This is a genomic window from Blastocatellia bacterium (assembly GCA_035275065.1).
GTDB lineage: Bacteria > Acidobacteriota > Blastocatellia > UBA7656 > UBA7656 > DATENM01.
In genome coordinates, this window is the sequence record DATENM010000150.1 from 115,343 (window position 1) to 168,848 (window position 53,506).

The window sequence follows — 53,506 nt, forward strand, 5'->3', positions numbered from 1 at the left end:
TGCCGCTGTTGAAGAGGCCATACGGGCGACCTTGCCCGAAGCGGGATTAGCCTATCGGGTCGTCCGGCGTGTCGCCGGGCTCGGCAGCCTCGGCAGGCCGCGGTACGTCGCCCTCGCAGATTGGCGCGGCGGCTGTGTGGCTCGCGAAGTGAAAGCTCTGATCCCGTCGGCGGCGGCCTGGGGCCAGGTAGGAAGCTATCGAAGCGAGGTCCTCTATCAAACGATTCTCGACGCGGCGGTGCGCTGCCCGGACCCGACAGCACAGGTAAGAGAAAGCTGGTTAGTGCGCCGGCTTGCTCCTGATTGCATTAAGATTGAACTGAGTGACCTGGCCAAGTCGCGAGACATGTGGCGACTGCTCGAAGTGATGGGGAAAGAGACCGCCAACATTCACATGGGTACGGAGGGGGCCGGCTCGCTGATTAACCAGGATTTGCGCGCCCGTCCCGAGAACTGGCTACATAAAGCCGCAAAGAAGTTGGCTGAGATCACGAACCAAGATTGGGAAGAGTGGAGAAAGGTCAGCTAAGGTTAATGGAAGGTTAGACGTGCCTAATGTCATCGGCTTGGTGGCAACCTGAATATCAATGATCGCCTCTTTGCTCCAGCCTGAGGTTAAAGAGTAGAATTGCCTCATGCCAGAACTGAGCCGTTTCTATGGAATAATCATTCGCATGTACTGGGAAGCTAAGGCGCCGCATCACCGTTCCCATTTTCACGCTTACTACCAAGATGAGGTCGCGGTTTTCAGCATTGATCCAGTCGAATTAATGGCTGGTTCACTACCGAGGCGACAACAGCGGCTCGTTTAGGCTTGGGCTGAACTACACCAACAAGAGTTATTAAACGACTGGGAGCTGTTGCAAACTGGACAAACGCCACAGCCGATAGACCCGTTGAGCTAAGGAGCGACCATGAATCATCCAATCTATCGCGTCGAGTCATTTGAGGTGGTCGGGGCTTATACCCTAAAAGTAAGATTCGATGACAACACGGAACAAACTATAGACTTTCAGCCGGTGCTGGCGGGTCAGTTATATGGACCATTGCAGGAACTTACTCTGTTCACTCAGGTTAAGCTCGATCCCGAAGTGAAGACGCTGGTATGGCCGAATGGGGCAGACTTTGATCCCGCAACATTGCATGATTGGCCTGAGCAAATCGAAGCCCTGAAAGAATCCGCTCAACATTGGGAATTAACCGGTGCATAAAGTATCCGAAGCCCGTCTAACAAGGCGTTGCAGCGGAGGCCGTGAAGCGCAGTTCTTGTAGTTGCTTTTACTGCCGTTCACGGCCCCGCTGAACGCAGGCGTTAGGCCGCCTCAAACCGCGCACGGACGCTGAAGTCACAACTCCTGAATAATGTTATCGGCGATCCTGAGCGCCAGCGTGGCGATTGTCAGCGAAGGGTTAACGCCGAGCGCCGTCGGAATCACTGAAGCGTCGGCGACATACAGCTTCTCATAAAACGGGCGGGCTCCCGTTTTTGAGGTGTCGAAGACGCGGCCAAATTCGTCCACCGTGCCTTGAGAAGCGTCTTTGCCCATCACGCAGCCGCCCAGCGGGTGACTGACCGCGATTGAGGTGGCGTCAAAGGCCCCCGCTGTGTTCGTCAGAAACGGGTTGATGAACTCGCTCGTCGGGTCAGCCGGGTCCCTGATGACCTGGGCCAGGCGGGCCAGCGATTTGCGAATCTCGCCGTAGATCGGGTCATCGTAAAACTTCTTGCCATCGGCGCGCGACAGGCGTAATGAAGATTCGCCGGACTTGCCGAGGCGGAACTGCCCGACCGCCGCCTCGCGCCCCATGCCGACGACACACATCATGTTGGCAGCGATCTCTTCTTCTGAGCGGAAGATGTCGTCGCGCTCGCGGTAGTTGGTGAAGAACGCCCGGACGGATTGCCGCAGGCGCTTCCACAAGTACCTGAGGATGGCGTGCAGGACGAACAGCCGGCCCTGGTTGCCTTTGCCTAACGAGCGGATCAGCGGCACGCCCTGGCCGAGCAGCGAGGCGAGCGCCGGCGGGATGCCCTGGTCTTCGAGGGTGTGGAAGGCGGCGGGGTTGCCGCCGGTCGCCGGGTCGGTCGTATTAAAGTGGCCGTAAGAGGTGGTGACCGGGCCGCGGATCAGGCTGACGCGCTCTTGCGTCTTTTCGAGAAAGGCGATGTAGTCGCCGTTGGTCGAGAAGCCGAACCCGACTTTATCGCTCAGGTTGGGCAGCGTGCCGCGCTGCTTCGACCGCAGCATGATCTCGGTGGTGCCGACGCACCCGGCGGCGACGATGACGATGTCGGCGGTGACGGTCTTGCGCGTGATGTTGGAAAGATCGCCCTCCTTGCGTTGATCGTATTGGATTTCATAGCCGCCGGCCGGCAGCGCGCGGATCACGTCGACCTCGGATAAAGGCTCAAGGCTCATGTTCGAGAATTCGCGCGGCTTGTCTTTCAGCGGGTTGTCAGGCTCCGCCGGATCGAAGTTGCCGAGGATGGCGCGCATCAGTTGCTTATTGAGCGTGTGGCGCGCGCCGGGCAGGCAGCCGACGTTGCAGCGGCCCTGCCGCTCGCAGTAGTTGCGCGGCGGGCTAGCGGGCGGGTTGGGCGGATAGTTGGCCGGGAACTCGTTGGCGCCGACGGGCGTGTTTTCCGGCGTAAGGTCGCCGATTGCCAGGTCAACGGCGCCGAAATCTTTCGTGAGCTGGCTGACCGCCGTCTGGAAGACGCGGGCGCGGTCGAGCCAGTAGCGATTGGTTGAACCCGGCGGCAGTGGCTTGCCCGGCAGCATGCCCGGATCAAGATGAATCTGTTTGATCCCGCGGCTGTTGTTGGGGTCGGGCTTCACATCCCAGTGCGGGTCGAGGCGGGCCGTGCGCGCGACGATGTTGTTGAGGCCCGGATTCACAACTAAATCGGGAAGGTTGACGCCCTTGAACGGGATCTTGCCATCGGCGCGCGCCTTCAAGGCCGAACTGATGCCATAGCCGATGGCGTGGCGGGCCAGTTCGTAGTAATCGCTGCGCTGTTGTGGCGTCCAGGTCGTCGGCCAGCGTAGATCGTCGAAAATCAAGTCAGGCGGCCTAATGGTGATATTGGAGTAAACCAGCGAACCGCCGCCGACGCCGTTGGCGCGGACGATGCTGACGCCGTCATTCTGGCCGCCGAACAGGCCGAGCAGGCCGGGCTTTCCCAGGCGCACGACGTCGAAGAGGCCGTCCTCGTTCTTCTTGCGCCGGAAGCAGCGCGTGAAGAGGTCAATGAAGCCACGGAAGTGGTTGAGCGACGACCAGAACTGCACGGGCTGCCCTTTGCGGGCAAGGAAATCGCGGGTCTTGACCTCTTTGTCCTGCACGGTGCTGACGGGCGTCGTCCACCATGTGCCGCGTTCGATCATCAGCACGGTCTCACCCTGATTGCGGTCCAGAAATTTTTTCGCCAAAGGGATGGCCGTCATGCTGCCGCCGAAGCCAGTCCCAATAACTACTGCCGTGTAATGTTGATCGGCCATACTTTGATCCTCCTCGAAGGGCAGGGAAGCGGAATTGGATGAATCGGGCGTACAACCGGACCCACTTGATGGCCGCCATCCTAATCAACAAAGCGCGCGTAGTCAACCTCACATAAATTTGTTTCTCTTAATCATCAGGCCCTGAGAGCGCCAGCTTCAGAAGTCAAGGTAAGGAGAAGCGCAGTGGCAGACGAGTCCGTGACGGCGGTGAGCGCAAGCGACCGCCCTGCCGGCGGTGATCTGCGGGGTGATCGGCCCGGCGCGCCTCCTACTCGCGATCCGCTGGGTTCTCGATGGGTTCTCCGCCTCGCACGTCATGCCTGAACGGAGGTCCCGCAGGGGGCCTGGAAGACCTGTTCGCCGCAGACTGTGGCCGCTTGAAATGGTTTTCGCAACTGTGATAATTTTCTCAGCGCCTGGTAGCTCACGTCGCTTACATATCCTTATTCATATACGATTTGCGGTTAGGGGTTGATTCAGTCGGAATACGCGCTCTGGTAAATCGTTCGTAAGCTCATGGGCGGAAAAGGAGACCCATCGTCGGTCAGAAACAGCGAGCTCCTCTATGAGCAATATCTTAATGGTTCCCATCCACGTGGACGCGCTGTTTCTCAGCCTGGACCAGCCGGTCGTCGAAGCGATGGCGGATTTCTCCCGGCTACCTTATTCAGATGGAACGCGCGAGTGGAATCCTGACATTGCCTATATCAGTGAAGACATCGTCTCCAAGCCCTTTCAAAATGATAACCTGCTCTTGAAAGCGGGCCTCCATCTGCATTGGGCCTTGCCCGACGCGTTGACGAAAGGCGCTCAAACAGCAGATGGGACAAGCTTTCCGGCGGTGCCGAATCGCTGGCTGGTTATGCGCAGTAACCTGGACGAGAGCGGTCAACGGACGGTAGACAAACAATGGATCGTCGAGAGCGACTATCTTTATCCTGAAAGTGCTGGGGATGAAACGGCTGGCGTCAGCATCGGTAACCTGACCAACCTGACAAACGGCGCACCCCCCAGGCCCTTTCGCTACCTGGGCCGAAAGATGTCTTTAACGGCGTGGCCGGCGGGGAGCGCGCAAGCCGACTTTGTCCTGACCGCCGTCGGGTATGGAGAACCTGCCTTCGCGGCTTTTTATCCGAATTGCCACAGCGTCTTCGGTCTATACGACGATGCGTACTCGGACGCCCTCCCTCCGGGTCTGCAATATGATGTCGTCGGCTGGTACGCCGATGAGGGCCGGGATTATCTCGAAACATTTATCCGTGAGGTGACTGGCGATTATCAAGAGCAGGGTCAAGCGCCGCCTGGCGACGACGACTTACAAACCGCCCTGGAAGAGCAAGCCCAATGGACGTATGAGACCAGTGGTAACCAGACGTTCCCGGCTCGCATGCTCTGCTACACGCGATTGACCTTCAACCCGAACCCTGAATCCATCGACAATCCTGATAAAGCAGACCCCAATACCCGCATCACGGTGGCAAACACCGGCACAGAAGCCCTCTCGGCTTACCTGGCCGATAGGATTGTTCGCAGCCAGATGCCCGATCCCTCAACCGTAGGAATCGACAGGGAGAAAAAGTCGGAGGTCGAAGATCAACTGGAAGCCGTTCAATTTTCAGATTGGCTCGACACGCATCAGTTAGACATCGGCGCAAAATTTGTAGAGGCCCGTCACGAGAAAGGCTTTACCGCCACGGGCGACGACACCCTCTGGACAGTCACACAGGAATCTCAGGACACCGAAGCCGATGCGGCGCGGGGCGACGCGCAGGCGCAGATCACCTTGCCCCAAGACATGGCGCATCAGCTCAACACGCTCAACCAGCGCCAAAAGACGTATGACCGCGCCCGGCAAGAGATCGAGTCTCTGCGCCAGCAGCTGTTTGCCGATTGGTACAAGTATATGCTCTGCGCTTACCCGCCCGAAGACTCGCAGGACGATTATCCGGATATAGATGAAGTGAAGCATTTCATCGAAGTCAAAAGCATTGCTCCCTTGCAGAGCAAGCTGGCTGCCACAGGGGCGCTCTCCTTAGCGACCGAGAACGGACAAATCATTGCCTCCATCGCTGACTCTTCCGGCGATTCTTTAGCGGCTCAGCTCAAGCAGGCCATAGACGCGCTACAGCAAGCCGTCACGGCCCACAACGGCATTCCCGAGGTGCAGGCGGCCCACATGACCTACAAGCTCAAGCCGGTAGCGGGTGCGCGGTACTGGCAGCCGAACGAGCCGGTGGTGCTCTTGACGGGGCAGGCCGTGAAGCCCACTCCCAGATATGGCAGGGATGGCTCTCCGCAAGATGACGGCTTGCTGGAGTGTGCGCTCTTAGTTGGACAAGAGATAGAGGACTTGCTGCCATATCACGGCGAGCGGGTCGCGGCCGCCATGGATAGCCTCGCAGCCGCCGCGAATGAGGAGAAGGTCGGCTTCAAGCTCTGGACGCAACAGCCCTGGAATCCCTTCTTGCTGGAATGGGAGGCGGAGCTATTGCCCACCGAAATCGGCAACAATCTCGACCCTGAGACGGGAAGCTACGCGCATAGCTTCATCAAAGACAATTTCACTCTGGCGGTCAATGACGTTGACCTCTCGGTCACGCCGGGAAAGGGGGCCGTGGCGAAGGCCGCTAACGTCTACACCGGATCAAGCCTTCTGACCGCCCATGCCAGCGAGTTGTTGACCGAAGACCTGGGAAATTATCTGCAACAACAACTGCTCGGCGAATACTACGAGCAGCAGCAGGTCCCGCCCGCCGAGCAGACCGAGAATTACTTCAATGAGAACACGGCGACGATTCTTGATTGGTATAAACAGACCCATTGCAGCCAGGACTCCGACACCTCTACCTGTCACCTGATACAGGCCTATGAGATGCTCACCGACCCGAGCTTCTACAGCCTGTCGCAATCGCTCGGCGGCTTTAACGAAGCCTTACTGATGCACAAGCAGACGCTGCAATTGGCCATCGCGGATCCCCTGGGATTTGACGACTATCAAGCCTTCGCCGCCAGCGTGAGCGATGCCGTTGCGGGCAGCATCAAAAGCGCGCCGGAGCCGCTCAATGACTTCAACCCGATTCGCTCGGGGGCGTTGAAGCTGACGCGCCTGCGACTGGTGGATTCCTTCGGGCAGATCAAAGAGCTGGATTGCACGAGCGTCATCACCACGGAGAAGATGACGCTGCCGCAGAATCCTTATCTGATGATTTTGCCGCCGCGCCTGGCGCAGCCGGCTCGCCTCAACTTGCGCTGGCTCTCTGCGGCTCAAGATGAGCAGGAGATGAACGACCATCCGGCCACGACGCCGATCTGCGGATGGGTTTTGCCCAATAATCTGGACAGCAGTCTAATGATTTATGATGGCGACGGAAAAGCGCTCGGGTCAATCAATCGTAACGCCCAATGGGAGCCCACGCCCGCCAGCCCCTCTCCGGCGCAGCCCTCCGACATCAGCAATTCTCACCTGAACAAAATGGTGATGACCCTCATTCGCCTGGGCGCTGCCTTCCTGGGCCATTTCATCTCGGCGATAGATAACGCTCTGGAGAAGATCGAGCCGGAAAACTATGCCCAGCATCAAGACCTGGCGCTTTTGATTGGCCGCCCGCTCGCGCTCGTGCGTGCCGCGCTCAATCTCGAATTGCAGGGACTGCCCGCCGTTCATCAAGGGTGGGAAGCTTTTCGTCAAGACCTGCAACGTATCAACAGAGAAACCAGCCACTTCGAGCACGTGGAGTTTCCGATCCGCATCGGCGAATACCAGCAATTCAATGATGGCCTGGTAGGCTATTGGAAGGAGGCCGGCGACGCCTATGAGGACGACCTGTTTTATGCCCCGCAAACGGATCTTAGCGAAGATGAGCTGATCACGACCCATGCCGACGAAACCGGCGAATATGATCCGATGATTATCTACCGGACGCTAAAATCCGAGACGCAGGTCCTTGCCATGCTGGTTGACCCGCGCGGCGAGGCGCACGCCACATGCGGCGTCCTCCCCTGTAAATCGAGCCGCATCCCGCCCGACCAATACACGGATGCGCTGGCCGCTATAGAAGTCACCTTCCTCTCGGCGCCCATCCTGACGCCGAGCGGTGAGATCAGTCTGCCGCTCCCGCCGGAGCCCGGATACCGCTGGTCCTGGTTGCAGAAAGCAGACGGCGACTGGTCGGAAACTTCATCAACCGGCGTGGTCGAGAAGCAGACCTTTTTGAGCGCCTTTACTAACGGGGAAGATGTCTGGAATCGCTTGAAGCAGGAGGACAAGCGGTGGATTGAAGAGATCGATGCGACAAAGGCCAGCGTGACGGCTAAAGATCAGCGACAGAGTGCGGACCTGGGCGAGGATATGAAAGATGAGCTCCCGGCCATCGAGATCATTTTATCCCGCGCCTACATCGGACAAGTCGAATTGCAGGCCACCTTTTCCGGCACCCCGGTGGTGCGAGAGGGCTGGCTCAAATTGAGCGAGGCCGAAGACGCTCCCGCCTCGCCATCCTAAGAATATTTCGGACGCGAAAAAAATGGACAGCTTAACCCTTAACTTAACGCTCGAAGAAATCAACACGGTGCTTGAGGCTCTGGGCCAGATGCCCTATGTCAGGGTCTATCAACTGATCTTGAAGATTCAGCAGCAGAGCGCGCCGCAACTATCCCATGCGAAGCCGCCTGAAGGAACCAGCGGGAAGGAGCAAGAGCAATGAGCGCTTCAGCAGAGAGCCTGATTCTTCATCTGATTTTTGAAGAGGTCAAAAATAACATGGTCGAGGATGCCTCCGACTATGACCATGATTGCACTTTACATGGCACGCGCCCGCCACAACTCATTCCGGATGACAACTTCGGCAGCTGCCTGAGCTTCGATGGCGTGGACGAATACGTGTCTCTTCCAGACCTTCAGGGGGATTACGCCGGCGGTCTCACGATTGAGGCCTGGGTCTTCTACTCCAGCTTTGATCTGCCGTCGAAGATCATCGACCTGGGCAATGGGCCGGGCAGCGACAATATTATTTTGATGGCTGAGGCCATGCCGCCAAATGAAGCGTCATCGCCCAGCCTGAGTCTATCGATTTACCGCGGCAGCGCCCAGCAAACTCTGTCGGCCGACAACGTCCTGCGGCTCAATGAGTGGATGCACCTGGCCGCGACCATTGACCCGCAGGCCAACGCGACGCTCTACATGAATGGGGAGGAGGTCAAGAGCGGATCCTTACAGTTGCCGCAGAAGGTAGACCGCCGGAATAACTATCTGGCGAAAGGCAACTGGCCTACAGACCCCTACTTTCAAGGCAAGCTCGCCAGCATCCGAGTCTATAGCTCGGCGCTTTCCGCCGAAGAGATCAATCTGGATATGCAGGAGGATCAAACGGCGGCAGCTTCTTTCAGAACAACCCACCCGCTTGATTTTAATCTTTTTGACGATGACGACCAGCAGGTGCTCTACATTGCAGATGATTCATCTGCGGGAGAGAACCTGCATCTGGAAATCACCAACAGCTCGCGTCAAAGCATGGAGATGGCGCAACCGAACGGCAACCCGCCGGGTGTCGACAATCATCATTTTGAGCTGCGCTTCCGGCCCGGCACGCTTTCAGCTTCCTCTCTGAACAGCATCCGTCTGGCCGAGAGCGATTGGCAGATGGCGAAAGCGCAGCAGGCCGATGGCACCATCTCGCTCTTTCTTCTGAGTGCCGCGGCAATGACGCTTGCGCCGACGGCCAAGATTAAGCTCACACTTCAGCACGTCAACGCCGATGCGGGTGCGGGTGCGCGCGGCACCAGAGTCGAGCTCAGATACCAGCAGCTTCAATATGCCGGCAGCACGACTTCGGTTAATGGCAGCCGCGTGCAACACCTGAGCATCGTCAACCATAGCGGCAAGAAGAATATTCCGCTCCACGTCGGCTTCGTCGGCTCGAACACGATCTTGAACGACGCGGGCGAGACGGCGAGCGATTTGAAACTGCGAATCACCAATCTTCAGGTAGATCAGAGCCTCACTCTGAATACGATAGAGACTAGCGCGCCGACCCGATTTGTCCTCTCCTTCGACGGGCAGGATGAGGATGAAAGTAAGGAGTGGGCCCTGGGGAGTGATACCGAGTTGGCAAAGGTGGAGATACACTGGGGCTTGCTGGGCACGTTGGCCGAGGCCACCGTAAGCGGGGAGCCTGCGGAGCCGCTCACTCTTTCTATTACCCCTGCCCTTGATCGCGACCTCGCTGCCGGCACTTCCCTGGGCGTGGTTTCGCAGGCGGGAGATTCGGTCGTGGCGGTCGTTGCCAACACCGCCTTCAGGGGACAAAGCGCGATCCGGATACAGCCACTCAGCACGCAGCAAATAAGCATCCTTGAACAAGGCGCGGAGGTCTATCTACGCGATGTGGTTTGGAAAGCCGACGAGCCTTCCCTTCAGGGGATAACGCCGCAGTGGACTTTCACCAATCAGAGCCAGGTGGAGATTGGCCCGAGTGAGGGCATCCAATTGCGGATCACGAATATTCGATCTTCTCTGCCTTCGGGCTACGCCAACCTCTACGTCCGCTATGAAAACATCCCGGGCTATTGGGACGGGCAGTACGTCTGCGCCATTGAAAAAGCGCCAATCCTGTACAGGCAGAATTATGTCGGCATCGGCACGACGAAGCCGGGGTTCCCGTTGACGATTCGAGGTGCTTCAACGTCTGAAGAACTGCTCGGATTCGAGGACACCAATGGCCAGTTAAAATGGCACCTCAACCAAAAGCTCGATGCGGCGCCGCCCGGCCTGAATATCGCCGAATCACGGGTTGCTGATGGGAGACTATTTATTCGGGCGGGCGGCAATGTCGGCATCGGCACGACCAGCCCGCAGGCGAAATTGCATGTTTCTCAAGGCGCGATCATGCCGGAACAAGGCAATTCGGAGCAGGCCGGTCTGTTGTTCCCCAAAGACCCTGGCGGCGGCAGCGGCGATGCGGCCTGGATCCGCTACTATCCCGTCAGCGGCGAAGCCACGACGCTAGAGATCGGCGTTGCCAACAATGCGGACGACAATTTAGCGTTGACGGCTTCCGGCAAGATCGGGTTGACGGCTGCCAATGACATCGCGTTAACGGCGGCGGGCAGCATCGCGTTGACGGCTTCTGGCAGCATCGCGTTGATGGCGGCGGGCAGCGTCGGCATCGGAACGACGACCTCTCCACAGGATTTCAAGCTCGCCGCGAGCGCCGCCAGTCAACATTTACAGTTGCGCCGAGAGACCAATCAGAGAGTCGGTGGGAAGGTCCTGTTTTTGGAGTTATTCCAGGCCGACCAATCACCGGCAGCCGTGCCGGAGGTTTATCCGAGCATACGGTTTCATCACCAGTCTCGTTACTGGCAGCGCATCGAGGCCCGCTCCGACGGCATTCACTTCAAAGGGGGTAACCTGGACTCTGATAGCTACACCCTCATTTATGCCGATCAGGGCGTCTTTGACGGATCGGTGAAGCTCGGCTCGGCCACCTCGGAGAACTACGTCGGGCGTGGGGCCAACTTTCACGTCAACAACGCAAGCTTTAAAACTCATTCGAGCGGCAATTATTCTTGGACTAACACGTCGTCCAACACCATCCGAATTGCCGGCGCTGATGGAGGCGTGCTGGCGACGAAAGATGTAGAAGTGCTTGAGTGGCACACGAGTGCCGTCATCATCAACGGGAGCATCTGGGCCAAGGATAAATACTTCCTTATCCAACACCCCGTCAAGCCCGATCATCAGCTCGCGCACGCCTGCCTGGAAGGCCCGGAAGTCGGCGTCTATTATCGCGGCACGGCGCGGCTCGAAAACGGCGAAGCCACCGTCAAGCTGCCCGCATATTTCGAGGCGCTGACGCGCAAAGAAGGCCGAACCGTGATGCTGACCGCCATCGGCGCGGAGCCTTACCGGTTGAGTTATGAAGAGATCAAAGACGGTCAATTCAAGGTCTACGGGAGCAAGGCTCGCGGCCAGTTCTCGTGGGAGGTGAAGGCCGTCAGAGCGGACGTGAATCCATTAGAAGTGGAGATTAAGCGGTGAGCCTCCCGTCCGCACGCAAACATTCCGAGATTAACGATGAGCGCGCGGATTGGCGCGGTAAAGGAGTTTGATTATGGACTTGACTCTGGAAATTCATCACCTGGATGTGCATGGCGGAGACGCGACCGCCATCTTTGTGATAGATAGAGACAACGACAAAAAGCTCTATAGTGTGCTTCTTGATGCCGGGGCCGAGGGGGGGGGCAGCGCGGCTTTAGACTCTTACCTGCAAAAATATCTCGGCGGTAAAAAATTTGATTTGATTATCGCCACCCATTACCACAAAGATCACTATGATGGTTTTGCCCAGGCAGGAATCGAGTTCGACTACTACATGGATAACGCTGGCTACACAGCGAGCGAAACGCTTGTCAAATATGTCAATGGCGTCGGAAAAGGAGTCAAGGGTTCCAACACCTTCGCAGGTTATACCAGCCTGATTCAGCAGAGCATAGCCAAAAGGGTGGACATCCCATTCGCCCGGTCGGGCTCGAATAACAATAATAACAATAACAACAACAACAACAACAACAACACCGACACCGATAACGACACCGACAACAATAACGACAACAACGACGACAACAATAACAATAATGCTAGCCAGCCTGTGAGCTGGGAACTGGGAGCTAACACCAAAATCTTTCTCAAATGTTACTGCGCCAATGGCGTCCTCGCTAACGGAACAAACGTTCTGCAAAATCAGAAGAAAGAGAAGAGCCGGCCCGCCAGTCCTAACGATCTCTCTTTCGCCTTCGTCCTTGAGTGGGAGGAGGAGGAGGAGAAAGAAGGGGAGGAGAAGGTGGAGAACTTCAGGTATTTTACCGCCGGAGATTTAAGCGGCGATCCGGACAAGACGAGCTACTTCGACATTGAAAGCGAGTTGGTGAAATACCTGACCGGCGAGGGCGGGCCACTGAAGGGGAAAAAGATTACCGCAATGAAGGTCAGCCATCACGGTAGCGAGCACAGCAACCAGACTGCCCTGTTCGATGGGCTCGAGCCGGAGACGATCATCGTCCCCTGCAACATTCCGAAAAAGGTTCCGAGCCCGGTCTTTCTAGAACGCTTGAATACCTACCTCCAGAAAGACAACAACAAGAACCGCATCGCCATCTTTACCAATTCACTATACGTCAACGAGACGGATGACAGGTACAAGCAGCTTAAGATGATGGCTCTCAATGATGAAAACGTGAAGCTCTATACGAACGAGTCCAATGAGAAGGTAGCCTCGAATCTTTTCACCAAAGCCGTCACCATTCGTCGCCACACTAAGGGGCAAATCTATCAGGAAACATTGCCCGATGGTTTGGTCCGGATTAACAAAGGAACCTATGAAATCTTGATCAGGCAACGTACTGACGACGATCAGGAATCCGTACAGAAAACGATGAAATTCAAGACCTATCGAATAGAAACTACTTTTGAGCCTCTGTTGAAAGGTACTGACGTGCTTAAGGCTATTAATGAAGGCTTCAGCCAGTTGGCGGAAAAGATAGTTGGCTGGCTCAAGGAGGACGGAAAAGAAGAAGACCGATCAACCGGAGAGGACTACGTTAGAGAGAACTATTCCGCGTTGATGTCAATCATTGACAAGCACAATAACGCGCAACCCGACTGGAATCAATTGCAGCAAGACCTGCTGGCCAGCATGCAATATATGTTCAACAACTCTTTCGTCTACGACGATACCAAAAAATATTATAGTCCTTTGCCGAGCACCCTTTTAACAAGCGATGAGAGGGAGACCTTCTTTTATCTGATGATGAATAATCGGTACCAAGGCACCTTTAATAAGGCGATAATCAAGTATAACTATCCGAAAAGCGGTTCTTATAAATGGGTAGAGAAATATGCCTGGAACTACAGGGGCGAGCCCGAAGAAGACCTCAAGCAAAATTCCGAAAATCGCAAAGCGGAGTTGGAGTTGGCGAACCGGCAGGATGCAAAAGAGGCTGAGTCCAACAAGGACCCGGATAATAATAACAGTTGATTGTTCGCGCGCGCGCTGGGCCGCCCGTTAAAAGGAGGGTATGCGGATGACCACTGCCTACATCCGGAATAACGCGTTAACCATCGCCGAGCAGACCTATCAGTCGGATGGCTTCGGCAAGCTGCTGGCTATTTTCGCCCTCCAGGAGTTGCAGATTACCTCGGCTGAGGTCGTGCCGGACGACGACGGCAGCCAGAGTTTTACCCTCAACGGTGACATCCAGCTCTTTTCCGAAGAGGTGCCGGGCATACAGCTCTATCTGGACTTCACTGCGGAGCAGGATTTCCAATTTCAACTGACCGCCATTCTGCCCGCGCTCAAGCTCGACACGCTGCGGACCGAGCAGATTCTCTCCGTCAGCAGCCTCAGCGACATTGCGGAGCTTCTCGCCATCGAATTCAACGATGTCAAGATGATCTTCGACTCCGAAGGGGCGCAACTCTATTTCGGCCTCCTAGCTTCCCCCGCTCAACTGAGCCTCTTCGCGCCCATCGGTCTCGCGCTCGACCAGATTGGCTTCGAGTACCTGCTCAATTACGACACGCAGACTTCGGCCTTGATTGTCCATGCCGGGCTCTTGATCGGCAGCATGCCCGTCAATGCACAAATCGAGGTTCCACTGGCCGGCGCCCTCGCGGCAGGCAGTTGGGCCTTAAAACTGAACTCGACCATTCTTTTCTCGTCCGGCCTCCAAGACCTGATAACTTTTCTCGACCAGACGACTCTCCTGCAAGCGTTTGGCCTGCCTTCCTTCTCCAGCATCTTCCCGGATGAACTCAAACAAATCCCGACCATCTTCCTGGACGAAGTCCAAATCCTGTTGAACCCGCTCCAGCTCCAGTTCCAATATCTGACATTTCGCCTGCTCTCCGTTGAGTCAATCAATTACGCCGACTACCTGCTCATTGACAAGGTTGGAGTCAGGGTGAACCTCGCCCCGGCGGCGGGCGCTTCTGGAATCTCACTTTTCATCTTCGGCACCGTCAAGATGGGGGAGACGGCGACGCTTGATGTTTCCGTTCTCATCCCTGAGAACTTCAGCCAGAACAACTGGATCTTCATGATGTCGGGCGAGGTTGATTTAGAGAGCATCAACGACGTGGAGCTTTTGCCGATCAATACGCCCATCGAAGAGTTGCAACTCCCCGATGGCTTCTTCACCCTCGAAACACTGAACCTGGACCTCTTCGAGGTTGACTTCAATCCGCTACAAGCAAACCTCTCGACTATCATCCTGTCGGTTGCCATTTCAGGCGCGTGCGAGCTGATCAGCGATCTCTCGTTCGAGAATCCGTCGATGTCCTTGAACATCGACGATCCTTTCAATCAGGGTGCGCCGCCGGCCCGAAAGCTGACCGGCACTTTTGCGGGAACTATTCAAGTCGGCGACATCAGTTTCAGCATTGACGCCGAGAAGCAAACGGAGGGCTGGAGCTTTACCGGCGCGACCGAGCCAGGCTCAATTCCCATCGGGCAGCTCATCAGCTCCCTGGCGGCGCAGTTCAACTTGGAGCTGCCCGATTTCATCAACGATATTTCTCTGGAGAGCCTGTCGCTCACTTTCAACACCACCGCCGCCGAGACGCCCGCCACTTCCGGCGGCACTGGTGTTGCCGCCCCTCAAACTGAAAGCGTGGTTTTCAACTGCGAGGGGGCGTTCCCTCTGGACGACCAGCAGGCGATCATCTCGCTTGCGGTGGATGTCAGACGCGTTTCCGGCGGCCCCTTTTACGGTTCCCTCGGCGGAGAGCTAGCCATCTCTCCGCTCTTGTTCACGACGACCTACAGTCAGAGCGCGGCAGACAACTTTTTCGTCGCCGCCTATAGCCACCAGGAGGCAAGCCGGAGCATTGACCTGAAAGACCTTATCGCCAGCGCTTCTTCCACCGTTGCGGCTTACATCCCGGAGAGCCTGGCCGTTGATTTGAAGTATGTGCTCTTCGCCTTCAGCAAAGATACTACCGGCTCGAAGCTACTCTTCGGGTTGGACCTGGGCACGAGCATCAATCTTTCCGATCTGCCGCTCGTCGGCCAGGCCTTCCCCGCAGATGAAGCCGTCAGCGTGAACGACCTGCAAGTGCTGGTGGCCTCAAAGCTGTTTGAACAGAACCTGATCACAACCCTTAAGAGTTCCTTCCCGGCGCAGATTACGGCGCTGCCGCAGGGCGACCTCAGTGCCGGGCTCTGGGTTTCCGCCTCGATGAGCTTCGGCGATTCGACACTGCCATTGGACCTGCCTGTCTCTGGCGGCGCGGCGACCAATCCGGCCATGACCAGGCCGCCCGCGACGACGCCTGCGGCGACCACTGCCAACGTCGCCGCCACTGACAACGCCAAGTGGTTTACGCTGCAAAAATCTTTTGGCCCAGTCTATTTCCGCAGAGTCGGAGTGCAGTATCAGGGCAACCTACTGACCTTTTTGTTGGACGCTTCTCTGACGGTCGGCGGGCTAACGCTTTCCCTCGATGGTCTCTCCGTCGGCTCTCCGCTCGACAAGTTCGATCCTCAATTTAATCTCAAAGGGATCGGCATTGACTACAAAGGCGGCCCGGTCTCCATTGGCTCTGCCTTTTTGAGAAAGCAGGTCACCTCGAACGGACAGACCTACGATGAGTATGATGGGGCGGCGCTCATCAAAACCGAGCAACTGACCATCTCTGCCATCGGCTCTTATGCCTACTTCAACGAACAGCCGTCTCTGTTCATCTATGCCGTATTGGATTATCCGCTTGGCGGGCCTTCCTTCTTTTTCGTCACCGGCCTGGCCGCAGGGTTCGGCTACAACCGCTCGTTAATCATGCCGTCCATCGATCAGGTCGCGAAGTTTCCCCTGGTAGACGAGGCGATTAACGGAACCGGCAACCCGAATGATCTCGAAGGCGAACTGCGAAAGATCAGCGCGTACATCCCGCCCACGGTCGGGGAGATGTTCCTCGCCATTGGGATCAAGTTCACCTCCTTCAAAATCATTGACTCCTTCGTGCTTTTGACGGCCAGTTTCGGCAATCGTTTCGAACTCAACTTGCTGGGGCTCTCGACCTTGATTTCGCCGCCGCAGGCGAGTCAAACGTCCGCTCTGGCCGTCGTCCAGATGGCCATCAAAGCCACTTTCCTCCCCGACGACGGATTCCTCGGCGTGCTCGGCCAGCTGACTCCCGCCTCTTACATCTTGTCGAGGGATTGTCAGCTCACGGGCGGCTTTGCTTTTTACAGTTGGTTTTCCGGCCCGCATGCGGGCGACTTCGTGCAAACGCTCGGCGGTTATCACCCGCTCTTTACCATCCCGGATCATTACCCGCGCGTGCCTCGCCTGAGTGTGAACTGGCGCGTCGACAGCAATCTGAGCATCAAAGGCGATGCCTATTTCGCGCTGACTTCCTCGGCCCTGATGGCCGGCGGAAGCCTGCAAGCGACCTGGCACAGCGGCGATTTCAAGGCCTATTTCAAGGCGGCGGCCGATTTCCTCGTCGCCTGGAAACCTTACCACTACGATGCCAAGATCCGTGTGACGATGGGAGTCACCTATAAGTTTGACGTTGATGTCGGGCTCGGCAAGGTGCGTAAAACCATCTCGGTCGATGTTGGCTCTGATCTACACATTTGGGGGCCTGAGTTTTCCGGCAAAGCTCATGTCAAGCTTGACGTGGTTTCCTTCGACGTGACTTTCGGCGACGCTTCGAAAAGCAAGCCAAAGGCAATTAACTGGAGCGAATTCAAAAGCTCTTTCTTGCCCGCAGCCAGTCAGGTTTGCAGCCTTTCGGTCAAGGCCGGCCTGGTCAAGAATTCAGAGGACGCCAAGTGGATCATCAATCCCAAGGACTTCTGCATCACTGTCGATTCGGCCATTCCCTCGAAAGAGGCTTATCGAAGCAAGCCGCTGGCAGGCGGCACACAGCAGGACACGCCGATCAGCAGTTCAAGCGCGTATCAAAAGGGCTTCGGCATCGGGCCGATGGCGGTGGAGGCGAGCAATTTATCCTCCAAGTATTACATCACCATCCTCCGCAACGGGACAGAGTGGGCCGGCGAGGATTTCCAATATGCGCCGGTGCTGAAGAAAGTTCCGGCGGGGCTGTGGGGCCAATCCGTCTCGCCCTCTCTCAAAGCGCCAGCTTTCATCGAGCCGGCTCTCACGGGCTTTGACATCAGCCCCGGCAAGCTGCCGACCCCGGGCGAGACCGCCGACATCGAGCGCGAGAACTTGCAATACGATCCGATTCCGATCCGGGATGCCTACCGTTGGGAGACCTACTTGGCCTTCGCCGCCACGTCGGCAGAGGCCGCCCAGCGCACGGAAGAGATTCGCCGCACGATTACCGACCCCGCAGTCGCCGCGACCCGCGAGCAGCTACTAACCACCTTAGGCGTTACCGCGCCAATCGTTTTGGCGGCTGACGACGTGGCCGATTCGTTCTTAATTCCCCCTGAGATTGGCACACTGGCCGGTTAATCAGCATTTGCATTCGAAGGGCAAAAGATGACTGACGATAATCCCACTGATGGCGCTACGACTTCTTCCGGCAAGGTTGAGTTCATCCAATATCACAAGCCTGGGCTCATCGCCGGCGACTATGAAATCTCCGTCACTCAAAAAGTGGCGACAATCGCCGACGGGAAAATTCCCCCGGAGAGTTTTCCGGCCAGCCGGGGCTTCGTTGTCCTCGGAGAACGTTTCGAGTTAAAACCGGAAGACATCTATGCGCTGTTTCCGCCCGAAGGCAGTGTGGGCGATCATTCCAACGCCTTGCCGCATCTCGTCCTCAATCGCAGCACGCTACCCTGGGAGCGCAGGGCGAATCCGGCTTCCGACCTTGCCCCGTGGCTGGCGCTACTGCTTTTCGATCAGCTGGAAGCGCCGACGCCACAAGTGATCACCTTGGGCGAGTTAAAAAACGGCTCCGATTCGACCATCAAGTTCCCGGGCTTCTCCTTCGAGTACGAGCAGAGCGAACAAGACAAGGTGACGGTCATTGATGTCCAGAAGAGTTTGCTGCAAACCTTGTTGCCTGCGGAAGAAGAGTTGGAGCTGTTGGCCCATGTGCGTCAGGGAAAAGATACGCAGGGGGATCAAACCGTTGGCGAGACCGCGGTGATAATCGGGAACAGGCTTCCGCGCAGGGGCGCAATCAGCGTCGCTCATCTGGTGTCCGTCGAGGAGCGTTATACCGGCGGTGGTTTCGATTATCAACAGGCGCTGGATGATGACCGGATTCGCCTGGTGAGCTTGAAGAGTTGGAGCTTCGCCTGTGCGGATGAAGCGCACAATTTTAAATCCCTCCTCACCCATCTCAATCTCCAGCCCGGCACGTTACGACTGCCAGCCGGCCCATCTCCTGAGGCGGAAAAATACCTCTCTATGGGCTACGTGCCCCTGACCCATTATTTACGGCGGGGCGCGCAAACGGTCTCCTGGTATCACGGGCCTTTAAGTCCGGCAGGGAACCCGCTTGAGATTTCCCTCCCGGCACCGGCGGCCGATCAACTGGTGCGCTACGACCCGTCGAGCGGCCTCTTCGACATCTCCTACGCGGCAGCCTGGGAACTGGGACGTTTACTGGCCCTGCAAAGTAAGCAATTCTCCGTCAGCCTCTACAATTGGAAACGGGCGCACGCGCAACATCTGGGATATGATGAGCAACGCCTGCTTCATCCGCATTTGCCGATGTACGAGCAGACGACCGGGGGCGAGGAAGAACAGATACCCGCGGATATCTCCTCATGGTTTTACAACCTCAGCCTGTTACAGGGCGTCCCCTTCAATTACCTTGTGCCCGACGAGCGAATGTTGCCGCCTGAATCGCTTCGCTTTTTCCTGATGGACAACCCTTGGATTGATTGTCTGCTGGACGGCGCCTTCAGTATCGGCAGGGTGACAACGTCAGATTATGAGCAAGACCAGTCTCAAGCAGACAGCCCGGCTGCGAACCCGCATGACCAGCTTAGCGGCTTCTTGCTGCGCTCGGAGGTAGTGGCGGGTTGGCCCGGATTATTAGTGGATGCTTATGCCGACCTCGATAAAGCAACGAAGCTTGACAGTCTTCGCATGGAACGTCTTTCAGATAATGTCCTTATCTGTCTGTTTGCGGGGGAAGCGCAAGTGGTAGAGATTCATCAACAACCGGAAGCCTTACATTTCGGACTGGACGAGACGGAGGCTTCTCCGCCAACCTATTACAAAAAGCTACGAGACAGTGCAGGAAAGGAGGGCAATCTGCGCGTTGACTCCATCCCCTGGCGGCAGGAATCCGCCAGGGTGATCAATATCGCCGCTCTAGCCGATGCCATCGTGGACAGTTTGGATGACCCCACTCGAAGTAAAATGAACCTCCCGCCCATCACTTCCTCGCAGTATGCTTTACAGATGATCGAGGGCGTGGAAAAGATCTCTTTTTCAAAAGCAAACAGCGAATGATAATTGGCTCAATAGCTCTCAGGAATCACTCGCCGCAGCTTGTGGACGCCGCCCTCTCCAGACTCACAGTTGAGTAGCCTAGCCAAAGCCAATCGCAAACCGCTCTAGTCGGTGATGAGCTGGCGCAAACGCCAGCGGTGAAATGAATCGCATTTTAAATCATTATATAATGCTTGACCGAGTAATCGAACAGGCATATGATTGCGGCCACTCGTAGCTCGATTCGAGCCGCGACAGCACGGCGCCGCATCCCGCGAGCAGCGCAGCGAACATTCATCCCAATCAGCCCACTCCTTAGGAGGCCGATATGAAAGCCACTCCGACGAAGCAATCCATGACGCAGACGTTCCGCTATGGCAACCCCCGTCTGGTTATTCTCATAGGGATTCTCATGTTAATCCTGATCATCGGAGAGACGATGCGGCAGGCGGCGGCCAGAACTGCCGCCGGGCCGGGGACGGGCAACGCTCGGATTGCTCTGGCGCGGCTCGGCGAGGCGGTGAGCGTGCGCGCGGCGGGCAGAGGTAACCCTTATGTCAGCCTGGCTGATGGTCATGATTTGCTGTCCGGCTATGTCGGCGACGAGCGGCTGTTGAAGGTCCTGACGAGCGGGCAAGCCCGGCCCCTGTCGCTCGCTTCAGCGGATTTTGACGAAGATGGGGTGGCCGACTTGATTGCCGGTTATGAGTCGAGCGATGGCGAGGGCGCCATTGTTTTACATCGCGGCAATGCGGATGCGATTTATCCGAACACACTGGAGGCAGAACAGCGACGCGGCAATGGAACATTGACCGACGCGCCCTTCTTATCGCCGGCGCTGGCTTACAGTGCGCCGCGCGCCGCCGATTTTATCGGCGCGGGAGATTTCGATGGCGATGGCCATGCGGATGTGGTCGTCGCATCGCACAATGATGACCGTCTCTACTTGCTGAGTGGCGACGGTCAGGGCGGCTTATTGGTGTCGCGCGCCGTCAGCCTGCCCGGCAAAGTGACGGCGATGCTTACGGGCGAAATCAATCGGCGCGATGGGCTGGCCGATCTGGTCGTTGGCATTCAGGGCGAGGCCGGGGCCGCGGCGCTGGTGTATGAGGGAAGCCAGGGCGCGCTCAATGCGAAGCCGGAAGCCTTCGGCTTGTCGCAGGCGGCAACTTCACTGGCTCTCGGCCAGTTGGACGGCGAAGCCTGTGCGGATCTGGCCATCGCCGCGGGGCGCGAGCTGATAATTGTTCATGGGCGAGATCGCAAGCTGTTGCCCGGCGGCGAGCCGTCCGTTGATGCGCCGCCGGCCATCATCGAAAGTCGCAGCTTTGCCGAGCCCATCGAGTCGGTCGTCACGGGGCACTTCACCGGCGAGCAGGTGGGCGAGATCGCTCTATCCTTCCAGGGCGGGCGGATCACCGTGCTGACGCCGCCAGTCAGGCAGGCCCGCGCTTCGAGCTTACCGGCGGCGGAAACGACGCTGTCGCGCAAGCCGTTCAATCCCATCGAGCCGTTGACGCCGGTGCTATCCTTCAGGGACGCTTCTAACAAATTAAGCGAACCGAAAAGCCTTCAATCGCTTGGCACCTGGAGCATGCAATCTCTGGGTAACAGCGCGGCGATCAAGAATGCGCGGCTGGTCGGCGCGCGCGTTTCCAGCACGCCGGTTGATAACCTGCTGGTCGCCGGGGCGGCTGAGAACATGAAGATCGTCGTCGCCGGGCAGCCGGCAAACCAGGAGATGCACGGGCTGCGGGCCGCCGACCTCAACCGCGAGACCGTCGAAGCCAGCATCGATGCCGGGGGCGAGGTCGCCGCCGTGCTGCCGATGCGATTGAACAAAGATGCCTTGAGCGATCTGGTCGTCTTGAAAGCCGGCAGCGTCCGGCCCGCCGTCATCCCGACGGTGCCGCAAGCGATCTTCGTCGTCACCAACACGAACGACAGCGGCGCCAATTCACTCAGAGACATGATCACGCAGGCCAACGCCGCCGCCGGCGCCGACGAGATTCGCTTTAGCCTCGGCGGCTCAGGGGTGCGGACGATCTCGCTGGCTTCGGCCTTGCCGGCCATTACCGGGGCCGTGACCATAGACGGGTACAGTCAATCGGGAACCGTTCAGAACAGCTCGGCGAGTGGTGATAACGCCACTTTACTGGTCGAGCTGAACGGCACCAGCGCCGGCGCGGCGGACGGCTTGAGCGTCACAACCGGCAACTGCGTCGTCCGCGGTCTGGTCATCAACCGTTTCTCGCGCGCCGGCATCAACGTTTCGAGCGCCGGTGCCAACCGCATCGAGGGGAACTTCGTCGGCGTCAATGCGACGGGAACGGCCAAGCTGGCGAATCAGACCAACGGCGTCAGCGTCAGCTCTGCCGGCAACACCATCGGCGGCACGACCGCCGCGGCCAAGAATGTCATTTCGGGCAATGTCGTTAATGGCATTCATGTGTCGTCCGGGGCCGGCAATGTGATTCAGGGAAATCACATTGGCACCAACGCGGCGGCGACCGCCGTGCTCGGCAATGGCAATGACGGAGTGCTGATTCAGAGCGCCGCGAGCGCCACCGTCGGGGGAACCTCGGCCACGCGCAACATCGTCGGCGGCAACGGCAACGTCGGCGTCGAGATGAAAGCGTCGCAGGCGTATTTAATTCAGATCGACAGCATCGGCACGGAATCAAGCGCGACCCTGAATCTCGGCAACCTCAAAGACGGCATCAAGATCGATAGCCAGTCGAATAACGGCACCGTGCGCGACGTGGTTCTGGCGTTCAATGGCGGCGCCGGCATCAAAATCAGCACCGCCATCATCGCCACCCTGCGGCCCAATGTGCTGACGTTTGCCAACGTCGGCGGCGATCAGGTCTCTTTTACGGATAGTTTTTGCACCGTCGCCTGCCCCGTCTTTCAATTGTGCTCTCTGCCTGCCGGCTTCGGCATCAACTCGGCGAGCGTTTCGGGCAACACCATATCGGTCACCGGCTACCTCTTTGATAGCGCCCGCCCCAACAAGACGATCACGTTCGATCTGTATTCCGGGGCGCTGAACGCATCAGGGGGTGATTCGTTCGGCTCGCTGCCGACCTACCTCGGCGCGGCAGCCGTGACGACCGACTTCCGCGGGCTCGCCAGCTTTACCCTATCGCCGATCACCCTGCCCGCCGGCAGCAGCGGTCACTTCGTCAACGCGCGCGCCACGGTTGATAACAACACCTTCAATAAATCGAATTTTCTGCAAATCGGCAGCGGCTGCTCATATGCCGTAACGCCCGCGACGCGTAGCGTTCCCGCCTCGGGCGGCACCGGGAGCTTTGCCGTTCAGACGCAGGGCAATTGCGCCTGGCAGGCGTCATTTGACAACTGTGCGTCGTCGGTCGATGTCGCCTCGGGCACCGGCTCAAAGACGGTGAATTACACGATCTTTACCAACTATTTCCCGACGCCGCGCACCCTAACCTTCCTGGTGCAAGGGCAACTGCATATCGTAACCCAGGCCGCCGCTCAGGGCGGTGGGGGTGGCAGTTGCCCGGCGACGGCGATCAGCCTCGGCCAGTCGGTCCCTGCCGCGATCAGCGATAGCGATTGCGCAGCGCCTCACGTCTTCGGACATAAAGCCGACCTCTATACCTTCAGCGCCACGGCGGGACAGATCGTCACCATCAATATGAAGAAGCTGTCGAACAGCCTCGACCCGTTCTTGATCCTGTCGGCCCCGGATGGCACCGTCATCGCCGTCAACGACGACACCGTCCAGGGGGTCGTGCAAGATTCGCAGATCACCTACCGCGTCCAGACGAGCGGCACCTATACGATTGAAGCGACGACCTACACAGACACGGATAGAGGCCCTTATATGCTGTCGCTGACCGAAAGCGTCTGTACGCCGATGCCGATCAACATTGGCCAGACTATCAATGCGAGCATCGCCGACAGCGATTGCAACGATGCGCAGGGCTTCAAAGGCGATTTCTACAGCTTCACGGCGACCGCCGGGCAGACGATCATTGCGACGATGACGAAGTCGTCGGCGACAATAGACCCTTACCTGTTTCTCGTCGGCCCCGGCGGCAGTGTGCTGGTCGAAGATGATGACAGCGCCGGGCCGCCGAACGCGCAGATCACTTTCACCATTCCCAGCTCGGGCACCTATACGATTGAAGCCACGACCTACGATCTTCTGGACAGAGGCGCGTATTCTTTATCGCTGGCCTTCATGTCGCTGACGACGTGCAATTTCACGCTCAGCCCGACGACGAGCGCCTCGGTCGGCGCGGCAGGCGGCACGGGGAGCTTCAACGTCAATGTGGGCAGCGGCTGCAACTGGACGGCGGTGAGCAGCAATACGTCGTGGCTGACGACGGCGAGCGCAGGCAGCGGCAACGGCCCGGTCAATTATTCGTACGCGCAAAATTCCGGCAGTGCGCAGCGCATCGCGACGATCACCGTCGGCGGTCAGACCTACACCGTCACACAAGCCGGGACGCCGACCCTGGAGATCACCGGCGTGGTTAAAGACGGCAAGCATTTTCTGGTCAGCGGCATAGGGTTTGTCGGTGGAGCGACGCTACTGGTCAACGGCGAGGAGAAGAAGACGCGGGTCGATTCTTCGACCAGCATCTTTAGCAAGAAGGGAGCCAAGGGCGTCAGCTACCCGGCGCACTTCCGCGTGCGCAATCCCGATAATTCGCTGTCGAACGATTTCACCCTCAATCAGCCATAATCCCGACTCCGCGAGTCGGGAAGCCATCAGTTACCTTGCGACATCTGGCGAGCGTTGGCGATCACGGGGCGAAAGCAATACTTGGTGGCTAAAGGCCGGAGATGCTATGTTATCCCTGCTCGGTTGGCGTATAATCTTTGCATACGACAGGCAATCTGGGCGGGGGCGACGACTCGCATGCTGGTTTGTTCTAAGTGCCAGACCCGAAATCAACCTCAAGCGCGGTTTTGCTATATGTGTGCGCAGCCGCTGATTGCCGAATCGCCCGCCGAGGAAGCGGGCGAGCCCGATGCGGCGGCGCTTTCTAACCGCAGCACGGTGCTTTACCTGAACCAGACAGCGCCGCGAAAATGCCCGGTCTGCGAAGCCATCAACGCCCCTGAGTATGTTTACTGCCAGGATTGCGGCAGTAATCTGCGCACGCCACAACAGCCGGCCAACACGCCGACAGTCATCAATACCAGCATGCCACCGGCGGGGCGTGATGAGACCGCCCGCCGCCCCGCCGCTTCGCCGAGCCCGGCAAAGCCCGCCGCCACCGGCGTTTTGAAGCGCGCCTGCCCGCAATGCAACAATCCCGTAGGTGACGACAGCCTCTTCTGCAACCGTTGCGGCGCACAGCTATCGGCGACACAGACGGTGGCGATGTCATCAATTAAAAACGCCCCGCGCCATCGCCTGGTCTTGATCGTTGACGGCCAGGAGACTGACGAAGAGTTCGAGCTGAGCGGGGATGTGGTCATCGGTCGGTTGAACGGCGACATCACTTTTCCGTATGATGATTTTGTCTCGGGCAACCATGCGCGCATCGTCAAGCGAGGGAATACGTATTATCTTACCGATCAGGACAGTCGTAACGGCACCTTCATCCGAATCAAGGAAGAGGTAGAGATCAAGCCCGGTGACGTGCTGCTGATCGGCAGGCAGATTCTTAAGTTCAAGGCGTAGCCGGCTCGCGGTGCCGGCGAGGGCTCGTCTTATGCCCACGACCGAAGAGCACATCTCTGTATCGGTTTTCGCGAGGACAGACACGGGGCTGCAACGTTCCGGCAACGAGGATGCTTTTCTGGTCGCCGACCTGACGACCGGCAAAAGCGGTCTGGGGCCGGACATGAGCACGCATACAATCGGCGAGCGCGGCAGCTTGATGATGGTCTCGGACGGCATGGGCGGGGCGGCCGGCGGCGAGATCGCCAGCAACCTGGCGGTCAAGACCCTCCGCGAAGAGCTGCAAGCCCTGAGAGCTGACCGGGACATTACCGAGCAGCTCGATGAAGCGATTGATCTGGCGAACAAGACCATCTGGGACTATGCCGTGGCCCACCCACGGCTCGCCGGGATGGGCGCAACGATTACCGCCGTCTTGATCAACCGCACGACGGCATTCATCGCCCATGTCGGCGACTCGCGCGCTTACTTGATTCGCGGCGATCAGATCAAGCAGTTGACCAAAGATCAGTCCTACGTGCAGTGGCTGATTGACGCGGGCGCGATCAAGCCCGAACAGGCGTCAAGCATTCCGCAGAATGTCATCATGCAGGCGCTTGGCGCCAACCCGACGGTGCAGCCCGAATTGATCGAGCTTGACCTCTCGCAAGGCGATTACCTGGTGCTGTGCAGCGACGGGCTCTCGAACAAGGTCGAGGCCGCGGAGATCAAACGGATGGTGAGCGAGCCGCCGTCGCTGACTGCCGCCTGCAAGCAGCTCGTTGCCCTGGCCAACGACCGCGGCGGCGAGGATAACATCACTGTCGTCGTCGCCCGCTTCGACGGCAAGGCGCTGCACTCTGCCGCCGATTCGAACTCGATCACCGGGAGCTTCAAGGTTCTCAAACAGCCGGGGATCGATTACGGCACCTCGGCGGCTGCCGACGAGACAGTCAGGCCGGCGCCCTCACAGTCGACCACCCTCGTCTTCCAATCCTCGCAGCCGGGATTAATGCTGGAAGAGGAAGAAAACTTGCCGGCAGCCGATCAGCGACCGGCGGGTCAATCGCCTGGCGGCAGTAAACGAGCCTATTACATCTGGGCGCTGGTGGCGCTGGCAATCATCGGCGGGTTGTGCCTGCTATGGCTGACCCACCTCTTCCGTTAACGCCGTTCGCTAATTTTGTCGGCCCTTTGCCTGCAACGGCTCGATGATCACGTCATCAATCAAAAACTTTTCTTTGCCAATCGTGCGGAAGCCGATGGTGCCGTAAGGATAGACGTCCTCGCGCAGCTCGGAATAATCGAGGGTGATCGCTTTGCCGGTGTCCGCCGGGGTGATCGTATGCTTGACCTTGTTGCCGGTAAATTCGATATCGATCTCGTACTGGCCGTCGGGCTTTAAGGCGAAGGGAATCCTGGCGGTGCTGACCGGGTCGTTGAGGTCGAGGCGGTTGTTACGCACGACGTAGATGTTGAACTGGTTCTTAAATGCCCCTTGCGGGCCCGAGAGATAGAAGAGGTAATAATTCTCGCCGTCTTTGGCGCGCAGCGCCCATGCCGCGCCACCGTCGTTTTCGAGCGTCAGGTGGAAGTGCAGCTTGAAATCGAAATAGCGCAAAGCGACGGCGAAGACCGGGCGCGGGCAATTGCTAAGGTAGAGCGCGCCGCCTTTTACGGTTGCCTCTTTGGGCATCTCCCACTGCTTATTCGGGCTGTCGAAGAACTCGCGGAACGGCGACGATGCCGGCAGCGGCGTCAGCATCTTTTCCAACTGCTCGCGCTTACCGAAGGCGAACTGCCGCGCCTCTTTATGCTCTTGAAAACCGTCTTTGTAAAGCCGCACTTCATGGCGGCCCAGGCGCACCTCTTTCCTGAGCGTGCCGTCGGGCGTCGTCTGGCCGATCTCTTCATTGTCGATGTAGACCGACACGCCCGGCCCTGACTTAACGATCATCTCAGTTGTCGCCGCGACCGACTTGAAGGTGATCAGATACTCGCGGCTGGGCGCCACCTTGAGCTGGCGCTCCAGGGGGACGAAGTCCGGATGCTCGTAGCGCACGCGATAGTCTCCGGGGGGCAGCCCATCCAGCACGATGGTGTTGCTCTCTTTTTCTTGGCGCAGCCGGCCCTTTTCCACTTCCTTATCGTTGATAAAGAGGCGGGCGCCTTCGATTTCAGGGCCAATGCGCAGCAGCGCGTATTTTGAGACCAGCGGCGCCTGGATGATCTCCGAGCGATCCCGCCCGAAGCTAAAACTCTTTTCAACGGGGTCGTATTCGCTCCCCGACGAAACCCGCACGACATAACGGCGGCCAAGCGGCAGCTCGGTTTTGAACTGTCCGGCCTCTGCCGTGCCGGCGACTTTGCCATTGATCGAAATCTGCGCGTCGGGCGGGTCGGTGAGGATCACCAGGACGCCTTTGCGCTGCTCGACCGGGACCGCCTTGCTCACCTTGCGAACAATGGGCGCGGCGGTGCGCGCCGTTTCTTTTACTTCGCCGGTGATGCTCGGCGGCAAGATCTGTGATGCGGCGACGAGGCAGAGGGCGACCAGCAGGATGATGGCGCCGGGAAGCCTTCCGCGCCGGCATACTTGTGTGCGTTGCAATTTCATAATCGCGTTTCGTTCACCTCTGGCGAATGATACGAGAGCCGTTGTTTGCCCAGATTGGCCGGGGCGCGAGGTCACCGGGGAATGTCTTTGGCGCAGCGAAATCCTAAATGGTCGTAATGCGCGCTGGGCTGGACTGTCCAGCGCACGAAGGTCTTGAGATACTCCTTTTCGTCTTTGAACGAGCCGCCGCGAAAGACGCGTAACAGTTCCCCCCGCGGCAGCGCCGCCTTCGAGCCGGGATAGTTCTTCGCCTCGTCCGCAACCCATTCAAAAACGTTGCCGGCCATATCGAAGGCCCCGCACCAGCTCTTGCCCTCGGTGTAGCTGCCGACGTTGACCGGCTTGTTGCGCCCGTCGGCTTTCGAGTTCGAGCGCTTCGGGTCCCACTCATTGCCCCAGGGATAGATACGATTCTCCTGGCCGCGCGCCGCGTACTCCCATTCGGCCTCGGTCGGCAGCCGCTTGTTGCGGAACTGCGCATAAGCTCTGGCGTCGTCCCAGGTGACGTTGGTGACCGGCAGGTCGCCTTCGCCCGGCTCAAATTCGCCCTGAGTCCATTGCGGCGGCGGCGGGTATCCCGACTTGACGAACTCCTGATATTCGCGGTTCGTCACTTCATATTTATCGATATAAAAATCGCCGACCTCGGCCTCGTGCGCCGGCTTCCACTCTTCAGGCGCGCGCGCGTCATTCGTGCCCATCAGGAACTTGCCGCCCTTAACCAGCAGCATTCCCGGCGGTGGCGGCGGCGTGGTCGGAGTGGGTGCCGGCCCCGGCACGTTCTCCACACTCTTTCTGGTCATCAGGTAAATGCCCAGAACCGCCCCTAAAACCAGCACGGCCGCAATCGCCATCGCCAGCAGCCGATAACGTTTTACTAGCTCGGGAAGCGATGTCGCCGCCGCCGTGCTATTGGCCGCCGGGTCTTGTTCGCGCCGCGCCGCCTTAGCCCCATGAGCCGAACCGGCCGAAGCCACGCCGCCGCGGCCCATAGCGACCGTTGGGCCAAAGGCCGGTTCTTTTTCAAAGGCCGGCTGCATCTTTTCGGCGGCGTACCCCCTGGTGCGGGTGTCGGGCGCCGGCCGCATCCCTTTCAGCATGTCGTGGGCCGCGCCCTGGCCGCCCGGCTCGCCCGGCTGGCTCGATATTCTGGCCGACGGCTTCAGGCTGATTTCCGACATCAGCAGCGCTTCTTCGAATTCGACGGCCAGCTCATGCGCCGACGCCGGACGGTCTTCGCGGCTCTTTTCCAGCGCCCGCATGATGACCCGCTCAATCGGCTCGGGGACTTCCGGTCGCCACTGCCGGAGTGGCTTCGGCAGCTCGTTGTTGTGCTTGAGGACGACACCCAGCGGCGTCGGCGCATCGAAAGGCACGCGCCCGGTGACCATCTCGTAGAGAATCACCCCCAGGCTGTAGACGTCAGAGCGCGCGTCAAGCTCTTCGCCGCGGCATTGCTCGGGCGACATATAGTAGGGCGTGCCGACGATCATGCCCTGCTGCGTCAGCGTGTTGACGTTGTTGCCCGAGGTGATCTTGGCGATCCCGAAGTCTAAGACCTTAACCAGCTCGACGCCCGGCGCGCTCTTTAACAGCCAGATATTATCGGGCTTCAAGTCGCGGTGGATGATCCCCTTGAGGTGCGCCGAATGGACCGCGCCGCAGGCCTGACTTAAGATCAGCTGGATGTCGTTGTAACCGAAATGATGGCCCGATTGCCGGCGGTCTTTGATCGCCTGCCGCAGGTCTTTGCCTTCGAGGAACTCCATGACGATGTAGGCCACCTTGGTGTCGCGGGTGATGCCGAAGTCTAGCACCGCGACCGCATTCGGGTGGCGAATCTGCGCGGCGGCGAACGCCTCTCTGCGAAAGCGCTCGACGACGACTTGATCGGCAGCCAGGTGGGTGTGGAGGATTTTGATGGCGACCGAATGCTCGATCTGGAGGTGGGTCGCGCGGTAAACTGTTCCCATCCCGCCTTCGCCGATGTTCTCTTCGATGCGGTATTTTTCGTCGAGAATGCCGCCGATGAAGCTGTCCTTGCTGGCGTTATCGCCCAGCGGTTGACCGTCGAAAGGACAGTAACCAAGGTGATCGTCTAAATCACGCTTGCACTCCGGACAATGCTTCATTTTGTGACCCCGAGCAATGGCTAAGGAGATTGATTGCGGGGAATATCCTACCCCAGCACTCAGGCACTGTCAAACAAGCCGTCTTCGCGGGTTTACCGGCGATAATCGCCCTTCACCGGCCTCATTGAAGCCATAAAACCTCGCCCGAACGTCTGGCCTTCCGCCGCCAAAAGACGGCGCCCACTTTGCCCCATGAAACGCCTTTTGAGCGACCATCATATGACTTAGGGGCGTAAAGTTAGTCGCTCACCCCGTTGTTAAAACGGATTGACTTTAAAAGGTAGCGGGGATAACATAGCCGCCATTCCGTAGGTTTGAAGGGGGCGTGCAAGACGAGTAACGTCATGCGCTTCCCAGGCGGGTTATCGTCAAAGACTTCGGCGGCTGAAGCGCCGCCCCATCCGCTTCTCTTTTATTGATTCAACAAAAGAAGGGCACAAGGACACCAATGCGCTTAACAAGAAAAACGTTGGCACTCGGACTCATCCTGTTGAGCATCTATGCTGCGCTTTATGTGCCGCCGGCTGCCGCCCAGTTGGTCTACGGCACGGTCACCGGCCAGGTGGTCAGCTCGGCAGGCGCCACCCCTCTGCCCAATGCCAAGGTGACGATCACCAACGAGGATGATGGGAAAGTCCGCGCCACCTTAACGGATGGCAGTGGCTTCTACCGCGTCACCTATCTGCCGCCGGGACAGTATAAGATCGTCGCCGCGCTCGACGGCTACCACGACGCCAACGTTTCGGCCATCATCCCGCTCGGCGAAATCAGTTACATGCGGCTGCCGAACATCACGCTCTATCCGGCTAACGTTTCGCAACCGGCGCCGGCCATAGCGCCAACCGTCTCGCCTGAAACGCCGGTCAGCACCTCGGACAGCAAGCGGCGCGGCAACTATAACGACGAGTTTTTGCTGGCGCTGCCGCTCGGCGGCACGACCGACATGCGGACGTTTGACGAGCTCGCCTTCTTAACCGCGGGCGTCGCGCCGCCGCCGTATACGCCCGGCGTCAAAGGGCCGGGCATCGGTTTCGGTGTCGGCACGTCGGGGCAGTTCGCCGTCAACGGCATGCGCTCGCGCTCGAACAACTTTTCCATTGATGGCTCGGACAATAACGACCCCGATGTCGGCGTGCGCCGGCAAGGGTTCGTCGCGCTGCTGCCGCAATCGGTCGAATCGATCAAAGAGTTTCAAATCGCCACGCTGTTATGGGATGCCGAGATCGGGCGCAACGTCGGCTCGCAGGTCAACGCCGTGTCGCGCGATGGCGGCAACCGTTTTCATGGGCAGGTCTACGGTTACGTGACCGACGCGCGCTTGAATGCGCGCAACACCTTCGACCTGACCGGCGATCAAGACCCGCTGACGCGGACGCAGGCAGGCTTTGTCATCGGCGGGCCGATTGTTAAAGACCGGACGCAGTTCTTCGGCAGCTTCGAGGCGCTAGAGGTGCATCAATCCATCGAGGAGCACTTCGCGACGCCGCGGCTGGCGGAGCGACGCTTTTTCGACCTGCCGCAATTCAGAGTTCTCAAGCCGGGGCCGGGCTTTGACCTGAGCACCTTTTTCCAAACCGACCTGGGGGCGACGCCGTTGGGGCGCAACCTGCTGTCGTTTTATCCCGACGCCAACAATAGCGCCGGCCCGTTCGCCGCAAACACTTACACCGAGCTGTTGCCGGCCAGCGGCGACGGCACGATCTTTTCGGGCAAGCTGACGCATCAGGTGAACGCCAGGAATTCATTGGCCGGGCGCTATAACTTTACAAACGACATGCGGCTGCTGCCGAGCGTCAACCAGGCGATCCGCTCGACGGTCGAGTCGCACACCAAAACGCAAGACCTGTCGATCATCTTTGACACGCAACTACAGGCGCGGCTGTTCAATCAGGCACGCTTCTCTTACGGTCGCACCCGCCTGCGCATTGCCCCGGTTGCCGACAGCCCCTTCACCTTCTCAAAGCAAAGCACGGAGCAGATCGGCGTGCCGGGCGGCGAGACGCAGCCGGTCATTTCACGCACGCAAGCGATTGGCGAGCTGCAAATCAGCCGCTTCAGCCCTGTCGGTGTGAATGCCACCACCTTTAAGCAGGAGCGCACGAATAATACTTTTCAATACGCCGACTCGATGTCGTGGTCTGTGGGCGATCACGCCATGAAATTCGGCGCAGACATCCGCCGCCTTCAGCTCAACAGCCTGCTTGAGCGCAACTATCGCCCGCAGGTCGTCTTCAGCGATGGCCTGCTGACGCTCGGCACGCTGAACCCGGCGCCGCCGCCGACCTTCTTCGCGTTCACGCCCGGCGCCGGGCCGGTGTTTCTATCGGGGCTGGAGCTTGCGGCGCTCGGGCTGCCTTCATCGATCTTCCAGACGATCACCGCGGGCCCGCCCGACTCGACGACCGGGTTGCGCCTGACCGAGTACAATTTCTTTTTCAATGACAACTGGCGAGTGCGCCGCAACCTGACGATTGATTATGGCGTGAGGTACGAGTACAACAGCGTGCCGCGAGAGGTGAACCGCAGGATTGAAAGCGCCATCGGGCTAGAGAATCTGCCCGCTCCGGGCGGGTCGCTCGCCGACGCGCCAGAGCGCACCTCGGCTTTCAATGCGGCGGTCGCGGCTTATCGCGAAGTCCTCGGCGGGCGGACGCGAATCTTTGAGCCGGACCGGAATAATTTTGGCCCGCACATCGGCTTTGCGTGGTCGCCGGGGTCAACCGGAAGGATGTCAATACGCGGCGGTTATGGGATTTATTATGACGCCATCCTCGGGGCGGTGGTGACGCAATCGCGCAATGTGTTCCCTAACGAGATTCCGCTCAATATAGACCCCGCCTTCACGCAGTTCGATGTCTTCGTGCTGAATAATCCAAGTACGCTGGTGATCCGCGATGGCGCGAAAGGAGCCATCCCCGACATTCCGCTGATCAAGCCCGGAACGCTGAATCAATTCGGCGGCGGCTCGGCCGATTTCGTTGCCTTGATCGGCGCCTTGTTTGCGCAAAACGCCGGCGGCGGCGGGCTGGCCTTCACGCTGCCGGAAAAGAATCTGCGAACCCCTTATGCGCAGCACTGGCATCTGACGCTGGAGCGCGAGCTGTTTGGCGATGCGACGGTGTCGCTGGCCTACGTCGGCACCAAAGGCACCAAGCTGACGCGGCTGACGACGCCCAACCTCGGCCCGAATGTGCTGCCGCAGTTGCAGATCGCCGCGCTGATCAATCTGCCGGGCGTCGGGCAGGTGCCGACGGTGCTGGCCGAATGCGCTCGTTACCAACCCAATGGCAAGTGCGAGATCGCCCCGCCGCGCCCGCAGCCGGCGCTCGGCGCATATCAGATATTCGCAGACTCGGCCAACTCGACTTACCATGCGCTTCAGGTCGAAGGCCGCAAGCGACTTTCACGCGGCTTCGCCTTTACCGCCAGCTACACATGGTCGCATGCTCTGGATGATGTCTCGGACGTCTTCCCGATTGCCGGCGCGCCCATCCTGCCGCAAGATTCCTTCGACCTGCGGCGCGAACGCGCCAGCGCCAACTTCGACATCCGCCATCGTTTCGCGGCGTCGTTCATCTGGGACCTGCCGATCTTTAAAGACGGGCAGGGCGCGGCGCATCGGCTGCTTGGCGGCTGGCAGTTGTCGAGCCTCTTCCAGGCGCAGGGCGGGCAGCCGTTCACGGTCAACCTGCCGATAGACGCGAACATCGACGGCAACCTCACCGACCGGCCTTCGACGACCGATGGGCTGGTGACGGTCGGCGGTCATCACGCGCAGCGGCTGGCGATGGCCGAGGGAAGCGCGGTCACCGATTTCTTCGTGCTGGGGCGCAACGGCTTCGTGGGGCGCAACACGTTTCGCGGCGACAAGTTTATTGATTTAGACATGGCGCTGCGCAAGCTGTTTCACTTCAGCGAGCGGCAGGCGCTGGAGTTTCGCGCCGAATCGTTCAATCTGTTGAACCGGGCGAACTATGGCTTGCCGGTGCGGGTGCTGGGCAGCCCCGGCTTCGGGTCGGCAGCCGAGACGGTCAACCCGGCGCGCACCATTCAGTTCGCCCTCAAGTATAGCTTTTAGAATAAGCGCGTGGCCAAGTCAGTCTTACCCACATCCAGGTGATGCCTGGTTAGATTTGTGGCTCAATTCTTCTTCTTCTCGCCTTCGGGCAAGCGGCGCGGCTCGTAGTAAGGCTTGCCGTTGAGCTTTTTCACTTCGTTCATAAACGTCGTGCCGTAATCGCGCTCGGCGTCCGAGAGCGCCCATGCCTGCCGTTTATAATTCCAATTATCCGGAGCCAGCCGCTGCGCCTCTTTGAAGTGCGCGATGGCCTCGGCCCCAAAGCCTTTCTTGTAGAGGTACTCGGCGAGCGCAAATTCGGCGTCGGCCTGCGCGCGCTCCGGGTTGGACGTCTTCAGGCGCTGTTTCATCTCTTCCTCACTGAAGACATAGCGGCTGCGGTCGCCATTCTGCGCCCAGTCGCGAATGGCTTCGAGGTAGGGCGCGGCGTCGATGTGGTGAAACGCTTTATAGCGGTCATCAACGTAAGCGACTTCACTGGGGCGAACGATACGGCCTTGCTCGTTGATCCACACCGCCGTCGGCACATTCACCATGCCATAGCGTTGTGTTACCGCGTGCTTCTCGTCAATCAGCACCGTGTAGTCGAGCTTTTCGCGAGTGATCCACGGGCCGGCGTCGCGCGCCCCGCCGGTGTCTTGCGCGATTGAGACGATCTCGAAATTCTTGTCCTTCAATTCCTGGTAGAGCTTTTGCCATCCTGGCAAATCAAAGCGGCACCCTCACCACGAGGCCCAGGTTACCAGCAAGACCTTTTTGCCGCGAAAGTCCGTAAGTGAATGCAGCTTGCCGCCCAGGTCGGGCAGCGTGAAGTCGGGCGCTTCAACGCTCGACATACTGGCCTCGGCAGCCTGTAAACGCGGCCCGAAGTACCAGACCCCGCGCGCCTGGTCAAAGGCCGCCGGCTGCTTGATCAGCCGGGCAAAGGCGCTCAGGTTGAACCACGAGGCCGCGCCCTTCTTCGAAATAAACTCGGCCCTGCGCGACTTCGGCAGCGGGAAACAGAGCGTGTCGCGGCAGACGCCTTGCGGTTTGACCTCGAAGCGCGTGGCCCGCTTCAGGTCGGCCATCGTCACCCACAAATCAGCGGTTGCCTCGGCGGATGTCGCCACCTCAGTCGCCACACCGTCGTAGATCACCACGCGGCGGCCCTGATCGGCGGCTTCGACTGCCGCGCAGATCAGCCCTAACAACAGCGCAGACCATAAAAGTCTCAGCATAGATCGTCTCCTTGCTACCACTGGCGTGCGTTCACCGTTCCTGTGCGGGCTCGTAATGGCTGCGATCATACACAAAGGCGAGAGCCGAGGCAAGCAAGTCGATCATGGCCGGCGCGCTTTCAGAGAAACTCGGCGCGGCCTGCCGGATCGAGAAACTCGGCGCGCCGCCGCGTCGTAGACATCCCTGTGAGTCGATCTATGGTTGACCCTGAGGCTATCCGTTGTTAGACTCGACCGCAATTTACCGTTTCGATTCTGGAGGAGCCAACGTGAAACGCATCAAACTGACTTTGCTCGTTATCGCATTCGTTACCGTAGTGGCCATGGCCCAGACACCGCAGTCGTCGCCGCCGTCGCTCACGGACACTCGGTTTTCGGTCAACACCCTGCTGCGCGAAGACATCTTCGCCGGCTTTCTGACCGACGATATGGCACGCTTCGCCAGGGGCGAGAAGAACCTTGAAACGCTGCTCGTACAGCGCCCCGATGCCAAATCGACGCTGCTCGCCTGGAAGGCCGGCGCCGCCTATTACCGCGCCGTGCGCGCTTACGAAAATAATCAACGCGATGAGTTCGAGAAGACCTACCGCCAGACGCTCGACCTCCTGACACAGGCCCGCCAGGCCAACCCGCAGGACGGCGGCGTCTATGCCATCACAGGCGGCGTCAACGTGATCTTCGCCGACCGATTGCCGAAGGAGTACCGCGCGGCGGCGTGGTCGCAAGCCTACGACTCTTACCAGTTCCTCTGGAAATTCCAGGGCGGCGGCGTGGACAAGCTACCAGTGCATCTGCGCGGCGAGCTGCTCGGCGGGCTGGCAATGTCGGCGCAACGCACGGGGCACACGCAGGAGCTGGATCAGTACCTCGACAAGATCATTGCGGTGCTTGGCGGCACGCCTTACGAGTCGGTTGCCAAACAGTGGAAGAAGAGCCCCGAGGCGGCGGCTAAAGGCAGCATCACATGCCTGACCTGCCATGATGCGGGGCGACTGGCGGCTCGCCAGACCGCGCTCAGCCAGCAGTGAGACGCCGTTCCCGGAGCCCGGGAACGCCATTCAGCGCGCAGACTCCGCCATTGGTGGCGGAGTCTGCGCGCTTTCGTATAATGATCCAACTCGCGCTGCTCACCGTCTGCTGACGCAGGTGGCGGGCTTGTCATGCCTTCGTAAGGGTTGTTACCATCGCCAGCAGTGAGCGAGCAACCCACAGCGCCCGTCATCCCCGCCATTGTCGGCCCGACCGCTTCGGGCAAAAGCGATCTCGGCATCCGCCTGGCGCTCGCCTTCGACGGCGAGATCATCAATCTCGATTCGGTGCAGGTCTATCGCGGCATTCAGATCGCCACCGCCAAGGTGCCGCCCGATGAACGGCGTGGCGTACCGCATCACTTGATTGATGAGGTCGAGCCGACGGCCAACTTCACGGCAGGCGAGTACGGGCGGCTGGCTGCCGAGAAGATCGCCGAGATTGAATCGCGCCGCCGTATGCCGCTGTTGGTCGGCGGCACAGGCTTTTACCTGCGCGCCCTGGTCAGCCCCTTGTTTGAGAGTCCGCAGACCGATCTGCATTTGCGCGAGCGGCTCAGCCAGCGGCGCGACGAGCGTGGCGCGCAGTACCTTCATCGCTTGCTTAACCGCATAGACCCGCGCGCCGGCTCGCGCATCAGCCCGCGCGACTGGTCGCGCTCGATGCGCGCCCTGGAATTCTTCTTCCAGACCGGTCAGCGCATCTCTGACGAACAGCCCGACGCGCCGCCGCCACCCGAGTTTGCCGCGCGCATCCGCGTGCTGGCGCTCGGGCCGCCGCGTGAAGAGCTATACTCGCGCATCAACGCCCGCGCCGAAGCGATGTTCGAGCGTGGTCTGGTCGAAGAAGTGCAAGCGTTGATCGCTGAGGGCGTGCCGCCAACCGCGAAAGCCTTTCAAGCGCACGGCTATCGTCGCGTCGTCGAGCACCTGCTAGGCCGCCGCACCCGCGAAGACGCGCTTAATCAGATGAAGCTCGACACGCGGCATTATGCGAAGCGACAACTGTCGTGGTGGCGCGCCTGGCCCGACGTGAAATGGCTCCAGCACTTTGGCGAGGAAGACGCGGCCTTCAACGAAGCAAGCGATTACCTGCGCGAGCTGGAACAACAGGACTGAGAACGGCCTCCTACTCCCTGCCTACTGCCTACTGCCTACCTCTGCAATGATGGCTTCGATGGCCTGGTCGAGGTTGTAGGCTTCGAGGTCGGCGTGCTGGCGGGTCAACAGCCAGCGCAAGCCTTCGGCGGTATGCTGGCGAACGCGGTCGGGCTGGGCGTTGGCGCGCGCGGCATTATCAATGGCCTGCGCCAGCGCTTCGCTCAGGCCGACGATGAATTCATTGGCGCTGGCATTGCCGACGAAAACGATCTCGCCGGCCAGGTATTCAAACTCGCTGCCGAAGGGATCGAGGAAGGCGTAACGGTCGGCGACTTTCAACTGCCCGGCGCGCAGATGCATCGTGAAGCTGTCGCGGCTGCCGGCGGCGCGGATGGATTCTTCGACGGTGCGAACCATCTCGCCCATCAGCCGCTTGATCTCGGCGAAGGCGACCGCCTGGCTGCCGCGCTTGAGCAAGCCGGTGGCGCTCAGATCGTCCGGCATCAATAAGAGATCGTCGGTCGAACGTCGCGCCTCGTCACTGACGGCTGGCTTCGACGGCTCATCGCTCATTTCAAGCAAGGCGTCATTGCCGATTGCTCCGTATAACTCTTCTTCAGCTCCGGTTGCCGATGGCGACGCGGTGCCGTTGTTCGGCGGCTCGCCGAGCGAGCCGGTCAACTCGCGCAAGGCCGACGCCGCTTTGGGCGCGACTGGCACACCGCGCTCGGCTGGCAGGTCATCGGTCGTCGCCGTCGTTTCATCGAGCGATAATGACTGGAAGACGGCTTTGGCTTCTTTGACGACTTCGGATATGTCGCCCGGCGCGGCGGTCTGAGCTTCTTCCTCCGCCGCCTCAAGCGACTCGTCGTCTGCCGCTTCGGCGGAGCTGCGAAAATAAACGTCAAAGATGCCGCCTTGCGAACGGCCCTCTTCGAGCAACGCCGCGAGCGCCGCATTCTCTGCTGCCGTGGCGCTCTCGTAAGCCTCGCGCAGCGCGCCGTCGCTTGCCGTCAGCACGCGGCAGCGGTCGTCCTTGAACTGCACGAGCGCCGTCTGGCCGCCAGCCATAGTGAACTCGATGAACCACTGGCGGTCGCTTTCGCGCGACAGCTTGGTGACGACCTTTTCAAAATCAACGAACTCGGTGTTGAGCCGGGTGTAGAGCGCCTCGGCGGTCGCCCGCCCGCCAATCGCTTCAGCGTTTTCAGCCGAGTAACGATAGACCGAAACGCGCCCGCGCTCGCCGCGGGCCGCCGCGGCAATCTGCGCCACGGTCGCGCGCGCATACTCGTTTGCCGCTTCGGTGTCGTCGCGGCGGCGGGCAATCAGGCTCGCCGCAACGCGCCCGCGGGCAATGATGATATGCGCGTCCGCGTTGCGCAGCGTGACTTCGACCACTCCCGAAAAACCGCCGTCGCAGAGGTCGGCGATCAGGCGATCAACCAGTACATAGCTCGTCGCTAGATTTTCATGGAGGGCGGTGCCGCGCGGAATAAACATAACAGAAATCGTGGTCAGGAGTCAGGAGTCAGAAGACAGAATGGAAGAGGAAGTCGGCTTCGCCTCCGGTTCTTATTCTGACTCCTGACTTCTGACTCCTGACTTCTATTTCCTCATCGTGGTTTTGTATTTGCCTTTTTTGATGTCGCTGACGATCCGCGCGGCGTGGTTGCTGGCGATGAGCGGTTGCGTCGGGCTGGTGGCGACCTCTTGCAGCTTGGCCAGCAATCGCGCCGGCTCGGTGATACGTTGCAGCCGCAGATCATTATCGATAGCGTCGAGCAAGCGCGGCAGGTCGAGGGGCTGGTATTGTTCGCTGGTCTCGATGTCGAACAGGTGTATCTCTTCGGTGGCGATGCCGCGAAAGATCTCGGCCAGCTCTTTGATATCGTCGTTCTGCGTATAGTTGAAGCGCGCCTTGCGCTCGCGCCCGTTTTGCCGCAAGGCGAGCGTCATCCAGCCGAGGTGTGAAAAATCTTTGTCGGCCTGATAGTCGTCGCTCGCATCGATAAACCGCGTCACCTCGAACAACTGGCGAATGCGCGCCAGAGTCGCCGGCAGCAGCTTGAATTTGTGATCGAGCACGTCGTCAGATTCGCCGCGCTGAAAGCGCACCTCGCCCGTGCCATCCGCCGCCAGATCGATTTCCATCATCGGCACGTAAAAGCGTTTGTTCTCGAATTTGTAATAAACGCTCCAGCCCGGCTGCGCTGACCCCACAGGCGTCGGCGCAAGGCAAAAGGCAAAAGGCAAAAAGCAAAAGGTAAAAATGCAGGCCAACCGGTAGCGGCGTGCCGCATCGCTGACGAGAAGGCAGAGGGTGTCACTGTTCTGCAACTTTTGCCTTTTGCCTTTTGCCTTTTGCCTTTTGCCTTCTTGCATGGCTTTATTCAAACTTGACGGACACCAGTTTGGAAACGCCCGGCTCCTGCATGGTGACGCCGTAGAGGGCGCGCGCCGATTCCATCGTTCGCTTGTTGTGCGTGATGACCAGGAACTGTGTCGTCGCGCTCATCTCGGCGACCTTCGTCGAGAAGCGCCCGACGTTCACTTCATCGAGCGGCGCGTCGACCTCGTCGAGAATGCAGAAGGGCGACGGGCGATATTGGAAGATGGCCAGGACCAGCGAGATGGCCGCCATCGCTTTTTCGCCGCCCGACAGCAGCAGCACGTTCTGCAAGCGTTTGCCCGGCGGTTGCGCGATCAGATCGATGCCCGACTCCAGGACGTCTTCTTCATCGATCAAGATCATCTCGCCGCGCCCGCCGCCGAACAGCTCGACGAACATCTGCTGGAAGTTTTGATTGATGTGAGTAAAAGCATGGCGGAAGCGTTCGCGCGAGCGGCGCTTGATCTCGGTCAGCGCCTCTTCGGTCAGGCGGATCGATTCGAGAATGTCGGCGCGCTGCTCGCTCAGGAACTTGAATCGCGCTTCGGCCTCTTCCAGCTCTTCGAGCGCCATCATGTTGACCGGCCCCATGTCATCGAGCTTGACCCGCAACTCCGCCAGCCGGGCGCGCGCCGCTTCAACGTCAGTTGTCAGTTGCCAGTTGTCAGTTGCCGGTTGCGGATCGTCGCCAGTCTCTGCCGGAGCCACCGTATCTTCGCCGCTGTCAGTGCTGGACGCATCAGAGGAAGCGGTTTCTTCTTCTGACAACTGAGAACTGGCCGCCGATAACTGCCGGCCGGCGGCTTGCGCCAGCTCGACGCTCGTCACCACGTCGGCCAGCGGCATCGCCAGCTCCGCGAAGCAAGCGCGCGTCAGGTGCTCGGCCTCCGATTCGATGCGAGCGCGCTCGACTTCAAGTTGACCGCGGCGGTCGCGCACGCTGTCGGATTGTTGGCGCAAGTCGGCGAGCAAAGTCTCCAGCTCATCAACGCGGTTGCGCGCCGCGGCCATCTGCTCGCTCGCGGCATGAATCTTTTCGGCCAGCGCCTGACGCCGGCGCTCAAAGCCTTCGGCGGCGTTGCGCGTTTCCTCCCACGATGCGCTGATCTGCTCGACGCGGCTGTGGCTTTCATACAGCTCGACGCGGTTGCGGTTGATGCGACTGCGCAGCTCTTCGGCTTCCGACTCGATGCGGCGTAATTCAGCGCCGGCAGCCTGCAAGCGCTCGGCCCGCGCCGCGACCCCTGCGCGCGCCGCCGACAGTTGCTCCGCCATCTGCTCGACTTGCGCCCGCAATTCGGCGAAGGCGCTCTGCCGCTCGGCGAGCGACGACTGCACCGCAGCGCGCGACGCTTCAGCTTCCGCCAGCTCCCCGGACAGTGCGTCGAGCCGCGCCTCGACCTCGCCCCGCTCTTCGGCGGCCATCATGATTTCCGCCTCGACGACGCGGACGTGCTGCGCCGCACGTTCAAGATCGCGCGCCAACCCTTCAAGCTGTGACTGGCGGGCGGCGGCCCCCTTCTCGTGCTGCCGCAACTCCTGATCGAGCTGTGCCGCTTCGCCTTCGAGCGAATCGCGTTCGCCTTCTGCCTCGTTCAGCTCGGCGGCAATGCGCTCGTCTTCCGCCGCGAGCGTTTCGGTGCGAGCGCGGAGCTCTTTGATCTCGCGCTTCAGCCCGAGCAGCGAGGTGTTTTTCTGCCCGGCCTGCGCTCCCGTGACGATGTGGCGACCGTTGACGACCTGTTCGCCTTCGTACGTGACATAGGTTACAGACGGGTTTTCGATTGACAGTTGCAGCGCCGCTTCGATGTCGGGCACGACCGCCGCCGCGCACTTGTCGGGGAAGGCGCGCTCGACGATGGCCTTGATCTCGCGGCGCACGTTGAGCAGATGAATGGCGCGCAGCACGTCGAGTTGAAATAACGGCGCGGCTTCCGCCGGCTCGTCCCGTCGCTGTGCGATTTCCTCTTCATCGAGCTGTCGCTCGTCTGCGGTTTCGTTATCCGCCGCTTCGCTTTCAAACGGCAGGTCGTCCATCGGCGAATAATAGTCGATTTCGGCGGCGGCATAATCGGCCAGCGGCTCGACCAACGAGAAATCCGCCGGCGGCAACTGCCGCTCAATGGGAATGTAGTCGCTCGCGAAGCGCGAGCTGGTGTAAGGCGTGCTGCTATCAACCAGCCAGCGCTCGATGTCGGCGGCGGTGTGGCCGCTTGCTTTGTCTTCTGAGTGGCCATTCCCACCGTTGCCGTTCGCCCCCGCGTCTCCGCGTCCCCGCGTCTCCGCGTCTCCGTCCTCCTCGCCGCCATGCAGGCCGACGACCAGGAAGGCGCCGCGCCCGAGTTCTTCCGATTTAATGAACTCAACGCCTGCCAGCGCGTCGTCAATCGTCGGCACCAGCATGCATTGCAGCTCGCGCCCGAAGAGGCTTTCGATCAGCTTTTCGTACTGCGCTTCGACTTCGACGAAATCGGCGAGCGTGCCGAGCGCGTTGATGCGCGCCGCCTGCTCAGGCGACAGCACCTGCTGCACGGTGTCCGAGTAATAGGCGTGGTGCGCGTCAAGGTCTTCGAGCGAGCGCAGGCGGTGTTCGGCGGCGGCGCGCTCGTCGTGCGTGCCTTGCAACTCGTCGCGCCGCCGGTTGACCTGATTGCGAATCGTCAGCAAGTTGGCGGCGCGCTCGGCAATGTGCGCCGTCAGCTCCGTCAGCCGCGATTGGTCGCGCTCGACTTCAGTGCCGACGCGCTGATGTTCGTTTTCGGCCTCATCGTGTCGAGCGGCGGCGCGCTCCTGCTCGCCGCGCAGGTTGTTCTGCTTGAGGTCGAGCTTGCGCAAAGCGTCGTCGAGGCTGGCGCTCAAGTTCTTGAGCCGCTCGGTGACGCCGATCTCGGTCAGCATGCGCTGGCGCAGTTGCTCGATCTCGCCTTCGGCTTCGCGCACATGCGCCAGTTCCTGTTGATAGGCGGTCTCGTGCGCCAGCAAATCGGCCTGCTCCGCGACCAGCTCGCTCTCAAGCGTTCGCATCGCCCGCGAGCGGGTTTGTGAGCTTTCTTCCAGCCCCCCGAGCCGCGATTCCAGCCCCTGTTGATCGCGATCCAGCTCGGCAATACGCGTATTCAACTCGCCGAGTTGCTGTTCTTCAAAGGCGCGACGGTTACGCGCCCGGTCGGCTTCGAGCTCGATGGCCGCGGCCTGCTCGCGCAACCCTGTCAGGTGGTCTTCGGCGTTGCGGGCTTCGCTGGCGACGGCGCGATGCTCGGTCTCATGTTCGACAAGCTGGCTGTCGAGCGCGCCCTTGTTGGTCTCAATCGCTTCCAGCTCGCGGGCCACCCGCTCGATTGATTCGTTGAGGCGGTAATAATCGGCGGTGAAGACGACCTTGAGCAGCGCCCGCATCTCTTCGCGCAAGCGGCGATAGCGGCGAGCTTTCTGCGCCTGGCGCTTCAGGCTGTTCACCTGGCGCTCGACTTCGCTGATGATGTCGTTGAGCCGCGTCAGGTTCTGCTTGGCCGATTCCAGCTTCAACTCGACGGCGCGCTTGCGCGACTTGAACTTGGTGATGCCGGCGGCCTCTTCGATGAGGGCGCGGCGGTCGAGCGGCTTGGACGAAAGAATTTGGCCGATACGCCCCTGCTCGATAATGGCGTAATGCGCGCCGCCCAGACCCGTGCCGGCAAACAGGTCTTGAATGTCGCGCAGCAAACAGGGGCGCCCGTTCATCAGGTATTCGCTATCGCCCGTGCGGTAGAGGCGGCGACCGACGGTGACGCGCTCGCCGGCAGAGATGGCAATCTTCGTGCGCTTGCGCTTCTGGTATTTGCGCGCCTGTTCGCGCTTGCTTTGTAGCGCGGCGTCCGCGGCGTCGGCTTGCGCTTGATGATCGCCGGCCGCTTCCTGCTCGGCGCTTGCCGCCTCAGTCGGCAGAGCGTTTTCGGCGGGCGCCGGCGCTTCGGCAGCCGGTTCGCCCTGTCGAGTTTCGGCGACCAGAGCGCGCGCCGCCGCCGCCGCTTGCTCGGCTTTCGAAACCACGGCGTCGTACTCGTCTTCTTCTTCTTTACCGGGTTCGGTGTCGCGCGCCGCGATGTCTTCGATGGCGACCATCGTAAGCAGCACTTCGGCCATGCCCTGCGGCTTGCGGTCGCGCGTGCCGTTGAAGATGACGTCTTCCATTTTGCCGCCGCGCAGGTTCTTGGCCGACTGCTCGCCGAGCACCCATGATATGGATTCCGCGACGTTTGATTTTCCGCAGCCATTCGGGCCGACGACACCGGTGATGCCTTCGCCGAAGACCAGCGCGGTCTTGTCGGCGAACGATTTGAAACCGTGAATTTCGAGTTTTTCGAGTCTAAACATCCGCTGCTCCGTGATCGCGTGCGACCACAATTAATTGAGTCCGTCTATAAATCAGCCACACTATAGTGTTGTCGAATTGGCGCTGTCAAATCAGAGCACGAGGCAAAATCTCGCGGGCGATTGGCGCATGACCTGCTGACCATCGGGAGAATCATTTTATCCCGCCGCCGCCGCTATCGGCAACAAACATCTGAGATCGATCCGGCGCGCATTTGAACCGCAGAATGCCGCCGAGTAAAATCGCCGCCAGCATCTCATCGTTTCGGAGGTTGGCTATGAAGATTGCCCTGGCATCACCACGCATCGCCGCGACCGTGGATGATGGCTTAGAGAAGATCAAGCGCTTGCTGGCGGAAGCGGCGGACGGGGGCGCAGAGATCGTCTGTTTCCCGGAAGCCTATCTCCCAGGTCTGCGCGGACAGGATTTTGAAGTGCCGCCCTTTGACCTTTCGCAGCAAGAACGCGCGCTGCGGGCGGTGGCGCAGTGGGCAGCAATCTATCGCGTGGCGACGATCCTCTGCATGGAACGGGTTATCGAGGCGGGCCGGCAGATAGCCGCTTTCGTCATTGACGCTCGCGGCGAGGTGCAAGGATACCAGACCAAGAATCAACTCGACCCGAGTGAAGATCGTTTCTATGTGCCCGGCCATACACGGCAGCTCTTCGCGGTCAATGGCCTGAAGTTTGGCGTGGCGATCTGCCATGAAGGCTGGCGCTATCCTGAGACGGTGCGCTGGGCGGCGACGCGCGGCGCCAAAATCGTCTTTCATCCGCAGCACACCGGCGGCGAGCAAGCCGGCGTCCGTCTGAGCGAATGGGGCGCAGCCGGCTCACCTTACTACGAGAAGGCGATGATGATGCGCAGCATCGAGAACACGATCTATTTTGCCAGCGTCAATTATGCTTTACGCTTTCAGGAATCGGCGACCAGTCTGATCGCCCCGTCGGGCCTGTGCCAGGCGCACTTGCCTTATGGCGAAGAAGGCGTGCTGGTCGCGGCGATCAATGTTGAGGAAGCGACGGGTCTGCTGGCCGCTCGATACGCCCCCGAGCGTTATCAAGAGGTCACATCAGAGTGAGCGATCATTCAAGATTTTCCATCATTCGCAGCCGCCGGCACGGAGAGGTAATAGCCGACACTGGACATGTTCTCTATAGCGATTCCGAATGGCGCGAGCTTCTGGCGCATGCGAGAGATGTGGACGCGAAGCGTAGCCCGATTCAGCGGCTCATGATTTCCCCACGCCGATTGCCAGAGGTCGCATGACTTCACCAGGCGACCGGGATTTCTTGCGAGCCGCGATAGAAGTAGAAAATCTTTAAGCGGAAGCAAAACGCGCTTTCCGCCACAGGCGACATAGTAGTTGTCGTGCTCGACGCGCAGAAGCCCATCATCATGAACATCGTCTTCCCAATGAACATCGTGTTGCCGATCCGCTGGCTTCGACTGATCCGCCTGACTCCGTGATTACCGATATCTGCATGCCGAAAGTCAATGGCCTTGAGCTTATCAGGCAGATGAAAGCGCAACCGACGCTCAAGCGCGTGCCGATCATCGTCATCAGCTCCGCCGAGCCCCGTGATCTGCGACAGGCGATTGATCTGGGGGCGCGGGCCGCGCTCCCCAAGCCCGTTGAATACATAGACCTGCTCGATTGTCTCCGCGACTGCCTCGCGCCCGGCTATGAGACAAGGCGGCGGGTGAGAAGAGGCGCGCTTTCCAGGGCAGCCTGGGAACGTCGGTTTTCGTGATTGGCAAAGCCCTCGAACCGACGCCTCGCTATCGGGGCGATTTTCCATTCGGTGAGGCGGCGGGTGTAGAGGCGAGCGGCAGTGTGAAGGTGAAGCGCGAGCCATGACCCAGCTCGCTGCGGACGCTGATCTCGCCGCCGTGCGCCTGCACCAGATGCTTGACGATGGCTAGCCCAAGCCCGGTGCCTTCGGTGCGCCGCGAGCGCGATTTGTCGGCGCGATACAGCCGCTCGAAGATGCGCGGCAAGTCCTGTGCGGCGATGCCAACGCCAGTGTCTTCGATGTGAATCATCGCCCGCCCGTTCTGCTGCTCGGTGTTGATGGTCACGCGGCCTTCGGGGCGGTTGAACTTGATGGCGTTGTCAATCAGGTTATAGAGAATCTGTTCGAGCCGGGCGCGGTCGGCCATCACCAACAGGTCATCAGGCACCTCGATGTTGACCGCAATGCCTGCCGCGCCGCGCCGCGCTTCGGCCAACGACAGCACATCGCCCAGCACGCCGCGCAAACGCACCGGGCGCGGCTCAAGCGTCACCTTACCCGATTCAATCGCCGACAGGTCAGAGATGTCAGAGATCAGCTCGCTCATGCGCGCCGCATGCTTGTGGAGCCTTTCGAGGAAGCGGACGTTATGGTCGCGGTCGTCAATCGCGCCGTCGAGCAGCGTCTCTGAGTAAGCGAGGATGGCGGTTAGCGGCGTGCGCAGCTCGTGCGAGAGGTTGGCGAAGAACTCGCGGCGCACGCGCTCCAGGCGCTGAAGCTCGGTGATGTCGAAGAAGACGCCGACGGTCAGGGAATCGTTCAACGGCGTGACATTCAATTGATAGCTGCGGCCTCCGACCTGGGCCATCTCGATGAGCGTTTCGACCGCCGCGTGCTGATCGAGCGCCTGACGAAATGCCTGATGAATCAGCGGGTCGCGCGTCGCTTCGATCAAGCGCAGGGGAGACGCGGAGACGCGGAGACGCGGAGACGCGGAGACGGTCGTTCGGTGATCGTCTGCCTCTTCTTTCCCCGCGTCTCCGCGTCTCCGCGTCTCCGCGTCCCTGGAAGGCAGCTTCACGACGCGGGTCGCCGCGTCATTGTAAAGCACGATGCGCAGGTCGCGGTCAACGATCAACACGCCTTCGCGCATGGTCGCCAGTACGCCTGCCAGCAGATGATTGGTCTCTTCGCTCATCCGTGTCTGCCGCTCGATTTCAGCCAGCGCCGCGCCGTAGCGCGACAGCGCATAGCGCGAGACAACATAGGTCAGCGCCGCGACCACGACCACCGTGACGACGTGCGACACGACGACCGACATGCGCGGGAACATCAGCGTCTTGATCGTCTCGTAGGCGACGAATAAGCCGAACGCCGCCAGCGTCGCCAGCCATATTCGTCGGTCAAGGTCTTTCATATTTTGGATTTTGGATTTTAGATTAGCGGACTGAAGCAGCACCCGTCCGTATGGGTTCTTCAATCCAAAATCGCCGGCGCGTAGCGCCAAGCCATGAAAATCTAAAATTCATTCGCCGTGCTTGCGGTTGTCTACCATGCGATAGCCGACGCCGGTGACGGTTTCGATGATCTGCGGGTCGCCGAGCTTCTGGCGCAAGCGGCGAATGTGAACGTCGAGGGTGCGCGAGTCGCCATAGTAAGTCATGCCCCAAACGCGGTCGAGCAGGGCTTCGCGCGTCATGACGCGGCCCGCGTTGCGCGCCAGCTCCGCCAGCAACGCAAACTCTTTGCGCGTCAATCGCACATCGCGGCCCTGACAGGTGACGCTGAAGGTCGCCGGGTCTATGCGCAGGCGGCCATCATCGAAGACCGGGCGCGCCGGCTCCAGCCCATCGGCGCGGCGCAGCACGGCGTTGACGCGGGCCACCAGCTCGCGCATGCTGAACGGCTTGGTGATGTAATCGTCGGCGCCGAGATTGAGGCCGAGAACTTTGTCGGACTCGTCTGTACGCGCTGTCAAAATCAGGATCGGCAGGCGCGCCGTCGCCGCCTCAGCGCGCAAACGGCGGCAGATTTCCAGGCCGCTCATGTGCGGCAGGTTCAGATCGAGCAGCACCAGGCTGGGTGGGCGTTCGAGGATCAGGTCGAGCGCCTCTTCGCCGGTCGCCGCGACCCGCACACGGAAGCTCTCGCGCTCAAGGTTATAGCGGATCGAATCGGCGATGTCTTCGTCGTCTTCGACGATGACGATGCTGCGGGGTCGAGGTTCTTCCATTACGGCTACCATATCGTGTGCTTGATCACCTGGCCGCGCGCCATATAGACGATTTGTTCGCAGATGTTGGTCACGTAATCGGCGATGCGCTCAAGGTGCTTTAAGACAAAAAGCCATTGCGCGCCGCGCGTCACCGCCGCCGGGTTGCGCATCATCGCTTCGATGACTCCGGCGTAAAGCTGATCGTAGAGGCTGTCGACTTCGTCGTCGCGGGCAATCGTCGTTTGCGCGCGCTCGGGATCGCCCGACGTGAAGGCATCCAGCCCGGCGACCAGCATCTCTTGCACGATGCGGCCCATCTTCGAGATGTCGAGCTGTGCTTCAAGCTCCGGCTCATCGTTCAGGGCGAGCGCGTGCTTGGCGAGATTGACCGCGTGATCGGCGATGCGCTCGATGGTCGGCGCGGTGCGCGCTGCCGAAACCACGAAGCGCAGGTCGCCCGCCGCCGGCTGCTTGAGCACGAGAATGTCAACGCAGAGCTGATCGATCTCCACCTCCATGCGGTCAATGGCGTCGTCTTCGCGGATGACGCGCTCGGCCAGCTCCGAGTCGCGCTCGACCAGCGCCCGCAAAGCCAGCAGAATGGCTTTCTCGGCCGCGCCGCCCATCATCAGCAGCCGCTCGCGCAGCAGATTCAGATTGTCTTCGATCAATCGTTTATGCATATCTCAGTTGCCAGTTGCCAGTTGCCAGTTCTCAGTTTCCGGCCTGGTCCGAGTCATCGCGTAGTGCGAAGCTCCCCGCTGGCAACTGGCAACTGAGAATGGCAACTGTTTCATCCGAATCGCCCGGTGATGTAATCTTCGGTCATGCGCTTGTCGGGCCGGGTGAACATCTTTTCCGTGGTGTTGAACTCGATCATCTCGCCGAGCCAGAAGAGCGCCGTCATGTCCGATACGCGGGCCGCCTGCTGCATATTGTGCGTGACGATGACGATGGTGTAGCGCTCCTTTAATTCGCTGATCAACTCTTCGATCTTCTGCGTGGCGATGGGGTCGAGCGCCGAAGTCGGCTCGTCCATCAACAGCACGTCCGGCTCGACCGCCAGCGCCCGCGCGATGCAGACGCGCTGCTGCTGGCCGCCCGACAGCCCGAGCGCCGATTGCTTCAAGCGGTCTTTCACTTCGTCCCACAACGCCGCCGCTTTCAAGCTGGCTTCGACGCGACCCGCAAGCTCGGACTTCGAGCCGGTCATGCGGTTTATTCTAAGCCCGTAGGCGACATTATCAAAGATCGAGCGCGGAAAAGGGTTCGGCTTTTGAAAGACCATGCCGACGCGGCGGCGCAGCAAGACCACGTCGGTTCCGGGCGCGTAGAGGTCTTCGCCGTCCAGCGCCACGCGGCCTTCGACGCGCGCTCCGGGGATCACGTCATTCATGCGGTTGAGCGTGCGGATCAGCGTTGACTTGCCGCACCCCGAAGGGCCGATGAAGGCCGTCACCTGCGCCGCTTGGATGTCGAGCGAGATGTTTTTCAATGCCCGCGTGCGGCCATAAAAGAAGCTCAGGTGGCCGACCTCGATCTTGGTTTCCGCGGCGGCTCCGAGTGACTGGCCGGCGATGGCCGAGGCGGACGATTGATGGTCTGTGCCCGGCTTAAGGCGCGGCTGCACGGTCGGCGCGGGGACGACGATTTGCGGCACCACGCGGGTGGGTTGCGATTCCATTTCGGCCTCTTGCGTGTCAGGTCGTTCGTTCATATTCTTGATCTGGACACGGGTCATTGATAACGATTTCTCGCCAGCACTTTAACGCTGACGTTGATGGCCAGAATCATGCCGACCAGTACCAGCGTCGCTGCCCATGCCATGGCGTGCCACTGTTCGTAAGGCGAGCCGGCGTAGTAATAAATCTGATAGGTCAAAGAGGCGATGGGACTCATGACATCTGTGCTCATGTAGTTATAGCTCAACGCCGTGAAGAGCAGCGGCGCGGTCTCGCCGGCGATGCGCGCGATGGCCAGCATCGCGCCCGTCGCCACGCCGCCCATCGCCGCGCGCAGCACGACGCCGAGGCTCATGCGCCAGACCGGCGCGCCGAGCGCCAGCGCCGCTTCGCGCATGCTCTGCGGCACCAGGCGGATCATCTCTTCTGTCGTTCGCGCCACAATCGGCATCATCAGGACGGCCAGGCTGGCGCCGCCGGCGAGCGCCGAAAAGTGGCCCATCGGTTTGACCAACACCGTCCAGGCGAAGACGCCGACGACAATCGAAGGCATCCCCGTCAGCGTGTCGATCAGGAAGCGCAAGATGATGCCGAAGCGGTTGGTGCTGAACTCGGCCAGGTAGAGCCCGGCCAGGATGCCGACCGGCAGGCCGATTGCCGAGGCGATGCCGATCAGAATCAACGTGCCGACGATGGCGTTGGCGATGCCGCTCCCGGGTTCGCCGAACGGCTTCGGGTCGTTGACCAGAAAGCTGAGGTTTAACTCTCTGACGCCGGTCACGCCGATGTAGCCGAGGATGAGCACCAGCGCGACGATGGCCAGCGCCGCCGCCGCGCTCGTCAGCCACGTCATCACACGGCTCAGGAGCTTGCGCCGCGCCAGGCTATGCATGCGCCACCTTCCCCTGGCCGCGGGTCACGGCGTAGACCAGCAGCCGCGCCGCCGCGTTAATGACGAAGGTAATGACGAAGAGGATCAGGCCCAGCTCGACCAGCGCGTTGCGGTGGATTTCCGAAGTCACCTCGGAGAATTCATTGGCAATCGCCGACGCAATCGTGAACGACGGGTCGAAGAGCGAGGCGGAGATTTCCGGGCGGTTGCCGATCACCATCGTCACCGCCATGGTCTCGCCGACGGCGCGGCCCAGGCCGAGGATGATCGCCCCTGTGATGCCTGAGCGGGCGTTCTGCAAGATGATGCGCGTCGCTTCCCAGCGCGTCGCGCCCAACGCCAGCGCCGCTTCGCGCTGCGCGGCCGGCACGGCGCGCAGCACATCGGTGGTCACGGAGGTAATGATCGGCACAACCATGATCGACAGGATAATGCCGGCGGTCAGCAGCCCCAGGCCGTTGATCTGCCCTTGAAACAGCGGCAGCGAGCCGAACGCTTTTTGCAGCGCCGGGTAGACGTGATCGCGCAGCAGCGGCGCCAGCACAAAGATGCCCCACAGTCCGTAGACGACGGATGGAATCGCCGCCAGCAACTGCACCAGAAAGGCAATGGGCGTGGCCAGCCTTCGCGGCGCGTGCTCGCTGAGAAAGATGGCGATGCCGAGACTCAAGGGCACGGCGATGATCAAGGCGATCAGCGACGACATCGCCGTGCCATAGATGAACGGCAGCGCCCCGAACTCTTCATGCACAGGGTCCCAGATCGAGCGGGTGATGAAGTCGAAGCCGAACTTTTCAAACGATAGCTGCGCATTCATCGCCATGTTGACGACGATGATGACGACCAGCCCGGCGACGACGAGCGCAAACATGAGCGTCGTCAGCTTGAACAACGAATCGGCCCAACGTCCCGAAGCGCGCGCGCGCTTAACCGGGCGCTTGGCAAGCGGCCCGGTGAGCGGGGGCGTTTGTCCTGTCGTCACGGTGTCCATGCGAAACCAGGAGGCTGAGGTCAGTCCTTTGCCTTCCGACCACGGGTCGGCTAGCTGCGCAGCGGCTTGCCCTGAAAGGTGATGGCTTTGATCTTCTCTTCGGCCTTCTTGACGACTTCCGCCGGCAGCGGCGCGTAGGACAACTCTTTAGCCATCTGCTCGCCGTCGTGCGTCGCCCACCAGAGGAAATCAACCAGCGCCTTGCCCTTGGCCTGATCCGGCTGGTCTTTGTAGACCAGCAGGTAGGTGAATGAAGAGATCGGATAGGCCGTCGCGCCCGGCGCGTTGGTGATCGACACGCGCAGGTCATCGGGTATCTGGCCCGCCGCGCCTGCCGCCGCCGCGGTGATCGAATCGAGCGACGGCTTGACCCACGCGCCCGACGCATTCTTGACCAGAGCGACCGGCAGCTTGTTCTGTTCGGCGTAGATCAACTCGACATAGCCGATGGAGTTCGGCGTCTGCTTGACCTGCCCGGTGACGGCTTCGTTGCCCTTGGCGCCGAGGCCGACAGGCCAGTTGGGCTGTGTGCCTGTGCCCGGCCCGCTCTTCCAATCGGGGCTGACTTTTGACAGGTAGTCGGTGAAGACGTAGGTGGTGCCGCTGGCTTCCGAGCGGTGCACGACGTTGATGGCGGCGTCGGGAAGCTGGACGCCTTCATTGGTCGCGGTGATGGCCGGATCATTCCACTTCTTGATCTTGCCGAGATAAATGCCGGCAATCGCCTCGGGCGCGAACTTCAGGTCGCCGGTGATGCCCTGGACGTTATAGGTGAGGATGACCGCGCCGAGCACCGTCGGGATGTGGAGAATTTCCCCCGACGCTTTGGCGAGGTCGTCGTCCTTCATCGGCGCATCGGAGCCGCCGAAATCAACGGTCTTGGCAGTAATCTGCTGGATGCCGCCGCCCGAGCCAATCGATTGATAGTCGAATTTAACGCCGGGGTTGGCCTTGTTGTATTCGCTGAACCACTTCTGATAAATCGGATTGGGAAAGGTCGCGCCAGCGCCTTGAAGGCGCGTTTCGCCGCCTGACCGGGTGCCGCAGCCGGCGAGCGCCAGCGTCAACAGAAAGCAAATCATCAGCGCGGCCAGCGCGCGCACGGAGCGTGAGCGGTATGTCATGAATTGGGGGTCCTCCCGCGTGGGTTTTAGCTGCTTGATCAAGTGAGAAGTATAGGGAAGGCGTGTTACGGCTTTGTAACATGCCTGTGAAGACTGTGTTAAAACTCCGCGGCGGCGCGGCGATCAGCCGGTTCTTTAAGGACGAGGCTCGGGCGAAAATTTTTACTCAGGCTGTAGACATCCTACATAAAAGGGTGTAGGCTTCCTACACCAGGAGGGTTTATGAAGCGTCGTCACCAGAATCGCATCGAGGTGCTGCAAGGCACACTCGACCTGATCATCTTGCAGACCTTGCAGTGGGGGCCGCAGCACGGCTACGACATCAGCCGCGCCATCCGCGTCAACTCCGGCGAGGTCTTGCAGGTCGAC

At 60.0% G+C, this 53,506-nt stretch carries 33 protein-coding genes (1 of these 33 only partly in view); 17 read left to right on the forward strand and 16 right to left on the reverse strand.

All coding sequences use genetic code 11. The annotated features are described in order from the left end of the window. The 3 genes from VJ464_27920 to VJ464_27930 all read left to right on the forward strand — a co-directional run. Positions 1–529 carry the final stretch of a DUF2252 family protein gene (locus VJ464_27920; protein ID HKQ08981.1) on the forward strand. It extends 551 nt beyond the left edge of the window, so 529 of the gene's 1,080 nt are visible here — the last part of the coding sequence; the start codon falls outside the window, past its left edge; its stop codon occupies positions 527–529. Positions 530–635: 106 nt separating this feature from the next. Further along, positions 636–812: a DUF4160 domain-containing protein gene (locus tag VJ464_27925; GenBank protein HKQ08982.1), complete on the forward strand. Its 177-nt coding sequence runs from the start codon at positions 636–638 to the stop codon at positions 810–812. 102 nt (positions 813–914) lie between these two features. Continuing rightward, positions 915–1,211: a DUF2442 domain-containing protein gene (locus VJ464_27930; protein HKQ08983.1), complete on the forward strand. Its 297-nt coding sequence runs from the start codon at positions 915–917 to the stop codon at positions 1,209–1,211. Positions 1,212–1,346: 135 nt separating this feature from the next. Here VJ464_27930 and VJ464_27935 read toward each other — a convergent pair whose 3' ends face one another. Further along, positions 1,347–3,503: a GMC oxidoreductase gene (locus tag VJ464_27935; GenBank protein ID HKQ08984.1), complete on the reverse strand. Its 2,157-nt coding sequence runs from the start codon at positions 3,501–3,503 to the stop codon at positions 1,347–1,349. 565 nt (positions 3,504–4,068) lie between these two features. Between VJ464_27935 and VJ464_27940 the strand changes: the two genes are divergently transcribed. The 4 genes from VJ464_27940 (at position 4,069) to VJ464_27955 (ending at position 13,537) form a co-directional block, all read left to right on the forward strand. Next, complete coding sequence (locus tag VJ464_27940; GenBank protein HKQ08985.1) at positions 4,069–8,004, forward strand: hypothetical protein; 3,936 nt, start codon at positions 4,069–4,071, stop codon at positions 8,002–8,004. Between the two features lie 22 nt (positions 8,005–8,026). Further along, positions 8,027–8,206: a hypothetical protein gene (locus tag VJ464_27945; protein HKQ08986.1), complete on the forward strand. Its 180-nt coding sequence runs from the start codon at positions 8,027–8,029 to the stop codon at positions 8,204–8,206. Next, positions 8,203–11,541, forward strand: coding sequence for a LamG domain-containing protein (locus VJ464_27950; protein ID HKQ08987.1), 3,339 nt, complete (start codon positions 8,203–8,205; stop codon positions 11,539–11,541). Before VJ464_27945 ends, VJ464_27950 begins: the two co-directional genes overlap by 4 nt. A gap of 73 nt (positions 11,542–11,614) precedes the next feature. Beyond that, positions 11,615–13,537, forward strand: coding sequence for a hypothetical protein (locus VJ464_27955; GenBank protein ID HKQ08988.1), 1,923 nt, complete (start codon positions 11,615–11,617; stop codon positions 13,535–13,537). Between the two features lie 76 nt (positions 13,538–13,613). Here the strand turns inward: VJ464_27955 and VJ464_27960 are convergent, their stop codons facing one another. After that, complete coding sequence (locus VJ464_27960) at positions 13,614–13,976, reverse strand: hypothetical protein (GenBank protein ID HKQ08989.1); 363 nt, start codon at positions 13,974–13,976, stop codon at positions 13,614–13,616. Between the two features lie 138 nt (positions 13,977–14,114). Between VJ464_27960 and VJ464_27965 the strand changes: the two genes are divergently transcribed. The 5 genes from VJ464_27965 to VJ464_27985 all read left to right on the forward strand — a co-directional run bounded on the left by VJ464_27965 (position 14,115) and on the right by VJ464_27985 (position 26,746). Continuing rightward, positions 14,115–17,987, forward strand: a complete 3,873-nt coding sequence (locus VJ464_27965; protein HKQ08990.1) for a DUF6603 domain-containing protein — start codon at positions 14,115–14,117, stop codon at positions 17,985–17,987. Between the two features lie 27 nt (positions 17,988–18,014). After that, positions 18,015–19,949, forward strand: a complete 1,935-nt coding sequence (locus VJ464_27970) for a hypothetical protein (protein ID HKQ08991.1) — start codon at positions 18,015–18,017, stop codon at positions 19,947–19,949. A 307-nt stretch (positions 19,950–20,256) separates the two neighbouring features. Continuing rightward, positions 20,257–24,651, forward strand: a complete 4,395-nt coding sequence (locus tag VJ464_27975) for a pre-peptidase C-terminal domain-containing protein (GenBank protein ID HKQ08992.1) — start codon at positions 20,257–20,259, stop codon at positions 24,649–24,651. A gap of 177 nt (positions 24,652–24,828) precedes the next feature. After that, positions 24,829–25,599, forward strand: coding sequence for a zinc ribbon domain-containing protein (locus VJ464_27980; protein ID HKQ08993.1), 771 nt, complete (start codon positions 24,829–24,831; stop codon positions 25,597–25,599). A 31-nt stretch (positions 25,600–25,630) separates the two neighbouring features. Next, complete coding sequence (locus VJ464_27985; GenBank protein HKQ08994.1) at positions 25,631–26,746, forward strand: Stp1/IreP family PP2C-type Ser/Thr phosphatase; 1,116 nt, start codon at positions 25,631–25,633, stop codon at positions 26,744–26,746. A 9-nt stretch (positions 26,747–26,755) separates the two neighbouring features. Here the strand turns inward: VJ464_27985 and VJ464_27990 are convergent, their stop codons facing one another. Continuing rightward, on the reverse strand, positions 26,756–28,195 hold the full coding sequence (locus VJ464_27990) for a PEGA domain-containing protein (protein HKQ08995.1): 1,440 nt from the start codon (positions 28,193–28,195) through the stop codon (positions 26,756–26,758). Positions 28,196–28,266: 71 nt separating this feature from the next. After that, the gene (locus VJ464_27995; protein HKQ08996.1) at positions 28,267–30,327 is read right to left on the reverse strand and encodes a bifunctional serine/threonine-protein kinase/formylglycine-generating enzyme family protein; all 2,061 of its coding nucleotides are present in this window, start codon (positions 30,325–30,327) and stop codon (positions 28,267–28,269) included. 469 nt (positions 30,328–30,796) lie between these two features. Between VJ464_27995 and VJ464_28000 the strand changes: the two genes are divergently transcribed. Then, the gene (locus VJ464_28000; GenBank protein HKQ08997.1) at positions 30,797–34,405 is read left to right on the forward strand and encodes a carboxypeptidase-like regulatory domain-containing protein; all 3,609 of its coding nucleotides are present in this window, start codon (positions 30,797–30,799) and stop codon (positions 34,403–34,405) included. Between the two features lie 62 nt (positions 34,406–34,467). Here VJ464_28000 and VJ464_28005 read toward each other — a convergent pair whose 3' ends face one another. Beyond that, complete coding sequence (locus VJ464_28005; GenBank protein HKQ08998.1) at positions 34,468–35,625, reverse strand: TlpA disulfide reductase family protein; 1,158 nt, start codon at positions 35,623–35,625, stop codon at positions 34,468–34,470. Positions 35,626–35,894: 269 nt separating this feature from the next. Here VJ464_28005 and VJ464_28010 point away from each other — a divergent pair, with 269 nt between their 5' ends. Together VJ464_28010 and miaA are read left to right on the forward strand one after the other, a co-directional pair. Further along, entirely contained in the window at positions 35,895–36,653 is a 759-nt protein-coding gene (locus VJ464_28010; GenBank protein ID HKQ08999.1) for a hypothetical protein, read from the forward strand. Positions 36,654–36,818: 165 nt separating this feature from the next. Further along, positions 36,819–37,772: a tRNA (adenosine(37)-N6)-dimethylallyltransferase MiaA gene (gene miaA / locus VJ464_28015; protein HKQ09000.1), complete on the forward strand. Its 954-nt coding sequence runs from the start codon at positions 36,819–36,821 to the stop codon at positions 37,770–37,772. Positions 37,773–37,793: 21 nt separating this feature from the next. On the opposite strand, the gene VJ464_28020 is transcribed toward miaA, so the two are convergent. The 3 genes from VJ464_28020 to VJ464_28030 all read right to left on the reverse strand — a co-directional run bounded on the left by VJ464_28020 (position 37,794) and on the right by VJ464_28030 (position 44,499). After that, positions 37,794–39,257: a hypothetical protein gene (locus VJ464_28020; GenBank protein HKQ09001.1), complete on the reverse strand. Its 1,464-nt coding sequence runs from the start codon at positions 39,255–39,257 to the stop codon at positions 37,794–37,796. Positions 39,258–39,362: 105 nt separating this feature from the next. After that, complete coding sequence (locus VJ464_28025) at positions 39,363–39,977, reverse strand: hypothetical protein (GenBank protein ID HKQ09002.1); 615 nt, start codon at positions 39,975–39,977, stop codon at positions 39,363–39,365. A 166-nt stretch (positions 39,978–40,143) separates the two neighbouring features. After that, the gene (locus VJ464_28030; GenBank protein HKQ09003.1) at positions 40,144–44,499 is read right to left on the reverse strand and encodes an AAA family ATPase; all 4,356 of its coding nucleotides are present in this window, start codon (positions 44,497–44,499) and stop codon (positions 40,144–40,146) included. A gap of 275 nt (positions 44,500–44,774) precedes the next feature. Between VJ464_28030 and VJ464_28035 the strand changes: the two genes are divergently transcribed. Beyond that, entirely contained in the window at positions 44,775–45,578 is an 804-nt protein-coding gene (locus VJ464_28035; GenBank protein ID HKQ09004.1) for a carbon-nitrogen hydrolase family protein, read from the forward strand. 190 nt (positions 45,579–45,768) lie between these two features. Here VJ464_28035 and VJ464_28040 read toward each other — a convergent pair whose 3' ends face one another. Next, the gene (locus tag VJ464_28040) at positions 45,769–45,921 is read right to left on the reverse strand and encodes a hypothetical protein (GenBank protein HKQ09005.1); all 153 of its coding nucleotides are present in this window, start codon (positions 45,919–45,921) and stop codon (positions 45,769–45,771) included. Between the two features lie 15 nt (positions 45,922–45,936). On the opposite strand from VJ464_28040, the gene VJ464_28045 reads away from it, so the two are divergent. Next, a complete protein-coding gene (locus VJ464_28045) occupies positions 45,937–46,251 on the forward strand; it encodes a response regulator (protein ID HKQ09006.1) in 315 nt (104 codons plus the stop codon). A gap of 28 nt (positions 46,252–46,279) precedes the next feature. Here the strand turns inward: VJ464_28045 and VJ464_28050 are convergent, their stop codons facing one another. The 7 genes from VJ464_28050 to pstS all read right to left on the reverse strand — a co-directional run bounded on the left by VJ464_28050 (position 46,280) and on the right by pstS (position 53,137). Beyond that, positions 46,280–47,650, reverse strand: coding sequence for an ATP-binding protein (locus VJ464_28050; protein ID HKQ09007.1), 1,371 nt, complete (start codon positions 47,648–47,650; stop codon positions 46,280–46,282). 108 nt (positions 47,651–47,758) lie between these two features. Continuing rightward, positions 47,759–48,466 (reverse strand): response regulator transcription factor, encoded by a 708-nt coding sequence (locus VJ464_28055; protein HKQ09008.1) that lies wholly within the window; start codon positions 48,464–48,466, stop codon positions 47,759–47,761. Positions 48,467–48,471: 5 nt separating this feature from the next. Next, positions 48,472–49,131 carry a phosphate signaling complex protein PhoU gene (gene phoU / locus VJ464_28060; protein ID HKQ09009.1) on the reverse strand — a complete coding sequence of 220 codons (660 nt, stop codon included), beginning with the start codon at positions 49,129–49,131 and terminating at the stop codon, positions 48,472–48,474. A gap of 110 nt (positions 49,132–49,241) precedes the next feature. Further along, entirely contained in the window at positions 49,242–50,165 is a 924-nt protein-coding gene (gene pstB, locus VJ464_28065) for a phosphate ABC transporter ATP-binding protein PstB (protein ID HKQ09010.1), read from the reverse strand. 20 nt (positions 50,166–50,185) lie between these two features. Then, positions 50,186–51,022, reverse strand: coding sequence for a phosphate ABC transporter permease PstA (gene pstA, locus VJ464_28070; protein ID HKQ09011.1), 837 nt, complete (start codon positions 51,020–51,022; stop codon positions 50,186–50,188). Beyond that, the gene (gene pstC / locus VJ464_28075) at positions 51,015–52,004 is read right to left on the reverse strand and encodes a phosphate ABC transporter permease subunit PstC (protein ID HKQ09012.1); all 990 of its coding nucleotides are present in this window, start codon (positions 52,002–52,004) and stop codon (positions 51,015–51,017) included. Before pstC ends, pstA begins: the two co-directional genes overlap by 8 nt. A 59-nt stretch (positions 52,005–52,063) precedes the next feature. Beyond that, a complete protein-coding gene (pstS, locus tag VJ464_28080; GenBank protein ID HKQ09013.1) occupies positions 52,064–53,137 on the reverse strand; it encodes a phosphate ABC transporter substrate-binding protein PstS in 1,074 nt (357 codons plus the stop codon). Positions 53,138–53,506: the final 369 nt, after the last annotated feature.

What these genes read in the sequence shown, in the direction of transcription:
- VJ464_27925 (HKQ08982.1), top strand. Translation starts at nt 636, where the DNA reads ATGCCAGAACTGAGCCGTTTCTATGGAATAATCATTCGCATGTACTGG.
- VJ464_27930 (HKQ08983.1), top strand. Translation starts at nt 915, where the DNA reads ATGAATCATCCAATCTATCGCGTCGAGTCATTTGAGGTGGTCGGGGCT.
- VJ464_27935 (HKQ08984.1), bottom strand. Translation starts at nt 3,503, where the DNA reads ATGGCCGATCAACATTACACGGCAGTAGTTATTGGGACTGGCTTCGGC.
- VJ464_27940 (HKQ08985.1), top strand. Translation starts at nt 4,069, where the DNA reads ATGAGCAATATCTTAATGGTTCCCATCCACGTGGACGCGCTGTTTCTC.
- VJ464_27945 (HKQ08986.1), top strand. Translation starts at nt 8,027, where the DNA reads ATGGACAGCTTAACCCTTAACTTAACGCTCGAAGAAATCAACACGGTG.
- VJ464_27950 (HKQ08987.1), top strand. Translation starts at nt 8,203, where the DNA reads ATGAGCGCTTCAGCAGAGAGCCTGATTCTTCATCTGATTTTTGAAGAG.
- VJ464_27955 (HKQ08988.1), top strand. Translation starts at nt 11,615, where the DNA reads ATGGACTTGACTCTGGAAATTCATCACCTGGATGTGCATGGCGGAGAC.
- VJ464_27970 (HKQ08991.1), top strand. Translation starts at nt 18,015, where the DNA reads ATGACTGACGATAATCCCACTGATGGCGCTACGACTTCTTCCGGCAAG.
- VJ464_27975 (HKQ08992.1), top strand. Translation starts at nt 20,257, where the DNA reads ATGAAAGCCACTCCGACGAAGCAATCCATGACGCAGACGTTCCGCTAT.
- VJ464_27980 (HKQ08993.1), top strand. Translation starts at nt 24,829, where the DNA reads ATGCTGGTTTGTTCTAAGTGCCAGACCCGAAATCAACCTCAAGCGCGG.
- VJ464_27985 (HKQ08994.1), top strand. Translation starts at nt 25,631, where the DNA reads ATGCCCACGACCGAAGAGCACATCTCTGTATCGGTTTTCGCGAGGACA.
- VJ464_27990 (HKQ08995.1), bottom strand. Translation starts at nt 28,195, where the DNA reads ATGAAATTGCAACGCACACAAGTATGCCGGCGCGGAAGGCTTCCCGGC.
- VJ464_27995 (HKQ08996.1), bottom strand. Translation starts at nt 30,327, where the DNA reads ATGAAGCATTGTCCGGAGTGCAAGCGTGATTTAGACGATCACCTTGGT.
- VJ464_28020 (HKQ09001.1), bottom strand. Translation starts at nt 39,257, where the DNA reads ATGTTTATTCCGCGCGGCACCGCCCTCCATGAAAATCTAGCGACGAGC.
- VJ464_28030 (HKQ09003.1), bottom strand. Translation starts at nt 44,499, where the DNA reads ATGTTTAGACTCGAAAAACTCGAAATTCACGGTTTCAAATCGTTCGCC.
- VJ464_28035 (HKQ09004.1), top strand. Translation starts at nt 44,775, where the DNA reads ATGAAGATTGCCCTGGCATCACCACGCATCGCCGCGACCGTGGATGAT.
- VJ464_28040 (HKQ09005.1), bottom strand. Translation starts at nt 45,921, where the DNA reads ATGTTCATTGGGAAGACGATGTTCATGATGATGGGCTTCTGCGCGTCG.
- VJ464_28050 (HKQ09007.1), bottom strand. Translation starts at nt 47,650, where the DNA reads ATGAAAGACCTTGACCGACGAATATGGCTGGCGACGCTGGCGGCGTTC.
- VJ464_28055 (HKQ09008.1), bottom strand. Translation starts at nt 48,466, where the DNA reads ATGGAAGAACCTCGACCCCGCAGCATCGTCATCGTCGAAGACGACGAA.
- phoU (HKQ09009.1), bottom strand. Translation starts at nt 49,131, where the DNA reads ATGCATAAACGATTGATCGAAGACAATCTGAATCTGCTGCGCGAGCGG.
- pstB (HKQ09010.1), bottom strand. Translation starts at nt 50,165, where the DNA reads ATGAACGAACGACCTGACACGCAAGAGGCCGAAATGGAATCGCAACCC.
- pstA (HKQ09011.1), bottom strand. Translation starts at nt 51,022, where the DNA reads ATGCATAGCCTGGCGCGGCGCAAGCTCCTGAGCCGTGTGATGACGTGG.
- pstS (HKQ09013.1), bottom strand. Translation starts at nt 53,137, where the DNA reads ATGACATACCGCTCACGCTCCGTGCGCGCGCTGGCCGCGCTGATGATT.